General features: G+C 66.4%; 50 protein-coding genes and 1 pseudogene (1 of these 51 running past the window's edge). 26 read left to right on the plus strand and 25 right to left on the minus strand.

Annotation, left to right across the window (positions count from 1 at the left end):
* The 3 genes and pseudogenes from DXK32_RS19620 to DXK32_RS19630 form a co-directional block, all read left to right on the plus strand.
* A pseudogene (locus tag DXK32_RS19620) lies at positions 1–966 on the plus strand (hypothetical protein); the annotation flags it as partial.
* 32 nt (positions 967–998) lie between these two features.
* Positions 999–1,361, plus strand: a complete 363-nt coding sequence (locus DXK32_RS19625) for a hypothetical protein (protein WP_114860047.1) — start codon at positions 999–1,001, stop codon at positions 1,359–1,361.
* Between the two features lie 125 nt (positions 1,362–1,486).
* The gene (locus DXK32_RS19630; RefSeq protein ID WP_114860048.1) at positions 1,487–3,112 is read left to right on the plus strand and encodes a sensor domain-containing diguanylate cyclase; all 1,626 of its coding nucleotides are present in this window, start codon (positions 1,487–1,489) and stop codon (positions 3,110–3,112) included.
* A gap of 8 nt (positions 3,113–3,120) precedes the next feature.
* On the opposite strand, the gene DXK32_RS19635 is transcribed toward DXK32_RS19630, so the two are convergent.
* Positions 3,121–3,558 (minus strand): flagellar FliJ family protein, encoded by a 438-nt coding sequence (locus DXK32_RS19635; RefSeq protein WP_114860049.1) that lies wholly within the window; start codon positions 3,556–3,558, stop codon positions 3,121–3,123.
* Positions 3,555–4,901, minus strand: a complete 1,347-nt coding sequence (gene fliI / locus DXK32_RS19640; protein ID WP_114860085.1) for a flagellar protein export ATPase FliI — start codon at positions 4,899–4,901, stop codon at positions 3,555–3,557. The genes DXK32_RS19635 and fliI overlap by 4 nt, the downstream gene beginning before the upstream one ends.
* Before the next feature lie 278 nt (positions 4,902–5,179).
* On the opposite strand from fliI, the gene ctrA reads away from it, so the two are divergent.
* Entirely contained in the window at positions 5,180–5,911 is a 732-nt protein-coding gene (gene ctrA, locus DXK32_RS19645; protein WP_109070287.1) for a response regulator transcription factor CtrA, read from the plus strand.
* 84 nt (positions 5,912–5,995) lie between these two features.
* On the opposite strand, the gene DXK32_RS19650 is transcribed toward ctrA, so the two are convergent.
* The gene (locus DXK32_RS19650; RefSeq protein WP_114860086.1) at positions 5,996–6,190 is read right to left on the minus strand and encodes a DUF1127 domain-containing protein; all 195 of its coding nucleotides are present in this window, start codon (positions 6,188–6,190) and stop codon (positions 5,996–5,998) included.
* Positions 6,191–6,383: 193 nt separating this feature from the next.
* Here DXK32_RS19650 and DXK32_RS19655 point away from each other — a divergent pair, with 193 nt between their 5' ends.
* Complete coding sequence (locus DXK32_RS19655; RefSeq protein WP_114860050.1) at positions 6,384–7,289, plus strand: transcriptional regulator GcvA; 906 nt, start codon at positions 6,384–6,386, stop codon at positions 7,287–7,289.
* 16 nt (positions 7,290–7,305) lie between these two features.
* On the opposite strand, the gene DXK32_RS19660 is transcribed toward DXK32_RS19655, so the two are convergent.
* From DXK32_RS19660 to DXK32_RS19685, 6 genes are all read right to left on the minus strand, one after another.
* Positions 7,306–8,151: a CheR family methyltransferase gene (locus DXK32_RS19660; protein WP_114860051.1), complete on the minus strand. Its 846-nt coding sequence runs from the start codon at positions 8,149–8,151 to the stop codon at positions 7,306–7,308.
* A complete protein-coding gene (locus tag DXK32_RS19665; protein WP_162801265.1) occupies positions 8,148–9,248 on the minus strand; it encodes a protein-glutamate methylesterase/protein-glutamine glutaminase in 1,101 nt (366 codons plus the stop codon). Before DXK32_RS19665 ends, DXK32_RS19660 begins: the two co-directional genes overlap by 4 nt.
* A 138-nt stretch (positions 9,249–9,386) precedes the next feature.
* On the minus strand, positions 9,387–9,752 hold the full coding sequence (locus DXK32_RS19670; protein ID WP_114860053.1) for a response regulator: 366 nt from the start codon (positions 9,750–9,752) through the stop codon (positions 9,387–9,389).
* A gap of 48 nt (positions 9,753–9,800) precedes the next feature.
* The gene (locus DXK32_RS19675; protein WP_014198311.1) at positions 9,801–10,301 is read right to left on the minus strand and encodes a chemotaxis protein CheW; all 501 of its coding nucleotides are present in this window, start codon (positions 10,299–10,301) and stop codon (positions 9,801–9,803) included.
* Positions 10,298–13,066, minus strand: a complete 2,769-nt coding sequence (locus DXK32_RS19680) for a hybrid sensor histidine kinase/response regulator (RefSeq protein WP_114860054.1) — start codon at positions 13,064–13,066, stop codon at positions 10,298–10,300. The genes DXK32_RS19675 and DXK32_RS19680 overlap by 4 nt, the downstream gene beginning before the upstream one ends.
* A 331-nt stretch (positions 13,067–13,397) precedes the next feature.
* Positions 13,398–14,042, minus strand: a complete 645-nt coding sequence (locus tag DXK32_RS19685) for a histidine phosphotransferase family protein (RefSeq protein ID WP_114860055.1) — start codon at positions 14,040–14,042, stop codon at positions 13,398–13,400.
* A gap of 231 nt (positions 14,043–14,273) precedes the next feature.
* Between DXK32_RS19685 and DXK32_RS19690 the strand changes: the two genes are divergently transcribed.
* From DXK32_RS19690 to DXK32_RS19705, 4 genes are all read left to right on the plus strand, one after another.
* Positions 14,274–14,456 (plus strand): DUF3553 domain-containing protein, encoded by a 183-nt coding sequence (locus tag DXK32_RS19690; protein ID WP_114860056.1) that lies wholly within the window; start codon positions 14,274–14,276, stop codon positions 14,454–14,456.
* Positions 14,453–14,851, plus strand: coding sequence for a c-type cytochrome (locus DXK32_RS19695; protein ID WP_114860057.1), 399 nt, complete (start codon positions 14,453–14,455; stop codon positions 14,849–14,851). Before DXK32_RS19690 ends, DXK32_RS19695 begins: the two co-directional genes overlap by 4 nt.
* 116 nt (positions 14,852–14,967) lie before the next feature.
* Positions 14,968–17,388 carry a penicillin acylase family protein gene (locus DXK32_RS19700; RefSeq protein ID WP_114860058.1) on the plus strand — a complete coding sequence of 807 codons (2,421 nt, stop codon included), beginning with the start codon at positions 14,968–14,970 and terminating at the stop codon, positions 17,386–17,388.
* Positions 17,385–18,620: a threonine ammonia-lyase gene (locus DXK32_RS19705; RefSeq protein WP_114860059.1), complete on the plus strand. Its 1,236-nt coding sequence runs from the start codon at positions 17,385–17,387 to the stop codon at positions 18,618–18,620. The genes DXK32_RS19700 and DXK32_RS19705 overlap by 4 nt, the downstream gene beginning before the upstream one ends.
* Before the next feature lie 27 nt (positions 18,621–18,647).
* On the opposite strand, the gene DXK32_RS19710 is transcribed toward DXK32_RS19705, so the two are convergent.
* Positions 18,648–19,142 (minus strand): flavin reductase family protein, encoded by a 495-nt coding sequence (locus DXK32_RS19710; RefSeq protein WP_114860060.1) that lies wholly within the window; start codon positions 19,140–19,142, stop codon positions 18,648–18,650.
* A 240-nt stretch (positions 19,143–19,382) separates the two neighbouring features.
* Here DXK32_RS19710 and DXK32_RS19715 point away from each other — a divergent pair, with 240 nt between their 5' ends.
* The 6 genes from DXK32_RS19715 to DXK32_RS19740 all read left to right on the plus strand — a co-directional run bounded on the left by DXK32_RS19715 (position 19,383) and on the right by DXK32_RS19740 (position 26,251).
* Complete coding sequence (locus tag DXK32_RS19715; protein ID WP_114860061.1) at positions 19,383–20,453, plus strand: flagellar motor protein MotB; 1,071 nt, start codon at positions 19,383–19,385, stop codon at positions 20,451–20,453.
* A gap of 231 nt (positions 20,454–20,684) precedes the next feature.
* Positions 20,685–22,151 carry a circularly permuted type 2 ATP-grasp protein gene (locus DXK32_RS19720; protein WP_114860062.1) on the plus strand — a complete coding sequence of 489 codons (1,467 nt, stop codon included), beginning with the start codon at positions 20,685–20,687 and terminating at the stop codon, positions 22,149–22,151.
* Positions 22,148–23,125, plus strand: coding sequence for an alpha-E domain-containing protein (locus DXK32_RS19725; protein ID WP_114860063.1), 978 nt, complete (start codon positions 22,148–22,150; stop codon positions 23,123–23,125). The genes DXK32_RS19720 and DXK32_RS19725 overlap by 4 nt, the downstream gene beginning before the upstream one ends.
* A gap of 89 nt (positions 23,126–23,214) precedes the next feature.
* Positions 23,215–23,955, plus strand: coding sequence for an arginyltransferase (locus tag DXK32_RS19730; RefSeq protein ID WP_114860064.1), 741 nt, complete (start codon positions 23,215–23,217; stop codon positions 23,953–23,955).
* 224 nt (positions 23,956–24,179) lie between these two features.
* Complete coding sequence (locus DXK32_RS19735; protein WP_114860065.1) at positions 24,180–24,719, plus strand: TRAP transporter small permease subunit; 540 nt, start codon at positions 24,180–24,182, stop codon at positions 24,717–24,719.
* Positions 24,720–24,739: 20 nt separating this feature from the next.
* The gene (locus DXK32_RS19740) at positions 24,740–26,251 is read left to right on the plus strand and encodes a TRAP transporter large permease (protein ID WP_114860066.1); all 1,512 of its coding nucleotides are present in this window, start codon (positions 24,740–24,742) and stop codon (positions 26,249–26,251) included.
* A 118-nt stretch (positions 26,252–26,369) separates the two neighbouring features.
* On the opposite strand, the gene DXK32_RS19745 is transcribed toward DXK32_RS19740, so the two are convergent.
* From DXK32_RS19745 to DXK32_RS32255, 5 genes are all read right to left on the minus strand, one after another.
* Positions 26,370–27,467, minus strand: a complete 1,098-nt coding sequence (locus DXK32_RS19745; protein WP_014198296.1) for a TRAP transporter substrate-binding protein — start codon at positions 27,465–27,467, stop codon at positions 26,370–26,372.
* 491 nt (positions 27,468–27,958) lie between these two features.
* A complete protein-coding gene (gene parC, locus DXK32_RS19750; protein ID WP_114860067.1) occupies positions 27,959–30,229 on the minus strand; it encodes a DNA topoisomerase IV subunit A in 2,271 nt (756 codons plus the stop codon).
* Positions 30,230–30,247: 18 nt separating this feature from the next.
* Positions 30,248–30,973 carry a DNA repair protein RecO gene (gene recO, locus DXK32_RS19755; RefSeq protein ID WP_432612356.1) on the minus strand — a complete coding sequence of 242 codons (726 nt, stop codon included), beginning with the start codon at positions 30,971–30,973 and terminating at the stop codon, positions 30,248–30,250.
* A 182-nt stretch (positions 30,974–31,155) separates the two neighbouring features.
* Positions 31,156–31,389, minus strand: a complete 234-nt coding sequence (locus DXK32_RS19760; RefSeq protein WP_162801257.1) for a hypothetical protein — start codon at positions 31,387–31,389, stop codon at positions 31,156–31,158.
* Positions 31,390–31,431: 42 nt separating this feature from the next.
* Entirely contained in the window at positions 31,432–32,415 is a 984-nt protein-coding gene (locus DXK32_RS32255; protein ID WP_162801259.1) for a hypothetical protein, read from the minus strand.
* Between the two features lie 376 nt (positions 32,416–32,791).
* Between DXK32_RS32255 and DXK32_RS19765 the strand changes: the two genes are divergently transcribed.
* The 3 genes from DXK32_RS19765 (at position 32,792) to DXK32_RS19775 (ending at position 36,690) form a co-directional block, all read left to right on the plus strand.
* Positions 32,792–35,329: a sensor domain-containing protein gene (locus DXK32_RS19765; RefSeq protein ID WP_114860069.1), complete on the plus strand. Its 2,538-nt coding sequence runs from the start codon at positions 32,792–32,794 to the stop codon at positions 35,327–35,329.
* Between the two features lie 7 nt (positions 35,330–35,336).
* On the plus strand, positions 35,337–36,161 hold the full coding sequence (locus DXK32_RS19770) for a hypothetical protein (RefSeq protein WP_205215772.1): 825 nt from the start codon (positions 35,337–35,339) through the stop codon (positions 36,159–36,161).
* A 145-nt stretch (positions 36,162–36,306) separates the two neighbouring features.
* Positions 36,307–36,690, plus strand: coding sequence for a hypothetical protein (locus DXK32_RS19775; protein WP_114860070.1), 384 nt, complete (start codon positions 36,307–36,309; stop codon positions 36,688–36,690).
* Between the two features lie 18 nt (positions 36,691–36,708).
* Here DXK32_RS19775 and DXK32_RS32260 read toward each other — a convergent pair whose 3' ends face one another.
* The 5 genes from DXK32_RS32260 to DXK32_RS19790 form a co-directional block, all read right to left on the minus strand.
* Positions 36,709–37,050: a hypothetical protein gene (locus DXK32_RS32260; RefSeq protein WP_162801261.1), complete on the minus strand. Its 342-nt coding sequence runs from the start codon at positions 37,048–37,050 to the stop codon at positions 36,709–36,711.
* Positions 37,047–38,126 (minus strand): hypothetical protein, encoded by a 1,080-nt coding sequence (locus tag DXK32_RS32265; protein ID WP_162801262.1) that lies wholly within the window; start codon positions 38,124–38,126, stop codon positions 37,047–37,049. The genes DXK32_RS32260 and DXK32_RS32265 overlap by 4 nt, the downstream gene beginning before the upstream one ends.
* 199 nt (positions 38,127–38,325) lie before the next feature.
* Complete coding sequence (locus DXK32_RS19780; protein ID WP_109070310.1) at positions 38,326–38,838, minus strand: hypothetical protein; 513 nt, start codon at positions 38,836–38,838, stop codon at positions 38,326–38,328.
* Between the two features lie 102 nt (positions 38,839–38,940).
* A complete protein-coding gene (locus DXK32_RS19785; RefSeq protein WP_247877244.1) occupies positions 38,941–40,638 on the minus strand; it encodes a DHA2 family efflux MFS transporter permease subunit in 1,698 nt (565 codons plus the stop codon).
* A gap of 54 nt (positions 40,639–40,692) precedes the next feature.
* Positions 40,693–41,799 (minus strand): HlyD family secretion protein, encoded by a 1,107-nt coding sequence (locus DXK32_RS19790; RefSeq protein ID WP_114860071.1) that lies wholly within the window; start codon positions 41,797–41,799, stop codon positions 40,693–40,695.
* A 292-nt stretch (positions 41,800–42,091) separates the two neighbouring features.
* Between DXK32_RS19790 and DXK32_RS19795 the strand changes: the two genes are divergently transcribed.
* Positions 42,092–42,712, plus strand: coding sequence for a TetR/AcrR family transcriptional regulator (locus DXK32_RS19795; protein ID WP_114860072.1), 621 nt, complete (start codon positions 42,092–42,094; stop codon positions 42,710–42,712).
* Positions 42,713–42,735: 23 nt separating this feature from the next.
* Here the strand turns inward: DXK32_RS19795 and DXK32_RS19800 are convergent, their stop codons facing one another.
* A complete protein-coding gene (locus DXK32_RS19800; protein ID WP_114860073.1) occupies positions 42,736–43,410 on the minus strand; it encodes a zinc-ribbon domain-containing protein in 675 nt (224 codons plus the stop codon).
* Between the two features lie 219 nt (positions 43,411–43,629).
* Between DXK32_RS19800 and ftsE the strand changes: the two genes are divergently transcribed.
* From ftsE to tnpC, 7 genes are all read left to right on the plus strand, one after another.
* Positions 43,630–44,310: a cell division ATP-binding protein FtsE gene (gene ftsE, locus DXK32_RS19805; protein ID WP_109070314.1), complete on the plus strand. Its 681-nt coding sequence runs from the start codon at positions 43,630–43,632 to the stop codon at positions 44,308–44,310.
* 22 nt (positions 44,311–44,332) lie between these two features.
* Entirely contained in the window at positions 44,333–45,235 is a 903-nt protein-coding gene (locus tag DXK32_RS19810; RefSeq protein WP_114860074.1) for a cell division protein FtsX, read from the plus strand.
* A gap of 35 nt (positions 45,236–45,270) precedes the next feature.
* The gene (locus DXK32_RS19815) at positions 45,271–45,906 is read left to right on the plus strand and encodes a YdcF family protein (RefSeq protein WP_114860075.1); all 636 of its coding nucleotides are present in this window, start codon (positions 45,271–45,273) and stop codon (positions 45,904–45,906) included.
* 13 nt (positions 45,907–45,919) lie between these two features.
* The gene (locus DXK32_RS19820) at positions 45,920–46,702 is read left to right on the plus strand and encodes a lysophospholipid acyltransferase family protein (protein WP_114860076.1); all 783 of its coding nucleotides are present in this window, start codon (positions 45,920–45,922) and stop codon (positions 46,700–46,702) included.
* Positions 46,702–47,679, plus strand: a complete 978-nt coding sequence (locus DXK32_RS19825) for an alpha/beta hydrolase family protein (protein WP_114860077.1) — start codon at positions 46,702–46,704, stop codon at positions 47,677–47,679. The genes DXK32_RS19820 and DXK32_RS19825 overlap by 1 nt, the downstream gene beginning before the upstream one ends.
* A 118-nt stretch (positions 47,680–47,797) precedes the next feature.
* Entirely contained in the window at positions 47,798–50,071 is a 2,274-nt protein-coding gene (locus DXK32_RS19830) for an adenosylcobalamin-dependent ribonucleoside-diphosphate reductase (RefSeq protein WP_114860078.1), read from the plus strand.
* A gap of 234 nt (positions 50,072–50,305) precedes the next feature.
* Positions 50,306–51,652 carry an IS66 family transposase gene (tnpC, locus tag DXK32_RS19835; RefSeq protein WP_114860079.1) on the plus strand — a complete coding sequence of 449 codons (1,347 nt, stop codon included), beginning with the start codon at positions 50,306–50,308 and terminating at the stop codon, positions 51,650–51,652.
* Here tnpC and DXK32_RS19840 read toward each other — a convergent pair.
* The 4 genes in view from DXK32_RS19840 to DXK32_RS19855 are tightly spaced (at most 16 nt apart) and all read right to left on the minus strand, a layout consistent with a single transcriptional unit that may run on beyond the window.
* A complete protein-coding gene (locus DXK32_RS19840; RefSeq protein WP_162801263.1) occupies positions 51,595–53,994 on the minus strand; it encodes a TniQ family protein in 2,400 nt (799 codons plus the stop codon). The genes tnpC and DXK32_RS19840 overlap by 58 nt on opposite strands.
* A gap of 16 nt (positions 53,995–54,010) precedes the next feature.
* Complete coding sequence (locus tag DXK32_RS19845; protein ID WP_114860081.1) at positions 54,011–55,027, minus strand: TniB family NTP-binding protein; 1,017 nt, start codon at positions 55,025–55,027, stop codon at positions 54,011–54,013.
* Entirely contained in the window at positions 55,014–57,053 is a 2,040-nt protein-coding gene (locus DXK32_RS19850; RefSeq protein WP_114860082.1) for a Mu transposase C-terminal domain-containing protein, read from the minus strand. Before DXK32_RS19850 ends, DXK32_RS19845 begins: the two co-directional genes overlap by 14 nt.
* Before the next feature lies 1 nt (position 57,054).
* Positions 57,055–57,359, minus strand: the 3' portion of a protein-coding gene (locus tag DXK32_RS19855) for a TnsA endonuclease N-terminal domain-containing protein (RefSeq protein WP_114860083.1). The gene runs 397 nt beyond the window's last position; only the last 305 of its 702 coding nucleotides appear in the window; the start codon falls outside the window, past its right edge — the gene reads right to left on this strand; it ends in the stop codon at positions 57,055–57,057.

A 57,359-nucleotide genomic window follows, 5' to 3' on the forward strand; every position in this document is an offset into this window, starting at 1 on the left:
GCCCCGCCCCGCGGCACCGCAACCCCGGCCGCAACCCCGGCCGCAGCGCCCACGATGCCCGGTGCGGACCCCGGCACCGCCACGGCAACGCCGGAGACGCCCGACGGGCCGGTGCTGAAGGGCACGGTGGCCGGCAGCACGCCGCAGGGCCAGCCGATCCTCGCCACGCCGCAGGGCATGCTGGCGTTGAACGTCCAGGCGAGCCTGCCGCAGGGCAGCGCCGTGACCGCCGCCCTGACCGACCCGACCAGGGCGCTCCAGGCCGCGCCGCCCCCCCTCACCACGGAACCAGGGCCGCTGAGCGAGCGGGACTGGCCCGCCATGCGCCAGCTCCTGAGCGCGCTCGCCGGGGTGGACCGCTCCGCCGCGCAGGCGCTGATCGGCACGGTCATGCCGCAGCCGAACCGCAAGCTGGGCGCGGCGATGAGTTTCTTCCTATCGGCGATCCGCGGCGGCGACGCCCGCGGCTGGCTGGGGGAGGACGCCGCCTCCGCCCTGGAGAAGTCCGGCCATGGAAGCCTGCTGTCCCAGCTGGAGCGTGAGTTCCGCAGCCTCCAGCAGCAGGCGGGCGACCCGCTGCCCGGCGACTGGCGCCCCTACACCCTGCCGATGCTGGACGCCAACGGTCTGCTGCCGATCAAGCTGCACATCCATCCCATAAATCCCGAAGAGGACGGCAAGACGGGTCGCAAGGGCGGCGACAAGGGGAGCCGCTTCCTCCTCGACCTGGACCTCAGCCGCCTCGGTCCGATGCAGCTCGACGGGCTGGTGCAGCCCAACCGGTTCGACCTGATCCTGCGCAGCCACATCCCGCTGACCCCGGAAATCCGCCTGGACCTGATCCAGATTTTCGCGGACAGCATCCGCGCCGTCGGTTACATCGGCGGCCTGTCCTTCCAGTCCGGCGCCAAATGCTGGGTCAAGCTGACCCGCGTCGGAGCCGGCGGCAGCAGCTACACCGCCTGACGCACCTACACCGCCTGACGCACCGGGACGCCATGCACCGCCGCGACCTTCTGACGACCGCCTCCAACCCGGATGCCCGCCATGACTATCTGGTGGAGATGCACGGGGAACCGACGCCCGGCACCCGCCTGACCCTGCGCTATGTGCCCGACCGCGCGGTGGCCACGCCGGACGGCGTCGCCGCCTATCTCGGCGCCCTGTCCGGCACCGTGGCGGCCGCCGGGCCGGAGGCGCTGGCCATCGCCGTGCTCGACGACCTGAACAACGAGCTGATCCCCCGCTGGGTCGAGGTGACGGTGGAGCGGAACCTGCCGGTCCCGCAACGCGTGGTCGTCGAGGACCGCCAGCCGGGCTGGGACAACCCCCATCTGTTCTCCCGGATGCGGCGCGTCTGATTCGTCCGCCCCCACCCCTGTCGTTCGGACGGCATAGCAGAGCCGCGCCGATCCACCGCTTGATCGCTTGATTTCCTCAACCCGCATGCGAATAAAGCGGGTCGGTCGGTGCGTGGAAGAGTCCGTTGAAACGTACACGAATATTAAGGCGCACCCAATCCCTCTGGGCGCGCGTCGGGCTTCGCGCACGCCTCGAAGCCTTCATTCTGCTCGCCCTTTTTCCACTGGTGGTTCTGGTTCTCGTTCTTCTTCTCCAGGAGCGCAGCCAGGACATCGAGCGGGCGCGCGAGGGCACCCGCCTGCTGGCCCACCGCGGGGCGTTGCAGCAGACGCAGATCGTGCAGCAGGTCCGCAGCGTCCTCCAGCTTCTCACCCTCGTTCCCGACATCCGGGAAGCGATCCCCGGACGCTGCACCACCCTGTTGAAGCAAACGACCGGCTTGTATCCCTGGGCCTCCGGTTTCGGCATGTTCAACGCCGATGGAAATCTGCTGTGCAGCAGCAACGACAACCGGCCCGTCAACCTCGCGCAGCGCGATTATTTCAAGGAGGCCCTGGCGACGCGCGGCTTCACGGTCAGCAACTTCCTGATCGGTCAGAACAGCAAGCAACCCCGGGTGATCGCCGCCCTGCCGATCCTCGGCGCCGGCGGGTCGGTCAGCCGTGTTCTGGTGGCCGGGGTGGATCTGGGCTGGCTTGCCGAGCTGTCCGCCGAGATCGCCCGCGAGTCCGGTGGGATCGTCTCGCTGTTCGACTCCCAGGGGACGATTCTCGCCCGCGTGCCGGACCGGCAGGGCCTCGTCGGGCACTCCATGGGCGACCACCCGACGGTCCGCCGGTTTCTTGAGGACGAGTCGGGCATCATCGAAGGCGACGGCCTGGACGGCGTGCCCCGGATCAGCGGCTTCGCGACCCTGGAGGACACCGGCGCCAAGATCGTCGTCGCCGTCGCCCGCGACGACATCCTGGCCGCGGCCGACCGGAACCTGCTGGTGGGAACCGGCGTCATGGTCGGCGTCGTCCTCCTCATCGTCGGAGGGGTCTGGGTGCTGATGGACGTGATGATCCTGCGCGGCCTGCGCGACCTCAAGGCGTCGGCGGCCTTTCTCTCGTCGGACCTCTTCGATCCTCACGCCCCCTGCATTCCGGCGCCGGTCCACCCGTCCGAAATCGGCCAGGTCGCCCACGCGATGCGGACGATGGGGCGGACGCTGAGCGCCATCGCCTTCGAGGACCGCCTGACCGGGCTCGCCAACCGCCGTTTCTTCGAGGCGCATGTCGAGCGCCTCAACGAACAGCCGGCCCAGGATCGGAACGCGATCGCCATCCTCTACATCGACCTCGACGGCTTCAAGCCGATCAACGACCAGCATGGCCACCATGTCGGCGACCTGGTGCTGAAGGAGATCGGCGTCCGGCTGGCGCGTTGCGTGCGTCACGGGGATTTCGCCGCGCGCCTCGGCGGCGACGAGTTCGCGGTGCTGCTCGCCCTGGCCGACGACCGTTCGGCACCCTACGCCATGGACGTCGCCCGACGGATCATCGCCAGCGTGTCCGCCCCGATCACGGCCGACGGATTCGAGGTTCGGATCGGGTGCAGCGTCGGCGTCGCGCTCTGGCCGACGGATGCGGCGGAATTGTCGGTGGCGCTCCAGCACGCCGACCGGGCGCTGTACGCCGCCAAACGCGCCGGCCGCGCGCGGGTGGTGACCTATGCGGATCTTCCCGCCGACGACGCCCTGGTGACCTGACCGGCCGCTCAGGATTCGACGCCGCTCTCCTCCTGCTGGCGGCGGCGGAAGCCGACCAGCGCGGTTTCGTCCAGCATGGTGGCCTCCTTGCGCTTGAGCTTTTCCTTCTCGCGCTTCAGCCGCTCCTCCTCGGCCAGTTCGTAGCGCTTCAGCTCCTGGAAGGCTTCGGCCATCTCGTCGGTGGCGACGGCGATCTGGGCCTCCACCTGCCCCATGGACTGGGTCAGCCGCTTGCCGCGCTCCATCGCCGCCTGGATGTAGTTGCTGTAGGTGAAGGCGTATTCGACGTTGCCGCGAGCGGTGTCGCGCTCCGCCGCGATCTCCTCCTTCAGCCGCTCGATCTCGGCCTGGAGCCGGTCCGCGAGGTTCTGCAACTCCGCCAGCGCCCGGCGCTTCTCGTCGAGCTTCCATTTCTGGAGGCGGATGATGGTCTTCAGACTGCTCATTCTTGCGGCGGCCACTGTTCAATGCCGAAGATGGCGGCGAGCTGGGCGTAGCTGTTGTCGAGGTCGGTCGCCTCGCGCTTGCCCTGCTTCAGGAACGCCTCCAAGGCCGGCTGGAAATGGATGGCCTCGTCCACCTGCGGGTCGGTGCCCTTGCGGTAGGCGCCGAGGCGGATCATCTCCGCCATGTTGTCGTAGGACGACATCAGCCGCCGCGCGTGGTTCACCAGCTCGTTCTCCATGGGGGAGTTGCAGCCGGGCATGGTGCGCGACACGCTGCGCAGGATGTTGATGGCCGGATAGCGCCCGCGCTCGCCGATCTGGCGCTCCAGGACGATGTGGCCGTCCAGGATGCCGCGCACGGCGTCGGCGATGGGTTCGTTGTGGTCGTCGCCTTCGACCAGCACGGTGAACAGGCCGGTGATGGAGCCCGACCCGCTGAGGCCCGGCCCGGCGCGTTCCAACAGGCGCGGCAGCTCGGCGAAGACGGTGGGGGGATAGCCCTTGGTCGTCGGCGGCTCGCCCGCCGAGAGGCCGATCTCGCGCTGGGCCATGGCGAAGCGGGTCACGCTGTCCATCATGCACAGCACGTTGCAGCCGGCGTCGCGGAAGGCCTCCGCCACGGCCAGCGTCATGTAGGCGGCCTGGCGGCGCATCAGCGGCGCCTCGTCGGAGGTGGCGCAGACCACGACGCTGCGCGCCAGCCCCTCCTCCCCGAGATCCTCGGTGATGAATTCCTGAAGCTCGCGCCCGCGTTCGCCGATCAGCCCGATCACCGCGACCTCCGCTCCGGAGAAGCGGGCGAGCATCGACATCACCGACGATTTGCCGACGCCGGAGCCGGCGAAGATGCCCATGCGCTGGCCGCGGCAGCAGGTGAGGAAGGCGTTGATGGCGCGGATGCCGAGGTCCAGCTTCTCGCCCACCCGGGCGCGGGAATGGGCGGGTGGCGGGTTGTTGCGGATGGGGACGCCGTGCGTCCCCTTGGGCAGCGGTCCCTTGCCGTCCACCGGCTCGCCCAGCGCGTTGATGACGCGGCCGAGCCACGCTTCCGTCGGGAAGACCATGGGCTGGCTGTCGGAGACCAGCGCGCGGCAGCCCAGCCCCACCCCGTCGATGGAGCCGAAGGGCATCAGCAGCGCGCGGCCCTGGCGGAAGCCCACCACCTCGCAGGGGACCTGCCGGCCGTCGCGGGATTCCACGATGCAGCGGCCACCCACCGACAATTCCTTCTCGATCCCCCCGACCTCGACCAGCAGGCCGAGCACGGCGGTCACCCGTCCGAACCGGCTGCAACCGGAAACGGACTCGATTTCCTGGAGGATGCGGGCGATGTCGGCGGGCACGGTCTTGCGGATCAGCGGACGGGAATTGGGACGGGTGAGCCGGGCGCGGACGGCGCAATTCGCGGTGGATACGGAGTCCGCCGCCCTGCCGCCCGGGTCATGCTCGTCCAGAAACATTAACGTTAAATGAAGTGCTATGCCTCTGGCGTTAAGCTGAATCGTCTGTTAACTTGTGTAAACGGACGCGCCGATCTGTTAAGGGGATTGGTTAAGGAACCGCGGGAAAGCAACGCCGCATCGGAAGCCAGAAACGCGCCATCTAACATCGGGATATCGCCATGAGGGTTCTGCTGGTCGAAGACGACTCCTCCACGGCCAAGAGCATCGAACTGATGCTCCAGTCGGAAGGCTACATCGTCGACTCTACCGACCTCGGTGAGGATGGGCTCGAAATCGGCAAGCTGTACGATTACGACATCATCATCCTCGATCTGATGCTGCCGGACATCGACGGCTACGAGGTGCTGCGCCGCCTGCGCGCCGCCCGTGTGACCACGCCGATCCTCATTCTTTCCGGCCTGTCGGAGCTGGACCACAAGATCAAGGGTCTGGGCTTCGGCGCCGACGACTATCTGACCAAGCCCTTCGACAAGCGCGAGCTGATCGCCCGCATCCAGGCCATCGTCCGCCGCTCCAAGGGCCATTCGGACAGCATCATCCGCACCGGCCGCCTGACCGTGAACCTGGACACCCGCACGGTGGAGGTGGACAACCAGCCGCTCCACCTGACCGGCAAGGAATACGGCATTCTGGAGCTGCTGTCGCTGCGCAAGGGCACGACCCTGACCAAGGAGATGTTCCTGAACCATCTCTACGGCGGCATGGACGAGCCGGAGCTGAAGATCATCGACGTCTTCGTCTGCAAGCTGCGCAAGAAGCTCGCCGCGGCGACCCAGGGCGACAACTACATCGAGACGGTGTGGGGGCGCGGCTACGTGCTGCGCGATCCGCACGAGGACGCGTCCCCGATCCCCCGCGTCCCGCACCCACAGGCCCAGGCGGCCGGCTGACCGCCGACCGCCCATCACGGTTAAAATTCGTGCCGGTTAGCGGCGGGCTCAGGCTCGCCGCAATCCGTAGTCATTCCGGTGCGATCATTCCTGCCAGAACGCCTTGTCGGCTTCGCGGCGGGCGTCCGAACGGCTCAGCCCGACGTCGCGCAGCAGATGGTCGTCCAGCGCTGCCAGGGAGCGACGCTGCCGGTGGCGCTCGATCATTCCCAGCGCCTCCCCGAGCACCCGCTTCACAAACCCCTGCGCGCCGTCAGTTCCAGCGTGTCCGAGGGACATGATGCCCCGGTCTGCGGAAACGGCGCCCAGCGCTCTCCTGCTCATGATCCGACACTCCGCTTGATGAATTCCGTTGCCTAGACATGCACCCGGAAGCGGCTTGTCCGCAAAGGATGCTTTCTCTAACCTGCATGAGAGAATTTCATGCGGCCGGGCAACAATCCGGCGGCAACAATCCGGCGGATGCGGACCCATGCAGATCCCTCCCCTCAACGGCTTGCGCGCTTTCGAAGCGGCGGCCCGCCATCTCAGCTTCACGCGCGCGGCGGAGGAGCTCAACGTCACCCAAAGCGCGATCAGCCACCAGATCCGCACGCTGGAGGACCGGCTGGGCATCCGGCTGTTCCGCCGGCTGAATCAGGCGCTGGTCCTCACCGACGCCGGCCAGCTCCTGCTGCCCAGCGTGCGCGACGCCTTCGCGCGGCTGGCCACCGGTCTGGAGCGGGTGATGGAGCATGAGCGCTCCGGCGTGCTGACGATGAGCGTCTCGCCCTCCTTCGCCAGCCGCTGGCTGATGAGCCGCATCGGCCGCTTCCGCGCCCGCCATCCGGAAATCCACCTGCGCATCAGCGTCAGCCAGCACGAAATCGATTTCGAACGCGAAGCCGACATCGACATCGGGCTTCGCCATGGGCTGGGGGTATGGGACGGGTTGCGGGCCGACCGCTTCCTCGACGACGCGGTGTTCCCGGTGTGCAGCCCGGCGCTGCTTCAGGGGCCGACGCCGCTGCGGCAGCCCGCCGACCTGCGCCATCATGTCCTGGTCGAGGAGACCGGCCACAGCTATTGGGCGACGTGGCTGGCCATGGCCGGGCTCAGCGATCTGAAGCCAAGCTCTGAAATGGTCTTCGACGAGATCGGCATCGCCATCGAGGCCGCGGAGAACGGCCAGGGCATCGCGATGGCGCGCGGCACCCTGGTGCTGGAGGAGCTGGCGAGCGGGCGGCTGACCCGGCTGTTCGATCTCGCCCTGCCGGGCGACTTCGGTTACTACCTCGTCTGCCCGGAGGTGACCGCCGACCGGCCCAAGATCGCCGCCTTCCGCCGTTGGATCATGGAAGAAGGCGCCGCCGACCGTCTCACCGTCACACCGCCTTAAGCCGAACCCTTTTGAATCACACGGCCGCCTTGAGCCCGCTCGGCACCTGGAAACCACCCAGGCTGTAGAGGCCGCGCTGCCCTTCCACCGGCTTGAAGCGGTCGGTGATGCCCAGCACGGTTTCCGCGCCGCCGAGATAGAGCACCCCGTCCTGCGGCATCTGGCGGGCGATCGCCTCCAGCACCTTGGTCTTGGTCGGCTGGTCGAAATAGATCAGCACGTTGCGGCAGAACACGATGTCGAACTGCCCCAGCGCGGACAGGTCGCCCAGCAGGTTGAACTCGCGGAACGAGGCCATCTGGCGAAGCTGCTGGCTGATCTGCCACTTGTCGCCCTGCTGCTTGAAATGCTTCACCAGCATTTGAATCGGCAGGCCGCGCTGCACCTCGAACTGGGTGTAGATGCCCGACTTGGAGCGCTCCACCATCTCCGCCGAGATGTCGGTGCCGACGATCTCGATCCGCCAGCCGGCCAGCTTCGCCGCGTCCTCGCTCAGCAGCATGGCCAGCGAGTAGGCTTCCTGCCCGGACGAGCAGGCCGCCGACCAGATGCGGATCGACCGCTTCGCCGCCCGCGCCGCCATCAGCTTCGGCAGGACGATCTGCTTGAACTGGTCGAAGGGCTTCTGGTCGCGGAAGAAGGACGACTCGTTGGTCGTCATCGCCTCCGTGATGTCGCGCAGCAGCGCCTCGTCCTTGCGCGTCCGCACGGTGGAGGCCAGCTCCTCCAGCCCCTTCATGTTCCACTTGCGCGCCACCGGCATCAGCCGGGATTCGAGCAGGTAGGCCTTGTCCCGGGTCAGGACCAGACCGGAACGCTGCTTGAGCAGCGTGGAGAACATGTCGAAATCTTCGACTCTCATGCTGCCCTCGATGCGAACTTGCGGATGTAGGGACCGATTTCCTTGAGCGGCAGCACCGCCGAGCAGATTCCCGCCTGGGCGACGGCGCCCGGCATGCCCCACACGACGCTGGACGCCTCGTCCTGCGCGATCAGGGTGCCGCCGGCGTTCACCACCTCGGTGCAGCCCTTCAGCCCGTCCTGCCCCATGCCGGTCAGGATGCAGGCCAGGACCTTGCGCCCGCCGAAGGCGCGGAGGGTGGACCGCATCATCGGGTCCACCGCCGGACGGCAGAAATTCTCGGGCGGGTCCTTGGTCAGCGAGATCACGTTGGCGCCCGCGCGCTGGGTCACCAGCATGTGGAAGTCGCCCGGCGCGATGTAGCAGCGCCCCGACACGATCGGCTCGCCGTCCTTCGCCTCCTGGGCGTTCAGCCCGCACTGGCGGGTGATGTGCTCGGCCAGGATGGTGGTGAAGGTCGCCGGCATGTGCTGGGTGATCAGGATCGGCTGGGTCACGCCGGCCTTCAGATGGGCCAGCACCTCGAACAGCGCCTGCGGGCCGCCCGTGGAGCTGCCGATGGCGATCACGTCCGGCTTGATCTGACCGACGGAACCGACGGCGGGGGCCGGACGCAGCGTGACGGGCGGCGGCTCGCGCTTCAGGAAGGCGGCGGGCACCGGGTTCAGCGGGCGCAGTTCGCCGCGGGTGCGGGAGCCGGCGCGGCGGGCGGCGGCGCCCAGCGCCTTGACCTTCGACACCAGCTCGCGCTTGAAGGCGTCCGCCCCGCCGATCTCGCGGGTGGAGGTCGGCTTGGGGATGTAGTCGGCGGCCCCGGCCGACAGGCAGCGCATGGAGATGTCGGCCCCACGCAGAGTCAGCGTGGAGGCCATGATGATCTTCACCTGCGGCGCCACCGCCAGCAGCTTCGGGATGGCGGTCAGCCCGTCCATCACCGGCATCTCGATGTCGAGGACGATGACGTCGAGCGAGTTGCGCTGCAGGGCGTTGACAGCCATCTGGCCGTCGCCCACCGACGCGACCACGCGGATTTCGGTGTCGCCTTCCAGCGCGCGGGTCAGAAGGCCACGAATGACGGCGGAATCGTCGACCACCATCACCCGGACGGGATCGCCGCCGGCCGCGCCGGTCGGATGCCCCGCCGGCGCGGGGGGAGGAGGTCTGCCGAAACGATCGGACATAACGCAATCAGCCTTTCAGGGTCGGAACGGTGCGCGGCGCGGAGATTCCGCCCGTCACAGCAGCCCGACCTGCTGGAACTTGGTCTGGATGATGTCGCTGTCGAACGGCTTCATGATGTACTCGTTCGCCCCGGCGGACAGCGCCTCCTGGATGTGGGCGAGGTCGTTCTCCGTGGTGCAGAACACGACCTTCGGAAGATCCCCGCCGCTCATCTTGCGCAGACGGCGCAGGAACTCGATGCCGGTCATCACCGGCATGTTCCAATCGAGCAGGATGGCGTCCGGCATCTTCTGAGCGCAGGCCTCCATGGCCTGCTTGCCGTCCTCCGCCTCGGTGCAGGCGAAGTGCAGCTCTTCCAGAATCTTCCGCGCGACCTTGCGGACCACGCGGCTGTCATCGACGACCAGGCAAACTTTCATGGTGAACGGGCCTCAGGCTTCGCTTTGAACACCGACCGGGGTTTCGCCTCAGGCCGCTTCCATCGTGGTGAAGTTCAGCAGACGCGGCACGTCCAGGACCACCATGAGCTGACCGTTCAGGCGATAGATGCCCGTGGACACCTCGCGCCAGCGCGGGTCGAGGGTGGCCGGGTTGCGCTCGAAGTCATCGTTGGAGAGGCTCAGCACCTCCCCCACCGAATCGACCATCAGGCTGTAGAGTTCGCCGCGCAGGTCCACCACGATGGACATGCCCGGCTTGTCCTTCGGGCGCGACGTCAGGCCGAGCCGCAGGCGCACGTCGATGGCGGTGACGATGCGCCCGCGCAGGTTCAGCGAACCGGCAACCTCCGGCGGGGCCAGCGGGATGCGGGTGATCCGCTGGTGCCCCAGCACGTCCTGGACCTGGAGGACCGGGATGCCGAACAGCTGGTCGGCGATCGTCATGGTCACATAGTCCTGGCTGCCACCGGAGGTGATCTCGTCGCCCTTGGACTTCTTGGTGGTGGCGGGCAGCTTGGCGTTGCTCATGCGGCACCTTTCTGCTCGGACAGGGTCTGCTGCAGCGCGTACAGCAGCGCGTCACGGTCGAACTTGGCGACATAGTCGGTGAACCCGGCCTGACGGCCGCGGTCGAGGTCGCGCGGGGAGGCGTGGCTGGACAGGGCGACCATCGGCGTGCCGCTCCAGCGGGTGCCACCCTGGCGGACCGCCTCGGCGAAGTCGAAGCCGCTCATGCCCGGCATCTCGATGTCGGAGACGATGACGTCGAAGTCCTCGCCCGCCTCGCAGAGCGCCAGCGCCTCGTTGGCGTTCTCCACGGCGGTGACGTCGTAGCCGGCGACCGACAGCAGCGGGGTCAGCAGATTGCGGAAGAAGGGGCTGTCGTCGACCAGCAGCACGCGCTGGAGCGTCCTCTCCTCCTCGTAACCATCGGTCGAGGACGAGCCGAACCAATCCTTGTAGGCCTGGGTCAGGAAGAAGCCCGCGTCGATCACGTCCGTCGCCTTGCCGGCGATGATCGCCGAGCCCATCAGGCCCGGACGGTCGGCGGTGAGCTGCACCACCAGACGCTCCTCCACGATGTCGACGATCTCGTCGACGATCAGGCCCATCGACCGGTCGCCGTCGGCGAAGACCAGAACCGGCTGGCGGCCTTCCTGGCCGATCATGAAGCCCGGGTCGATCGGCACCAGCGGCATCAGCTTGCCGCGGTACTGGACCACCGGCATGCCGTTGGACGATTCGACGCTGGCGAGGTCGACATCCTCCAGGCGGGCGACCAGCGACAGCGGCACCGCCTTCGGCGCGCCGGCCCCGGCGCGGAACAGCAGGAGGGCCATCTTGTCCTCCTGGCGGGTCGCCTGGACGGAGGTCGCCTCCTTCGACGCGGTCTCGCCCATGGCCATCTCGCCGGTCGCCGACGCGATGCCGTTGGGGTCGAGGATCATGATGACCGAGCCGTCGCCGAGGATGGTGTTGCCCGAGAACATCTCGATGTGGCGCAGGATCGGCGCCACCGGCTTCACCACGATTTCCTCGGTGTCGAACACGCGGTCGACCATGATGCCGAAGGTGTAGGTGCCGACCTGCGTGACCACGATGAAGGTCTCGTCGGTCTTCTTCTCGCCGCCCTCCTGGTCGTCCAGCCGCAGCAGCTCCTGCAGCGAGACCAGCGGCAGCAGGCGGTTGCGCAGGCGCAGGACCGGCGTGCCCTTCAGCCGCTCGATGGTGTGCTCGCTGTCGGCGGCGGCGCGCACCAGCTCGACCACGCTGATCTGCGGGATGGCGAAGCGCTCGCCGGCGCACTCCACGATCAGGGCGGAGACGATGGCCAGCGTCAGCGGGATCTTGATGACGAAGGTCGAGCCCTTGCCCTGCTGGGACTTGATCTCGATCGTGCCGCCGATCTTCTCGATGTTGGTCTTGACCACGTCCATGCCGACGCCGCGGCCCGACACGTTGGTGACCTTCGCCGCGGTCGAGAAGCCGGGCTTCATGATGAACTGGATGATCTGCTGGTCGGACATCGCCGCCAGCTCGCCTTCCGAGGCCATCCCGTTCTGGATCGCCTTCTGCTTGATCCGGTCGATCGCCAGGCCCTTACCGTCGTCCTGGATCTCGATGATGATGTGGCCGCCCTCGTGATAGGCGTTCAGCGTGATGCGGCCGGTCTCCGACTTGCCCGAGCGCACACGGTCGGCGGGCACCTCCAGGCCGTGGTCGGCGGAGTTGCGCACCATGTGCGTCAGCGGATCCTTGATCAGCTCCAGCACCTGGCGGTCCAGCTCGGTGTCGGCGCCGAGCATCTGGAGGTCGATCTTCTTGCCCAGTTCGTGCGACAGGTCGCGCACCAGACGCGGCAGCTTGGCCCAGGCGTTGCCGATGGGCTGCATGCGCGTCTTCATGACGCCTTCCTGCAGCTCCGACGTCACGTGGTTCAGGCGCTGCAGCGGGGCGGCGAACTCGCTCTCCTTCTGCGACCGCAGGATCTGGAGGAGCTGGTTGCGGGTCAGCACCAGCTCCGACACCATGGTCATCAGGTTTTCGAGCAGGTCCACGTTGACGCGGATGGTCTGCGCGGCGACCGCCGACTCCTTCGTCGCGGCCTCGCCGCCCGCACCGGCGCCGGACGCGGCTTCCGCGGCGGGAGCGGGCATCTTGGCGGCGGCGGGCACCGGATCGGGATCCGGAACCACCAGATCGTGCGAAGGGGCGGGCTCGTCCGCCGCCTCCGCGGCGACCGGGGCCAGCGCGGTGCTGGTCGGGCCGGGGGTGGCGTTCCAGATCGCCTCGAGCTCGTCCAGCGTGAGGTTGCCCGAGGAGGACACCGGGGTTTCCTCCGCCGCCGCGACCGCCGGGGCCGGCGGCGGCACCGGGGCCGCGGCGGGCTTGGCCGGAGCGGCGGCGGCGCCCAGCTTGCCTTCGGCGCACAGGTTCAGCCGCTCGATCAGCGGCAGGTCGTCGCCCGGCGGCTCCGCCTCCGTCGCCTCCAGCACCGCCAGCAGGCTCTTGATGGTGTCCAGCGCCTGAAGGATCAGCGAGACCGCCTCAGGGTTGATGGTCAATTCCCCGTCGCGGAACTTGCCCAGCACGTTTTCCGAGGCGTGCGCGACCTTCTCCAGGCGCGGCAGGCCGAGGAAGCCGCAGGTGCCCTTGATGGTGTGCACCAGACGGAAAATGTTCGACAGAAGTTCCGGATTGTTGGGATTCTGCTCCAGACGGACCAGTTCCACGTCGAGAACCGACAGGTTCTCGTTGGTTTCCGTCAGGAATTCGGAGAGCAGATCATCCATGTCGCGATCCCCACGCCCGCAATTGTATCCGTTTCCGGCCGGGCCGTCCGGAGGGCGGCGTGCGCGACGCCGCCGGTACGGGCCATTCCAGCTACGGTCGGAGCCTGTCAAACACTGATTAAGAGAACCTTACCTCCTTCGATACCACTCTTGGGCTCCGCCGTCACGCCGAGCCACCCGGCCCAAGGTCACAGCCCGCAAGGCCGGTGCCGCCGTCCCGGCCTATGACCGCCGGGCGCGCGCCACGCGGGCATGGCGAAGCGCCGCGCACCGGACCGGCGGCGGTTTGAAGCGGGTCGATGCGCGGATCACGCCCCCGGCGGGGGCCGCGTCACCACTCGACGGAGAAGACCAGCCGGTCCGGCCCGGAGGGCGTGGCCGCGACGCGATAGCCGTCGTCCTCGGCGAAACGCCCGGTCATGTAGGCGTGGATGCTGCGCGGGGTGAGGTCGGCGGCGGCCACCGTGCCGGCCAGCGCCGCCGCGGACTCGTCCTTGAGGGCGCCGGGGCGCCCGGCGGCGGTGATGGTGAAGCGCCCCGCCTGCTCGTCCCCCTCCGCCGCGACGGTGATGGTGCCGCCGTGGGTCAGCGCCTCGTCGGCCAGGATGATGACGTTGAGCAGCACCTTCGACGCGCCGCGCTTGAAGGCGAGCTGGTCGTTCGGCACGCCCGCCGGCCAGTCCAGCGTGGTGCGCCCGCCCTCCAGAAGCCCCTGCGCGGAGGAGCGGGTGTCGCCGAAGCCCTTCTGCTCCCGCCCGGCGAGGCCGTAGGCCAGCCGGAAGACGCGCAGCCGCCGGTCGGCCTGCCCGGAGGAATGCTCGATCAGCTTCACCGCCTCGCCCATGAAGCCGCCGGCGGGTTCGTCCTCCATCTCCTCGATCAGCTCCAACCCGTTGCGGATCGCTCCCACCGGGCTCACGAGGTCGTGGCAGATGCGGGAGGCGACAAGCTCGATCACGCGGATGTCAAGCGGCACGGGGGGTCTCCAGATCGTTGACGGCCGGCCTCCGGGGAACCGGGTGGCGACCATGGCCGCAGGTTTGGGAACTTCCTCCGGCCGGGCGGCATTCTGTTGCATGCCGGCACCCCATGGGGATGGCCGGCGGCGACGTTCGTTTGTATCATTCCAGGGGCGCGGATGCCGCCGCTTTTCCGCGGTCATCCCGCGAAAGCGATAACCAATTCCGGCGGATGCAGGAGGCGCGGCATGGACGATTCACTGGTTCCCGGCGCCTGGGTGCGCCACCCCGGCCGTCCGGACTGGGGTCTGGGTCAGGTGCAGTCGGCCATCGGCGATCGCGTCACCGTGAATTTCGAGAACGCCGGGAAGCTGCTCATCAACACGTCCGTGGTCGCGCTGACCGTCACCGATCCGGACGACATCCCGTGAGAGGGAAGCTGCCGCTGGCCGTCCTCCTGCTGTTGGCCGCCGGCACCCCCGCGCTGGGCGACGACGCGCCCAAAGCGGCGCCCGATGCGGAGCGCGGCAAGGCCCTGTTCCGCGCCTGCGCCTTCTGCCACACGCTGACTCCGGACGGCGGCAACCGCGCCGGCCCGACGCTGTGGCGGCTGTTCGGGCGCACCGCCGGGGCGGTGGCGGGCTATCACTACTCCGCGGCGCTGAAGGGCAGCGGGATCGTCTGGGACGAGGCGGCGGTGGCCCGCCTGTTCGAGATCGGCCCCGACGTGATGACCCCCGGCAGCAAGATGCCCATGCAGACCATCACCAGCGCGTCCGACCGCCGCGATCTCGTCGAATACCTGAAGGAAGCCACGGCCCCGTAAGTCCGGATTGCGAGGCCCGCAAGCGGAATTGAGGAGCATGGCCCCGTGCGGGCCCCATCCCCATCTCTGTCTGTCGAACCCCTTTCCAAGCCCCCTTTCCGAGCTGTGGTCTTCCGATGATTCCCCGCGCCGTCCGCAAGCCCCTGGCCATCCTGGCCGCCGTTCTCGCCCTGGCGGTCGTGGTGCCGGTGCTGGGGGCGGGCGGGTTCCTGCTGTGGCTTCGCCAGCAGACCCCGGCCTACGAGGGCGCGGCCACCGTCCCCGGGATCGAAGGCCCGGTGGAGGTCCTGCGCGACCGCAACGCCATCCCGCACATCTTCGCCGCCACCGAGCGGGACGCCTATTTCGCGCTCGGCTACGTCCACGCCCAGGACCGGCTGTGGCAGATGGAGACGATGCGGCGCGGCGGCGCCGGGCGGCTCGCCGAGCTGGTCGGCACGCGCTTCGGCGACTGGGCGCTGCGGCTCGACCGCTCCATGCGCACGCTGGGCGTCTACCGCCGCGCCGAGGAGGCCTATGAGGAGCTGTCGCCGGAGGCCCGCACGGCCTTCGACGCCTACGCCGCCGGGGTCAACGCCTGGATGGAGACGCGGCGCGAGGCGCTGCCCATCGAATTCCAGCTCCTGCGCCACACGCCGGAGCCCTGGCGGCCCGCCGACAGCCTCGTCTGGGGCAAGCTGATGGCGCTCCAGCTCTCCGGCGATTCGCGGGACGAGCTGTTCCGCGCCAGCGCCCTGAAAAGCCTGACGCCGGAGCAGATGCGCGACCTGTTCCCGGACTCCGACCCCACCGCCCCGGTGACCCTGGCGGCGGCGCTCGACGGCATGGACCTGCAAGGCGCGCTGGCAGCATTGCCCGACCTCGGCTTCGACACCGCGTCCAACGAATGGGCGCTGACCGGCGCGCGCAGCGCGACCGGCAAGCCGATCATCGCCAACGATCCCCATCTCGGGCTGGAGGCGCCGATCCTCTGGTATCTGGCGCGCATCGTGACTCCGGAACACCGCATCGCCGGGGCGACCATCCCCGGCGTGCCGCTTCACATCCTGGGGCACAACGGGCGCGTCGCCTGGGGCTTCACCACCACCCACAGCGACACCCAGGACCTGTTCATCGAGAAGCTCGACCCGCAGGACCCCGGCCGTTACCTGACGCCGGACGGCAGCGCGGCCTTCGAGACGCGCCGGGAGACGATCCGCATCGCCGGCCAGCCGGACGAGACGCTGACCGTGCGCGAGACGCGGCACGGCCCGGTGCTGACCGGCCCGGAGACCGCCGACGCCACGCCGGAGGGCCATGTGCTGGCGCTGGCCTTCCCCGGCCTGTCGGCCGCCGACACCACGGCGGAGGCGCTGTACCGCCTCAACCACGCCGCCGACGCCGCGGCGGTGCGCGAGGCGCTGTTCCTCCATGTGGCGCCGCAGCAGAACGTCGTCTACGCCGACACGGCGGGGACGCTGGGCTTCCTGTCGCCGGCGCTGGTCCCGGTGCGGCGCGGCGGCGACGGGCGCGTTCCGGTGCCGGGCTGGACCGGCGAGCACGACTGGATCGGCTACATTCCCTTCGACGCTCTGCCCCAGGCGGTCGATCCGCCGTCGGGCCAGTTCGTCAACGCCAACAACGCGGTGGTCGGCCCCGGCTACCCCTACGCCCTGGCGACCGAATGGCCGGACCCCGCCCGCGCCGAGCGGATCGTGCAGATGCTCGGCGACGGCCCGCACACGGTGGAGGAGGTCGCCGCCCAGCAGATGGACGAGCTGTCCCTGCCGGCGCGCGACCTGCTGCCGCTGATGCTGGAGCCGCTGCGCAACGCGCCCGACCTCGACGGGCGGGCCCGCGCCGCGCTGGACCGTCTGGCCGGCTGGGACGGGCGGATGGACCGCGACCGGGCCGAGCCGCTGATCTTCTCGTGGTGGGAGCGCGAGCTGGTGCGCCGCGTCTTCGCCGACGAGCTGGGGCCGCTGTTCCAAAGCTACTGGGACCTGCGCCCGCGCGCCCTGCACCGCGTGCTGACCCAGGCGCCGCAGTGGTGCGACGACCGAACGACGCCGGCCCGCGAGGACTGCGCCACCATGCTCGCCGGCTCCCTGAAAACGGCGCTGGCCGAGATCGAGCGGCGTCACGGAACGGACATGAACGGCTGGCGCTGGGGGGCGGAACACAAGGCCGCCCTGAACCACCGGCTGCTCGGCCGGGTGCCTCTGCTCGGTTCGATGTTCGACCTGTCGATCCCGACCGGCGGCGGCGCCTTCACCGTCAACCGCGGCACCACCCGCGTGCGCGACCAGCAAGCCCCTTTCTCCCACGTCCATGGTCCGGGGCTGCGCGCGGTCTACGATCTGGCGGATCTCGGCAACTCCCGCTTCTCCATCGCCACCGGCCAGTCGGGCAACCCGCTGTCGCCCCATTGGGGGGATCTGGTGCAGGGCTGGCGCGACGGGGTGGGGCTGCGGCTGGCCGGCGACCGCGGCACGCTCGCCCGTGACGGCGCCAGGCTGCTGACGCTGTCCCCCACCCGTCCAGGGAGTTCGCCATGACCGAGCCGGCCCCGAGCTTAACCGTCACCCTGGACGACGTCCGCGCCGCCGCCGCGCGGATCGGCGGCCACCTCCCCGTCACCCCCACCGAAGCCTCGCCCCGGCTGTCGGAGATCACCGGCTGCTCGGTGGTGCTGAAGCTGGAGAATCAGCATCTCACCGGTTCCTTCAAGGAGCGCGGGGCGCTCAACAAGCTGTTGTCGCTGGGCGAGGCGGAGCGGCGGGCCGGGGTGATCGCCATGTCGGCGGGCAACCACGCCCAGGCGGTGGCCTGCCACGCCACGCGGCTGGGCATCCGCTCGGTCATCGTGATGCCCTCCTTCACCCCCTTCACCAAGGTGGAGCGCACGGAAAGCCTCGGCGCGCGGGTCGAGCTGCACGGCGAGACGCTGAGCGACGCGGCGGCCTATGCCCAGGAGCTGGCGGCGCGCGAGGGGTTGACCTTCGTTCATCCCTACGACGACCCGCTGATCGCCGCCGGCCAGGGCACCGCCGCCCTGGAGTTGCTCGACGCCGCGCCGGACCTGGAGATGCTGGTGGTGCCGGTGGGCGGCGGCGGGCTGATCGGCGGCATGGCGGTGGCGGCCAAGGCGCTGAAGCCGGACATCGCGGTGATCGGGGTGGAGTGCGCCATGTTCCCGTCGATGCGCCAGGCGCTGGCCGGGCAGCCCATCACCTGCGGCGGCGCCACCATCGCCGACGGCATCGCCGTCAAGGCCCCCGGCGCCGTCACCCTGCCGCTGGTCCGCCGGCACGTGGACGCGGTGGTCGAGGTCGGCGAGCCGCGGCTGGAGGAGGCCGTCTACCGCCTCGCCACCGTGCAGAAGCTGGTCGCCGAGGGGGCCGGGGCGGCGGGTCTGGCCGCGGTGCTGGACGATCCGGAGCGGTTCCGCGGCAAGCGGGTGGGCATCGTGGTGTCCGGCGGCAACATCGACGCGCGCATCCTGGCGCAGGTGCTGACTCGCGGGCTGGTCTACGAGGGGCGCATGGTGCGGCTGCGCATCGGCATCACCGACGCCCCCGGCGCGCTCGCCCGGGTCGCCCGCCTGCTCGGCGAGGCCGGGGCGAACATCGTCGAGGTGCACCACCAGCGCCTGTTCCACGACGTGCCGGTGCGCATGGCCGAGATCGACGTGGTGCTCGAAACCCGCGGGCGCAGCCACGTCCAGCGCCTCGTCGCCCACATGGAGGAGGCGGGCTTCCCGACGGAGCTGATGACGGACATCTCCTGAGCCAGATCGCCTGATCCGGGGCCCGGCTCAGGGAAGCTGCGAATAGGCGCCGCGGAAGTAGAGCAGCGGCTTGCCGTCCTCGCTGCCGGACAGGCGGCGGACGCGGCCCACGATGATGACGTGGTCGCCGCCGTCGTAGACATGCTCGCGGTCGCATTCCAGGGTGGCGAGGCAACCAGTGAGGATCGGCACCCCGCTGTCCCAGCGCTCGACCCCCACCCCGTCCCAGCGCTCCTGGAGGTCGCGGCGCGAGAAGCGGTTGGACAGCTCCGCCTGGTCTTCGGCCAGGATGTTCACCGCGAAGGATGGCGCGGTGGTGAAGGCCTCGAAGGACATGGCCGCCCGGCCCAGGCAGAACTGCACCAGCGGCGGGTCGAGTGATACCGACGAGAAGGAGTTCACGGTCACGCCGATCGGCTCGCCGTCCGGTGCGACGGTGGTGACCACGGCGATGCCGGTGGCGAAGCATCCGAGGGCGTTGCGGAAGGCCCGCGAGTCGAAGGCCTGAGAATCGATGGTCATGGCGGCCTGTGTGGGCTCGTCGGTTATTGGGGCGAGGGTGCTGCGGCGAAACAGCGGGATTAACCCAGCCGGACCGTCGGCGCAAGCCGCATCTGCCCCGGACCTTTGCACAGGACCGCCCGGAAGCGGCCGGAAGCCGCCCCCCGTCGCATTAAACGGATCTTAAGGATAACGCCCCACCCTTCGGGTGTCCGCACGGACCGCGAATGCCCAACCACAAGGCCCACTCAGCAAGGCTTCATGTCAGCGAACCCGTCCGGCGGCGAACAGCCGATCATCATCAAGAAGAAGAAGGGTGGCCATGGCGGCCACCATGGCGGCGCCTGGAAAGTCGCCTATGCCGACTTCGTGACGGCGATGATGGCCTTCTTCCTGCTGCTGTGGTTGCTCAACGTCACCACTTCGGACCAGCGCAAGGGCATCGCGGACTATTTCTCGCCCAGCTCGGTCAGCCGCGAGACCTCCGGGTCCGGCGGCATGCTGGGCGGGCGCACCATCACGGCACCCGGCGCCCAGATGTCCCCCTCCTCGCCGATGTCCGCCGATGTGCCGGTCTCCGGTCCGCCCGGCCACTCGGCCCAGGAGGACGACGAGGCGAACGACCCGACGGACGCCGCCCCGCCGCCGCCCGCCTCGACCGCCTCGACCGCCGAGCAGAAGTCCAACGAGTCGCGGCTCGACTACCAGAAGCGGCTGGAGGAGCAGGCCAAGCAGCTCGGCATCCCCGGCCAGAAGCCGGGCGAGCGGCTGTCCGACTTCGCGGAGCGCGTGAAGGAGGGCGGCGAGAAGCTGCAGGACGCCCAGAAGGAGGCCCGCCAGTTCCAGCAGGCCGCCACCGAGATCCGTCAGGCCATCCAGTCCGTGCCGGAACTGGAGCCGCTGGCCCAGAACCTGATGATCGACCAGACGCCCGAGGGCCTGCGGATCCAGATCGTCGACCAGGACCGAGTCTCGATGTTCCCCGGCGGGTCGGGCCAGATGTACCCGCAGACCCGCCAGCTCGTCATGCAGGTGGCCAAGGCGCTCGCCAAACTGCCCAACAAGCTGTCGATCAGCGGCCACACCGACGGCATCCCCTTCACCTCCGGGGCCGGGCGCGACAACTGGGACCTCTCCACCGAACGCGCCAACGCCACCCGCCGCGCCCTGATCGCCGGCGGCATCCCGGAGGAGCGCGTCCAGGACGTGATCGGCCGCGCCGACCGCGACCTGCTGGTTCCCGACCAGCCGGGCAGCCCGCGCAACCGCCGCATCAGCATGGTGCTGCTGCGCGAAAGCAAGACCGCAACCCCGCCCGCCGCGACGAACTGATACCAAAGCCGATGTGGCGCTGGTACCAAGGCGTTAGTTCCTTGCCTTTGAACGTACCCCTTCTTGTTTTGTCGATGCGCCGCACAACGCGGGGAATGTTTGCCCTGTTCAAATGGCGAAGTGATGGTTCATACTTCGCGCCAGACACCATTGCCACACGGCAGCGGTCAATCAAGGGCGTTAGCTGCGGGGGAGTCTGTGAGCGTACCCGAAGGCAAGGCGACTGACCTTTTGACGAACTATGATCCCGGCCTTTACTACGACGAATTGTTCGGAGGCCGTGATTATCCAGCCGAGCACTCGGCGCTGATCCGGCAGAGACTGGCCGGTCTGAACTTCGGGGATCTGTTGCGGCGGTCGCAGGACGCCGAACGAGAACTGTACAATCTGGGCATCACCTTCCTCGTCTATTCGAACAAGGACGCGGTGGACCGGATCCTTCCCTTCGACATCATTCCCCGGGTGATCTCGGCCAAGGAATGGGCGCATCTGGAGGCGGGAATCACCCAGCGCGTCACGGCGCTGAACCTGTTCCTCCACGACATCTACCACGACCAGAAGATCTTGAAGGACGGGGTGATCCCCGCCGACCTCGTGCTGGGCAACGGCTGCTTCCGGCCGCAGATGGTCGGGCTGGACGTGCCGTTCGACACCTACATCCACATCATGGGCACGGATCTGGTCCGCGACCGCGAGGGGACGTTCCGCGTGCTGGAGGACAACGGGCGCGTGCCGTCCGGCGTGTCCTACGTGGTCGAGAACCGCCACATGATGCAGCGCGTGTTCCCCGACCTGATGCAGGACATCGGCATCCGCCCGGTGGACAATTACGGGCACAAGCTGCTCGACGCGATGATGGAGATCGCGCCGCAGGACGTGGCCGACCCGCAGGTCGTGCTGCTGTCGCCCGGCTCCTACAACTCCGCCTATTTCGAGCACATCTTCCTGGCGCGCGAGATGGGCGTGCCGCTGGTCGAGGGCCGCGATCTGGTGGTGGAGAACGACCGCGTCTACATGAAGACCACCAACGGTCTGGCGCGAGTCGATTCGATCTACCGCCGCATCGACGACGCTTTCCTCGACCCCAAGGCCTTCAACCCGGACAGCATGCTGGGCGTGCCGGGCATCATGGAGGCCTACCGCAAGGGCAACGTGGCGCTGGCCAACGCCGTCGGCACCGGCGTGGCGGACGACAAGGCGATCTACTGCTACGTCCCGCGGATGATCAAATACTACCTGGACCAGGAGGCGATCATCCCCAACGTGGACACCCGCATCTGCCGCGAGGCCGACGCGCTGAAGTACACGCTGGACAACCTGGACAAGCTGGTGGTGAAGCCGGTCGGCGAGGCCGGCGGCTACGGCATCACCATCGGCCCGCGCGCCAGCAAGGAGGAGTTGGCGGATTGCCGGGCCAAGCTGCTGGCCGATCCGTCCAACTACATCAGCCAGCCGGTGGTCGACCTGTCCGTCTGCCCCACCGTGACCGACGACGGCATCGATCCCCGCCACGTCGATCTGCGCCCCTTCGCCATCACGGGCAAGAACACCTGGGTGCTGCCCGGCGGCCTGACCCGCGTGGCGCTGAAGAAGGGCACGCTGATCGTCAACTCGTCGCAGGGCGGCGGGTCCAAGGACACCTGGGTACTCCAGGATGGGGTGCTCCAGGATGGGTCACAGGAAGGGAGCGCGTCGTGAATCTGCTGGCCCGTTACGCCGAATGCATTTTCTGGATGGCGCGCTACATGGAGCGCGCCGAAAATCTCGCCCGTATCCTGGACGTGCATGAGACCTTCGCGCGCGACACGCGGGGGATGACCAACTGGTTCTCCATCGTCCAGCTCAACGCCGACGAGAAGGACTTCTTCAGCCGCCACGACCGCCCGACGGCGGAGGCGGTGGTCCATTACTACATGTTCGACACCCAGCACACGAACTCGCTGGTGTCCATGCTGCGCATGGCGCGGGAGAACGCCCGCGTCCTGCGCCCGTGGATCTCCACCGAGATGTGGACGCAGATCAACGTGTTCCACAACAAGCTGGTGGAGATGAACGGCAAGGACGTGGCCCTCTCCAACCTCTCCAAGGTCTGCACCTGGATCAAGGAGGAGTGCCAGACCCACACCGGCATCACCGAGGGCACCTTCTACCGCGACCAGGGCTGGTACTTCTACCAGCTCGGCAAATACATCGAGCGGGCGGACCAGACCACCCGCCTGCTCGACATCAAGTACCACACGCTGCTGCCCTCCCCCGTCGTGGTCGGCTCGACCCTGGACATGAGCCAGTGGACAACGGTGCTGCGCTCCGCCGCCGGGTACCACGCCTTCCGGCGCGTCTACCCGCGCGGCATGTCGCCCACCACGGTCGCCGGCTTCATGATGTTCAACGAGGGCTTCCCGCGATCGGTTGTGATGTGTGTGCGACAGATCGACGGCCTCTTGACCCGCCTGAAATCCCGTTACACCCTGCGCAACGGCAGCGAGGCGATGGAGAAGGTGGACGAGCTGCTCGGCGCGCTTCTGACACGCCCGATCGAGGAGGTGATCCAGCTCGGCCTGCACGAGTATCTCGACGGCGTGCAGGCCCAGCTCTGCGGCATCACCACCGAGATCGGACGCGCCTTCTTCGGCCAGGACACCGTCCCCATGACCCAGAGCCAGTCCCAGTAGCCTGCTTGAAGCAACCGTTCAGCACCCTCTCCAGCCGCAGACCCCCAACAGCCGACCCACGGGCCGGTGATTCAGAAGTCAGCCAGCCGATGTCGGTCATCCAGCCGCAACTCCGCCCGCTCCAGCAGTTCTTCCGGTCCGGGCCGATGCCCTGCCCCTACCTGCCGGGTCGGGTGGAGCGCAAGCTGTTCACCCGGCTGTTGGGGCCCTATTCGTCGGAGGTTAATTCCACCCTGTCGCGCGCCGGCTTCCGGCGCAGCCACGACATCGTCTACCGGCCGGTCTGCCCGAACTGCCAGGCCTGCGTCCCGGTCCGCATCCCGGTGGCCGCCTTCGTCCCCACCCGGTCGCAGAAGCGGGTCCGCCGGGCCAACGGCGACCTGACGCTGGCGGAGGCGCCCGCCGCCGCCACGACGGAGCAGTACCGGCTGTTCTCGCTCTACCAGAACTCCCGCCACGGCGAATCCGACATGGCGCGCATGGCCATGGCCGACTTCGCCGCCATGATCGACGAGGGGCGGGCCGACACCAGCCTGTTCGAGGCCCGCGACGCGGAGGGGCGGCTGGTCGGCTGCATGCTGACCGACCGGCTGACCGACGGCTATTCCGCGGTCTACAGCTTCTACGACCCCCGCCAGGACCGCCGCAGCCTGGGCAGCTTCATGATCCTCGGCCTGCTGGAGCGCGCCCAGACGGACGGGTTGCCCTACGTCTATCTCGGCTATTGGATCGCCCAGAGCCGCAAGATGGCCTACAAGGCCAACTTCCGTCCCCTGGAGGCGCTGGGCCGCGACGGCTGGTTCCGCTTGCCGAACGATCCGGAAGACTGACCGATCGATCGCCGGATTGCCAGCGATCGGAGACTATTGGGGCAATCACGTATAAAGGCTTTCAAGCTCTTGCGCTGCCAGGGCGACCTGCGGAATATTGCCGCAGCAAACACCCCATGGTGTTACCATAAAAGATTGAACCGGCGCCCAGCGCCACCGTTCACAGGGCAACAAAAGGAACGGGCGGGAATACACCCGTCCCAAACCAACAGGGAGGCTCTCCGTTGAGGTTCCTGCTCCGAATCAGCGGGCTGATCGATGCTGTCAACGACGGCATCGGCAAACTCGTTTATTGGCTGGTGCTGGTCGCCGTGATTGTCAGCGCCGGCAACGCGACCATCCGCTACAGCCTCCATTACAGCTCCAACGCCTGGCTTGAGCTGCAATGGTACCTGTTCTCCGCGATTTTCCTGTTGTGCTCGGGCTACACGTTCCTGCGCAACGAACACATCCGCATCGACATCGTGCTCGGCCGCTTCTCCAGGCGCGTCCAGTGCATGGTGGACATCTTCGGGATCGTCGTCTTCCTGTTCCCGATGGCCATCCTGATCATGTGGCTCTCCTGGCCGATGTTCTGGGACAGCTTCATCACCAAGGAAATGTCGAGCGACGCCGGCGGCCTGATCCGCTGGCCGGCCAAGATCCTGGTTCCTGCCGGTTTCTTCCTGCTGACCTTGCAGGCGGTGTCCGAGCTGATCAAACGCATCGCCTTCCTGGCCGGTCTCATTGACCAGCCCGGCGAGAAGATGCACAGCCACTCCTAAGAGACCGGGAACCACACACGATGGCCGCCTTCCTCATTGAGAACATGGCGCCGCTGATGTTCGCGGCGCTTGTTCTTTTCCTTTTGATGGGTTTCCCGGTCGCCTTCGCGCTCGCCGCGAACGGCCTCCTCTTCGGTCTGATCGGCATCGAGCTGGGTCTGCTGACGCCGGCGCTGTTCCAGGCGCTCCCGGAGCGCGTCTTCGGCATCATGCGCAACGACACGCTGCTGGCCATTCCCTTCTTCACCTTCATGGGCCTGATCCTCGAACGATCCGGCATGGCCGAGGACTTGCTCGACACGGTCGGGCAGCTCTTCGGCCCGCTGCGCGGCGGTCTGGCCTACGCGGTGATCTTCGTCGGCGCGCTGCTCGCCGCGACGACGGGCGTGGTGGCCGCGTCGGTCATTTCGATGGGCCTGATCTCGCTGCCGATCATGCTGCGCTACGGCTATGACCGCCGTCTGGCGTCGGGCGTCATCGCGGCGTCGGGCACGCTGGCCCAGATCATCCCGCCGTCGCTGGTGCTGATCATCCTGGCCGACCAGCTCGGCCGTTCGGTCGGCGACATGTACGCCGGCGCCCTGGTCCCCGGCCTGGTGCTGACCGGCCTCTACGCCGGCTACATCCTGGTCGTCAGCATCGTCCGCCCCGAATTCGCCCCGGCCCTGCCGCCGGAAGCGCGCAGCCTGCGCGGCTTCCAGCTCCTGTTCCGGGTGCTGACCTCGCTGGTGCCGCCGCTGGTCCTGATCTTCCTGGTGCTCGGCACCATCTTCCTCGGCATCGCGACGCCGACGGAAGGCGGCGCCATGGGTGCCGCGGGCGCCATGATCCTGGCGCTCATCAAGCGGCAGCTGAGCTGGTCGCTGATGCGTCAGGCGATGGACACGACGGCGAAGCTGTCCTCCTTCGTCATCTTCATCCTGATCGGCTCGACGGTCTTCGGTCTGGTGTTCCGCGCCGTGAACGGCGACCTGTGGGTGGAGCATCTGCTGACCAGCCTGCCGGGCGGCGAACTGGGCTTCCTGATCGTCGTCAACATCATGGTCTTCCTGCTCGCCTTCTTCCTCGACTTCTTCGAGCTGGCCTTCATCATCGTGCCGCTGCTCGCCCCGGTCGCGGAAAAGCTGGGCATCGACCTGATCTGGTTCGGCGTCCTGCTGGGCGTCAACATGCAGACCTCCTTCATGCATCCGCCCTTCGGTTTCGCCCTGTTCTTCCTGCGAAGCGTCGCTCCACGGGAGGATTACAAGGACAAGATCACCGGGAAGATCATCAAGAAGATCACCACCGGCCAGATCTACTGGGGCGCCGTGCCGTTCGTCTGTATTCAGCTGATCATGGTGGCCCTGGTCATCATGTTCCCGGAGATGGTCTTCTCCGGCCTGGATCGCGGCGAGCCGATCGATCTGGACAACGTGAAGATCGAGATCCCGGCCTTCGACGCGGGCGAGCCGCCGCCGCCCTTCGGCGCGCCGGAACAGCCCGCCGAGGACCCCAACGCCGACCTCATGAAGCAGTTGCAGGGCAAGTAGCCGGCCCTCCCTCCTCTCCCGCCCCGCGGGAGAGGAACCCGGGTCGAGAAACGGCCGGATCGTCGGCAACAAAAAAAGCCCCGCTTTCGCGGGGCTTTTTCGTGTCCGGCCTCTCTCCTTACGACTTCTTCTTCGGCGTCGGGGCGGAGTAGACGAAGTTGTCGAAGGTGTTCTCGGCAACGCGGAACCACAGGTATTCCTCGTCGCGGAACTTGCGCCACTGCTCATAGACCTTGCGGAACTTCTCGTTCTTCGCGGCCTCCTCCTCGTAGACGTCGAAGGTCGCCTGATAGCAAGCCTGCAGGATGTCGCGCGGGTAGGGCTTCAGCACCGTGCCGGCGCCGACCAGACGCTTCAGCGCGTGCATGTTCACCACGTCGTACTTGCCGACCATGTCGGCCGTCGCGTCGGCACAGGCTGCTTCGAGAATCGCCTGGTAATGCTTGGGAAGCTGCTCCCACTGCGGCAGGCTGACGAGGAAGGACACCTGCGGCCCGCCCTCCCACCAGCCGGGGTAGTAGTAGTACTTGGCGACCTTGTTGAAGCCGAGCTTCTCGTCGTCGTAGGGGCCGACCCACTCCGCCGCGTCGATGGTGCCCTTCTCCAGCGCCGGGTAGATGTCGCCGCCGGCGATCTGCTGCGGCACGACGCCCAGGCGCTGCAGGATGGTGCCGGCATAGCCGCCGATCCGGAACTTCAGGCCCTTCAGGTCCTCCACCGTCTTCAGCTCGTTGCGGAACCAGCCGCCCATCTGGGTGCCGGTGTTGCCCGCGGCGAACTGGACGATGTTGTAGCCCTTGAAGAACTCGCGCATCAGCTCCATGCCGCCGCCGTGAGTCATCCAGGCATTCTGCTGGCGCGCGTTCAGGCCGAAGGGCATCGCCGCGTCGAAGGCGAAGGTCGGGTCCTTGCCCACGTAATAATAGGAGACGGTGTGGCCGCACTCCACGGTGCCGTCCTTCACGGCGTCCAGAACCTGCAGGCCGGGGACGATTTCGCCGCTCGCGAAGGTGCGGATCTGGAACTTGCCCTCGGTCATTTCGGCGACGCGCTTGGCGACCCGCTCGGCGCCGCCGTAGATGGTGTCCAGGCTCTTGGGAAAGCTCGACGCGCAGCGCCACTTGATCTCGGGGTTGCTCTGGGCGATGGCGGGGGCGGCCAGCGTGCTGGCGGCGACACCGACACCGGCGCTGGTGATGAAGGTACGGCGTTTCATGGCGGTCTCCTTGGGTCCTCTCGTCCCGGCGTGGGCGCACGCCGCCGTTCCGGCCCCCGCGAAGGGAGCGCGGCGCGCGAACCGAAAGGCCGTTGTTTTTGAGGACGGTGTGTTTTTGAGGAAGTTGTCTGGCAACGCCGGATCGACGTCACCGTGCGGGTCACGGACCGGGACTGCCGGGGCCGACGGGCCCCCGAGCCATCGCTGTGCCTTCACACGGATCTGTGGTGACCATGCGCGTGCCTCCCTGTCGCCCGGTGTTCCTCCGGCCCCTGGCGCCCCGTTCGGGGCACCGCTTCGGTCGGCGGCACCGAGTTCGTTTTGATACAGTCACTATGCCGGAATCGCGGGTCAGAGTTCAAGTCCGAGCATGGCTGAACCCTACCAATTCGGGAACTTTCCGTCGGAAATTCCGCCAAAAGTGAAACGGGGGGCCGAAAGCCCCCCGTTTGCGCGCAACGTTCGGTGGATGGGTCCGGGAAACGGCCGGCTCAGGTGAACCGGTTGACCTTGGGGAAACCGTTGGGCGGCATCTTGCCCACGCCGGCACGGTTGCCCAACCAGCCGGTCAGGTTGGTGACGTTGAACTGCCGCTCGCCGTGCTTCCAGCTCAGCCCCTCGGCGATGGTGAAGACCTTAAGGTCGGACAGGCTGCCGTCCTTGTACTTCTGAAGCTGCACACCCTTGCCGCGGGCCATGACCGGCACCTGCTCCAACGGGAAGACCAGCAGCAGGCGGTTGTTGCCGATGACGGCGACGTGGTCGCCCTCCGCCGGGATGCAGACCTTGGCGTCCTTGTTGTCGTCGGGATTCAGGATCTGCTTGCCGGAGCGGGTCTGGGCGACGACCTCGTTCTCCTCCACCTGGAAGCCGCGCCCGTCCTCCGACGCGACCAGCAGGCGGCGGTCGGGCTGGTGCTTGAACAGGGTGATGATGTCCGCCTCGTTGCCGAGGTCGATCATCAGCCGCACCGGCTCGCCGAAGCCGCGCCCGCGCGGCAGCTTGTCGGCGGACAGGGTGTAGAATTTGCCGTTGGTGCCGAAGACGAGGAGCTTGTCGGTGGTCTCGCAATGGACCGAGAAGCCTTCCTTGTCGCCCTCCTTGTATTTGACGTCGAGGCGCTCGGCGTCGGTCAGATGGCCGCGCACCGCGCGGATCCAGCCCTTCTGCGAGCACAGGACGGTCAGCGGCTCGCGCTCCACCATGGCGTCGACGGGGATGTCGATGATCGCCGTCGCGGTGGCCACCTGGGTCCGGCGGTCCTCGCCGAAGCGCTTGCGCGTCTCCTCCGTCTCCTTGCCGATCCTCTCCCAGCGCAGAACCGTGTCGGAGAGAAGCTCCGTCAGCCCGGCCTTCTCGGCGCTCAGCGCGTCGTTCTCGCGCTGGATCTCCATCTCCTCCAGCTTGCGCAGGTTGCGCAGCCGCATGTTCAGGATGGCCTCGGCCTGCACCTCGGTCAGGGAGAAGGCGCGCATCAGCTCCTGCTTGGGCTCGTCCTCCTCGCGGATGATGCGGATCACCTCGTCCAGGTTCAGATAGGCGATCAGATAGCCGCCCAGAACCTCCAGCCGGTGGTCGATTTTGGCCAGCCGATGGCGGGACCGGCGCTCAAGAACCTCCATCCGATGGTCGAGGAAGGCGTCCAGAACCTCGAACAGGTTCATGACGCGCGGGGCGTTGTCCTTGCCCAGCACGTTCATGTTCATGGCGAAGCGGATTTCCAGATCGGTCGTCTGGAACAGCGAGGCCATCAGGACCTCGGGGTCGACGTTGCGGCTCTTCGGCACCAGGACGAGACGCACGTCCTCCGCCGACTCGTCGCGCACGTCCTCCAGCAGCAGCAGCTTGCGGTTGGTCAGAAGCTCCGCGATCTTCTCGACCAGACGGGCCTTCTGCACCTGATACGGGACCTCGGTGACGACGACCTGCCAGGTGCCCTGTCCGAGCTTCTCCACCTCCCACTTGGCGCGCAGGCGGAAGGAGCCGCGCCCGGTCCGGTAGGCCTCCACCACGTTGGCGCGCGGCTCCACCAGAACCCCGCCGGTCGGGAAGTCGGGGCCGGAGATCAGGGTGACCAGATCCTCGATCGACGGAGGGGGCGGCGCCTCCTTGCCGGCCAGAAGCGCCTTCTCGCGGCGCTGCCGGTACTTCACGATCAGCCGCAGGGCGGAGCAGAGCTGGGCGGCGTTGTGCGGCGGGATGTTGGTCGCCATGCCGACGGCGATGCCGCTGGAACCGTTGGCCAGCAGGTTGGGGAAGTTGGCCGGCAGGACCGCCGGCTCGTCCCCGTCGCCGTCGTAGGTCGGGCGGAAATCGACCGCGTCCTCGTCGATGCCTTCCAGCAGAGCCTTGGCGACGTCGGTCAGGCGCGCCTCGGTGTAGCGCATGGCCGCGGCGTTGTCGCCGTCGATGTTGCCGAAGTTCCCCTGCCCGTCCACCAGCGGGTAGCGCACCGCGAAATCCTGCGCCAGTCGGACCAGCGCGTCGTAGACGGAGGTGTCGCCGTGCGGGTGGAACTTGCCGATCACATCGCCGACCACGCGGGCCGACTTCTTCGGCGGGGTCGAGGGGTCGAGCCGCAGCTGGCTCATGGCGTAGAGCAGACGCCGGTGCACCGGCTTCAGCCCATCGCGCACGTCGGGCAGCGACCGCGCCATGATGGTGGACAGCGCGTAGCTCAGATACCGCTCGCTCAGCGCGTCGCGGAGCGGCTTTTCCTGGATATCGAGGACGGGGTCTTGGGCAGGGTCTCGGGACGTCATGGCGCGTGGATACCAAATCTAGCGGCCACGCGCCACAATGTTCTCGTAACGTTCTCTTAATCGCAGCCTTGCGGGCGGCAGCGGGCCGTTGAGCAGGTGGCGCTCCAGGAAATGGCCGGTCAGGCGCAGCCCCTCCGCCACCGCCAGCGGCCCGCCGCCGCCCAGCCCGATCAGGAATCCGGGCAGCGGCAGCAGCCGGTCGCGGTAGGGCTCCCCGGCCGACGCCGACACCGCGCGGCCGGTGCGCGGGCTGACATAGGCGAGATAGTCGTTCGCCCCGGTGACCGCGCAGCGGTCGAGGTCGAGCCCGAATCCGAGTTCGGCGAGCAGCCCGACCTCCCACCGCACGTGGGACTCGGCCCAGGCGTCGCCGCCCAGCAGCCCGAACAGCGCCAGCAGCCCGTCGAACAGCGCCGGGTGCGGCTGGTGTTCCGGCAGGGCGGCCTCGGCCAGCGCGCAGGCGGCGGTCAGGGTGGCGAGTCGCAACGGATCGTCGAGAAAGGCGGCGGAATAGCCCTGCACCACCTCCAGCGTCAGGTTGCCCAGATGCTCGGGCAGGCGCCCGCGCCAGCGCGCCGACACCAGCGTGCCGGGCTCCAGCGCCGCCCGGTTGCGGCTGGACCGCCCGCCCGTCACCATGCCGGCGTGCCGCCCATGGTCCCGAGTCAGCAGGGTGACGACCGCCGAGGTCTCACCATGCGGCCGCGCCGACAGCACGACGCCCTGATCGGACCATTCCATCACATGTCAGCCCTGGGAAAGGCGAAGGCCATGCCGCCCCTCCGTTCGTGTGCCCCCGCATCCATATGCCGCGTCGGCAGGGGCACTGTCGCGCCAAATCGACTGTTCTTCAAAATAGTCAAAAAAATCCATCGCCCGCCGAACAGCAGACGTCAAAATCAATAAAGGCAATTTTCCAAATACGCCTAAGATGAAGAATCCAAAAGCGCCGAAATACTGTTTATGTTGTATGTTCTGTGCATGTCTATATCGTGGGCGCCTTCCGTACCCTTCACGGTCACGAAGACCTTGAAGGATGTCTCGTCCTCTGACTGAACCTTTATCGGCTCCACCCTTACCGTCAACCGGCCCTGGTTGGAGCGCGGGGGCTGGGATAAGCCGAGAGGCACATCCGCATCGCCGCTGACATCGATCTCCATCGAACACTCCATGGATCGCATCACAAGAAAAACAGACGATACCTAGTCAACCCTTGCAGGGAAAGCAATAAGCCTTCTGTGGGAAGCCATGTGGCTTTTCGTCTGGCTAAGAACCGTATAAAGCACATCCGCGTAGGCACTCGCCAGCTCTGGACAATATCTTCTGTCAAATGCGCGGCTGCTCTCACAATCCACACAGACGAATCCCCAATAGTCATCTTGAACATGACCTTGCAGAGACGGCTTATTTTCCGGGGTCGTTTCATACTTTATACCATCCCCGTATTGAAATCGGATTGGCACGGCAAGTGTGCTCTTGAAGGGCAGCTTCCATCCGACAACCTTGGAAAACCCCAGGAACGTACGGATCTCTGGCTCTCCGACGATTGAGAACGCCCCGTTGTGATACTTATGGATTCGCCACTCCCGGATCAGATTGTTTCGAAGATAATATCGGCTACAACCATCCAATCCGTAAAATATGTTCTTCAAACTCGTAAATTCATGAAGGGACATGGGCCTCATCGCAACCGACCGTCGCTTTGATGACAGAATGTCCTCCTTGACAACCGCGACAAGAAATTTGTTGTCGTCGCCCTGCTTCTGCAGCTCTTTTATAGAAACTCGGCAGTGCTTTCCGGTGATCAGGGTAAAACAATTTGCGAGACTGCTTGCGATGTTGGAAAGAAGCTCATCAAGGCTTGGATCCTGCCCCAGATGAAGCTCCGCCACATAATCGCGGGCAATATGGCAGGCATAATGCAAATGAAGAACCGCTTGCGCGTAGCGATGAAGCTTCTGCTGCTCGCGAACAATGATATAAAACAAGGACGCCAACAAAAGAGAGACAACGGAAACCGCATACACCACCCCGACCCAATCCTGCGGAAACCAAACCGGGGACACAAACAAGCTCAATATGGAGGCCAGTCCAGCGGCAACCGCGAACCAGGAGGAGGCATGATCAAAATTCTTCTTGGGGAGCTGCTCTCGGTAGGCAGCTCTTTTTGTATTCGAATTTTCCATCCGGCAACCCATGAAAGCGCAGTTTTCTCAAAGATACGCAAACATACCAGAGCATTCACTTTTAAGCTCGACCAACAATCTAGTTCATGCACTTAGACAACGTCAATTATCGCTTTTGTTTGCACACCAACGCAGTGATCAGCCGAATCGGTCTCGCATTACTGGCGACGACTGGGAGTTCCTCGCGCTTCCGCCTTCCGGACCGGCCTTCCGGACTGGCCGAAAAATCGTGCGGCGCACGAGTGGCACGAGCTCGCACGCGACCGCTGTGGGGCAAGCGGACCGTTCATGCGCATTCAGCTTCATTTCTCATTCACCATTCGGGCACTATGTTGCGAGTCACAGGATGCGGGCACGCCGCGGCGGTGAGGGGGCATTGAGCAGCACGATCGAGCGATATCTGCTGGCCGAGAAAGCCGGCTCCGAAGGCGTCTGGGACTGGGACCTTCGCAACGATACGATGTTCCTGTCTCCCCGCTTCAAGGAGTTTCTCGACCTGCCGCCGGGCGACGTCAATCGCCCGGAAGATTGGCTCGACCGCGTCCACCCTGAGGACATCGACTGGCTGTACGCCTCCTTCGAAGGCCAGATGGTCGGCGTCTCGCTGCCTTTCCAGATCGAACACCGCGTCCGCCGCGCCGGCACCGGCTTATCGTCGCCGGACGGCGGCTTGTCGCCGGACGACGGCGAGTCCGGCTGGCGCTGGCTGGTCTGCCGCGGCATGGCGGTTCCCGACGAATCGGGCGATCCGGTCCGCCTCGTCGGGTCGGTCGCCGACATCACCGACCGCAAGCACGCCGAACGCCAGCTGCGCCGGAGCGAGGAGCGCTACGCGCTCGCCGCCGCGGCCAGCAACGACGGGCTGTGGGATTGGGATCTCGAAACCGGAACCGTCTATTACTCGCCGCGCTGGCTGTCGCTCCTCGGTCTGGAGGTGGGCAGCGTCGGCAGCAGTCCCGACGAATGGATGGAGCGCGTCCATCCCGACGATCGCCCGCCGCTGCGCGCGGCGCTGGACGCGCTGGGCGGCGACGACACCGTGTTCCAGATCGAATACCGCGTGCGCCACGCCGACGGCGGCACCCGCTGGATGGCCTGCCGCGGCATCGCCGTCCTGGGTGCCCAGGGCCGCCCGGTGCGGCTGGTCGGCAGCCAGGCCGACGTCACCGACCGCAAGACCGCCGAGCGGCGCCTGCTGCAGAGCGAGGAGCGCTACGCGCTGGCCGCCGCCGGCGCCAACGACGGGCTGTGGGACTGGCGGCTGGACACGGGCGAGGTCTACTACTCCCCGCGCTGGGCGGCCATGCTCGGCTGCGCCGCGGAGAGCCTGTCCAACCGGATCGGCGAATGGTTCGACCGCGTGCACCCCGACGATCTGGCCGGGCTGCGCACCGCCATCGACCTGCACCTGAGCGGCGAGCGCGAGCATCTCCAGCATGTCTTCCGCATCAGCGCCGCCGACGGGGACGAGCTGTGGATGCTGGTCCGCGGGCTCGCCGTTCGCGACGGGTCGGGCCGGTCGGTGCGAATCGCCGGTTCGATGACCGACATCACCGCCCAGAAGCGGGCGGAGCAGCAGCTTCTGTTCGACGCCTTCCACGACGGCATGACCGGGCTGCCCAACCGGACCCTGCTGCTGGATCGCATCGGGCAGGCGCTGGACCGCAACCGGCGGGCCGGTGGCAAGGCCTTCGCCGTCATCTTCGTCGATCTCGACCGCTTCAAGTCGATCAACGACGCGCTGGGGTCCAGCGTCGGCGACCGTCTGCTGAAGACCATCGCGGAGCGGCTGGACGAGACCCGCCGCATGGGCGACACGCTGGCCCGCCTGTCGGCGGACGAATTCGCCGTTCTGCTGGACGGCATCGACGACGTGGGCGACGCCCTGTCCGCGGCGGAGCGCATGGGCGAGGCCGTCGCCCGTCCCCTGGCCCTGGACGGGCACGAACTCGTCCTGTCGGCCTCCATCGGCATCGCGCTCAGCGTTTCCGGCTACGACCGGGCGGAGGAGATGCTGCGCGACGCCAGCCTCGCCATGTACCGGGCCAAGTCGGGCGGGCGGGCGCGCATCGACGTGTTCGACAGCAACCTGCGCCGTCAGGCGATGGCCCAGATGCGCACGGAAACCGACCTGCGCACGGCGCTGGAGCAGAACCAGCTCGTCCTCTACTACCAGCCGATCGTCGCCCTGTCCTCCGGGCACATCGCCGGGTTCGAGGCGCTGATGCGCTGGAAGCACCCGCAGCGCGGGCTGGTCCCGCCGGGCGAGTTCATTCCGCTGGCCGAGGAATCGGGGCTGATCGTCCCGATGGGCCGCTGGGCGCTGCGCGAGGCGGCGCGCCAGCTCGGCCAGTGGCAGACCCGCTTCCCCCGCCCCGCCCCGCTGTTCATGAGCGTGAACGTCTCCTCCCGCCAGTTCAGCGACGACGACCTGATCGGGCTGGTCAGCGAGGTTCTCCAGGAAAGCGGGGTTCCGCCGTCGAGCCTGAAGCTGGAGATCACGGAAAGCCTGCTGATGAAGGACCCCGCCAAGTGCCGGGTGCTGATGCAGGGCATCCGCGACATGGACGTGCGCCTGTCCATCGACGATTTCGGCACCGGCTATTCGTCGCTGTCCTACCTGCACAAGTTCCCGGCCGACACGCTGAAGATCGACCGCAGCTTCGTCCAGGCCATCTCGTCGGGCGAGGGCAACGCCGCCATCGTGCAGGTGATCGCCACCCTGGCCGCCATCCTGGGCATGGAGGCGGTGGCCGAAGGCGTGGAGACCGAGATGGAGTCGGAGTTCCTGCGCGACATCATGTGCAAGTACGCCCAGGGCTATCTCTATGCCCGCCCGGCCCCCGCCGACGCCATCGAGGCGCTGCTGCTCCGCGAGGCGGAGGAACCGCTGGTCCTGCCCAGCCTGGCGTAGAGGGGGATTGCCTGACAAGGCTTCGGCGCGGCGTTTGCTCCCGCGCCGCGAATCCCGTCCGCCCCGACATCCCCCTCAGGTTGATCGATCGCGAATTCATGAAAACCAATCGCTTGATTTCGCACGATTGAACCATCAAGAATTGCAATCTGCGGTGATGAAGAGGACCTTTCCTTCCGAACGCGTCCATGGGGTGCCGCATCACTCAGCCCAAGAATGGAAACAGCGGGAAAAAACAATGGCCATGGGGAAATTTCGCGCGGCGTTTTTAGCAATAGGCACGATGCTTCTGCTCAATGCCTGCGCCAGCTCGCACATGCGTGATGCGCCGGAGCCCGTTGCGGCGACCAAGCCCGCGGAAAACGCCGCAACGCTTGTCCTGATGCGGCCCTCGTTCTTTGGCGGCGCCATTCAGTCGTCGGTCTACGACATAACGACCGGGAATTCCGAATTCGTCGGCATCGTTTCCGCTGGAAAGAAGATCGCCTATGAAGCCCCCGCGGGCAAGCGACGCCTGATGGTTGTCGGTGAATCGGCCGATTTCATGGATGCCGATTTCGCGGCGGATCAAATTTACTACGCCCGCGTCGTTCCACGGCTTGGAATGTGGAAAGCCCGTTTTTCCCTGGAGCCGGTTCCAGCCTCCTCGTCCGAGCTGGAGAGCGATTTGAAATCCTGCACTTGGGTGGAAAACACGCCAGCGTCGCATGATTGGGCGCGCGCCAACATGCAAAGCGTGGATGCGAAAAAGGCGGAGTATCTGGACGAATGGGAGAAAGGAACGGACAAGCCGTTCATCGCCCAGGACACCGGCCGGAAAGCGCATCCTTAGAGGGGCCGCCGGAGCGCCCCGGCGGTACCCAGCGGCCGATCCGGTCCACTGGGGCGCTTCCCCCATCCAACGGACACTTTCCCCGGCACCGCCCTTTGTGCGAGTGTCCGCGCTCTTTCACCGGGACAGATCAGGATTTTGCGTTATGGCCGAGCGCGACTGCGGAGAATGCACGCTGTGCTGCAAGCTGATGGGCGTGCCCGAACTGAAGAAGCCGTCGGCCAAATGGTGCGTGTCCTGCGACCAGGGCAAGGGTTGCACCGTCTATGAGGAGCGCCCGCAGTCCTGCCGGAACTTCCAATGCTTCTGGCTGATGGATGAGGCTTTCCCCGACGAATTCCGGCCCGACCGCATCAACGCCCTGGCCGCCTTCAACGATGTGAAGGACAGCTGCGTCCTCCACGTCGATCCGGCCAAGCCGCGCGCCATGTCCAGCCCGAAGGTCAACGCGCTGATCGACGCGCTCCTCAAGAGCTACGCCAAGGTGTTCGTTCTGTCCGGCAAGGAAAGCGCGCTGATCCAGCGGTAGCCCAGCTTGACCCCGTCACTATCGGGTCTGCATCTGCATTTTCTTCTGCATCGAGTCGATGGACGGTAAACGGTAAGTATCCGGCTTCGCGTTCTTCAGCATGTCCTGAGTGCTGGGAGAAGTCTGTTCAAGGGTATTACCGCCCAGTTTTGCCGTCCCCGTTGGCGACGGAGCGTCAGACAATCCACGGCTCGTGATCCCTCTGCCGTGTACTCCGGGCGACTTTGTGGAGAAGAGGAGCCGGCAATCGGGCTGCGGTTCGCAGGTTTCGACGTTCAGGGCATCCGCAGCCTGCAAGCGCCCCTCTGGAAGCCAGAGCACGACGATGGCAGCCGAGGCAATGGTCAGGATTCTGGTCATGGGACACTCACATTCGAAGGGGTGCTTGGCTCCAGCGCGAAGGTGATCGCCCGGAACCCGAAGGCGATAGGACGCTGAAAGGACTGGCGCAGCAGAAATTCGGAACTGTCGGCACGGGCATTCTTCCCATGAACCAGGAAACCTCCGGGCGGAGCGTCGCCACCGTTGCGCGTACTGGCCTCACCACCGGTCTCCGCCGATCCGGGCGGGCTGGGGACATCGGATGCACGCACAAAAGCCACAGTGGAATCTCCGGCGGCTTTGATCGCTCCCTCGCGCATCCGCCTGTGCTCGATTTCCCGCGTGAGAAACACACGGTTTATAAAGTGGATATTAAGCTTTGCAATGTACTCGCCGTTACGGGTTGCCAGGACTCTCCGGTCAACTCCGTAAGCCAGTGCTCTGCGCACGAAAGCATCCGAGCATAGAAGTTGTGTCTTGGAATCGCTGCACCATTGGTCGAGCCGCACCACCGCCGCTGCCACTGGAACACCATAGGTTTCGGCAACGGGAATGCGAACCTCCTCCACCATGCTTTCCTCGCGTCCCGCACTGAGACCAGCAAAGGACAAATCCATGGAGCCGGTTGCTTGGTTGGAGCGCCGTATCGTTATTCCAGGAAACGCCGCTATGGTCAGTTGAATACGGTCACCGGGAGCGGCGTTTGCGATTTCTGCACTGGTCTGCCGTCGGATCTTTCCATCATTGGTAACATCCGACGTTTCCGAAAATTGGAAGCGATTATTTTGTTCGCGCAGCAATTCGTTGCGCAGACTGAGATGTGCCACACGCAAGCCGCGCCCCAGCAACGGCATGTCCTCCGTTTCAGCAATCACCGCCCATACGTCGCCGACATTCACGTCCTCTTCCGGTGGGAACACGGGAATGATCCCGAGCTTGGCAATCCCATCATTCCAAGACTTCGCGAGGCTTTCAGTTTGGCTCTCCGGCAAAGGCGGGGCAAACGGCCGCACGGCTAGAACGATGTAGGTACCGGCCAGGACCGCTACGATCACCGCCAGAAGCGCCGGACCATGGCGCCGCCATCGATCATACACGAAGGACCCAATCGGCATGACCCGTCCCCGCCACACTCATGCGAACGCATTAAAGCATATTACTCGCCCATAGAGAGCGAAATACATCTTACGAGGCCGCTCACGTTGCACGCAACACGCATTTCTGATGACTTTCAGGAACGCTCATTGCCGCGTGGATCACGTTGAGGGAGCCCTAATTTGGTGTGCGCCTTGCCCGCTCCCTCTAATCCAGGCGTCATCCCCCACGGAAGTTGAGCAGGCTCGGCGCCTTGTCGATGATTTCCTCCAGGATCAGGGAGGCGGTCTCCAGATCGCGCTCCAGATCCGCGCCGAGCTTGCCGGCGTAGTTGGGGCGCTTCAGCTTCTCGTGGGCGTCGTGCAGGCTGCGCAGCTCCGCCACGAAGATCTCGCGGGCGCCCATCGGCAGGATCGGGTTGGCCGACAGCACGAAGAAGAAGCGCATGCTGGCCCGCACCAGAAGGGCCAGCATCACCGTGTCCAGCCGTTCGAACTGGTCGCGCAGATCGTCGGAGCGGGTGTCCACGAGGTTGCGCAGCCGCTGCTCGATCAGGATGACCAGCGCCTGGAACTCGCCCACCTTGTCGCGGAATTCGCGGTAGGCGCCGAAGCTGTGCTTGCTCGCCTCGTGCTCGGCCAGCTGGGCGAGCTTCGACGCCTCCCGGCACTGGCGCTCCAGCGCGGACAGCAGTTCCTTGACCTCGGCGCGGGTGTATTGGCGCTTGCTCATGACGGCGGATAAGACCCTTCGACGCGACGGCCTGCCCTATAGCACGAAGACAGGCGTCGGTCACCGGGACGCTTCACCGGCGCGACGACGGTGTCACCGCGATCAGTGATCCGCCGCCGCCGGCTTGCCGCCCGGACGCCGCACCAGCGGCATCAGCAGGAGCCCGGCGAAGAACACGCCGGCCATCAGCAGCAGGCAGTCGTTGAAGGTCAGCACCAGGGCCTCGCGCTCGACCATGCGGGCCAGCGTCTTCATGGCGGCGGCCTGCGGGTCGGCGACCAGCCCGTCGAACTTGGCCGCCAGCCCGTCCAGCGTCTCCTGCACCAGCGGGCGGGCGAGGTTCAGGTTGTCGCCCAGCCGGTTCATGTGCAGGGCCGACCGTTCCAGCAGCACGGTGTTGATCGCTGCCAGCCCGATGGCGCCGCCCAGGTTGCGCATCAGGTTGTAGAGGCCCGACGCGTTCTTGAGCTGCTCCGGCGGCAGGGTGCCGAGCGCGATGGTGTTCACCGGGATGAAGCACAGCATCAGCGACAGGCCGCGCACCGCCTGCGGCAGGAACAGCTCCCAGAAGCCGGACTGGTTGGTCAGGTGGGCGTTCAGCCAGACGCCCGTGCCGAACAGGCACAGTCCCAGCGCCAGCATCACCCGCAGATCCATCTTCTTCGACAGCGCCCCGGCGATCGGCGCGGACAGGAATTGGAAGGCGCCGGTCACGAACATGATCGTGCCGATCTGCAAACTGTTCAGCCCGCGCACCCGCGCCAGGAACAGCGGCTGCAAATAGACCGCCCCGTAGAGCCCGATGCCGATGATGAAGCTGTAGAGCGAGCCGATGGCGAAGTTGCGGTCCAGGAAGGCGCGCAGCTCGACGATCGGGTTGCCGTAGGTCAGGACCCGCCAGAAGAAGCCGACGGCGGCCACCGCGGCGACCACGGCGAAGATCGCCACATACTCGTCCTGGAACCAGTCCTGGCGCGGGCCTTCCTCGACCACGAACTCCAGGCTGCCCAGAAAGGCGGCCATCAGCCCCAGCCCGATGAAGTCGAAGCCCTTGCGCAGCGCCGGGTTGGGCTTGTCCACGTCGACCAGCGTCCACACCAGCGAGGTCACGGCGATGCCCGGCAGCACATTGGCCAGGAACAGCCAGTGCCAGGAGAAGCTCTGGGTCAGCCAGCCGCCCAAAGTCGGACCGAGGGTCGGCGCCATGGTGGCGACCAGACCGATCATCACCGACACGCCGGCCCGCTTCTCCGGCGGGAACAGGGAGAAGCTGGTGGCGAAGACGGTCGGGATCATCGCGCCGCCGATGAAGCCCTGGAGCGCCCGCCACACGATCATCGATTCGATGCTGGAGGTGAAGGCGCAGGCGACGCTGGTCAGGGTGAAGCCGGCGGCGGCGATGGTGAACAGCACGCGGGTGGAGAGAATCCGCGCCAGCATGCCGGACAGCGGGATCATCACCACCTCGGCGATGAGGTAGGAGGTCTGCACCCACGAGATTTCGTCGGCGCTGGCCGCGAGGCCCGCCTGGATCTCCGACAGGGAGCTGGAGACGATCTGGATGTCCAGGATCGCCATGAACATGCCGACGACCATGGACAGGAAGCCCAGCCAGTCGCGGGTGGTCACCGGGCGCGGCCCGGCGCCGGGTCCTGCGTTGGAAGGGGAAGGAGCCGCCGCGCCCCGGCCCGCGGGGGGCGGGGGAGCTTGGAGCCGGGGCGCGGCGGTCTCGCCACCCGCGTCCGCCGGGGGATTGGCGGCGCGGGCGGTGGGGGTGTCGTCGTTGGTGACGGCGGTCATGGTCGCCCTCTCCAGGACGAAAGAGATTGGAACGGAAAACGGGTGTCGGCGCGGTTACTTCGACGCGACCGTCCGGCCGGGCACCAGCGCGCCCATGACGGTGCCCCTGTCGTGCGGCTGCTCCTCGGCGCCACGGGTGTCGACCTCGGCCACCACCGACAGGCCGGGACGCAGCAGGCCGGACAAGGCGCTGTCGCGCGGCAGAGCGATGCGCACGGGCACGCGCTGCACGATCTTGGTGAAGTTGCCGGTCGCGTTCTCCGGCGGCAGCAGGCTGAACTGCGAGCCCGACGCCGGGGCGAAGCTCTCCACCCGGCCGAGCAGATGCTTGTCCGGATAGGCGTCCACCTCCACCGTCACCGGCTGGCCGGGGCGCATGCGGGCGAGCTGCGTCTCCTTGAAGTTGGCGACCACATAGACGTCGGGCAGCGGCACCAGCGAGAGAAGTTGCACGCCCGGACGCGCGTACTGGCCGACCTGGACGCCGCGGTTGCCGACCACCCCGTCCACCGGGGCGCGGATGACCGTATTGTTCAGATCGTTGCGCGCGGTCTGCAGGGCGGCCTCCGCCTGACGCAGGCGGGCGTCGGTCTCGCTGCGGCTGGCGTTCAGCACGCCGACCTGATCCTGCTCCGCGACCAGCGCCGCACGGCTGCGGGCGGTCTCCGCCGTCGCCTTGCGCAGGTCGGCGTCGGCCGTCTCGAACTTCTGGCGGCTGGCCCAGCTGTCGCTGGCGAGCGCGCGGGTGCGGTCGAAATCCTGCTGGGCGCGGCGCTGCTCGGCCTCGGCGCTGGCGACCGAGGCGGCGGCCTGATCGATGATCGCCTTCTGGAGCTGCAGCTTGCTGTCGAGGGTGCCGAGCGCCGCCCTCTGCGCGGCGACGTTGGCCTCGGCCTCCGCCACCTTGGCGCGGAAATCCTGGTCGTCGAGAACCGCCAGCACGTCGCCCGCGGCCACCTGCTGGTTCTCCGCCACCCGGACGTCCCGCACATAGGCGGAGACCTTGGGGCTCACCACCGTGATGTCGCTGTGGACGTAGGCGTTGTCGGTCGACTCGAAGAAGCGTCCCTCGGTCCACCACTCCCAGCCGGCGTAGCCGCCACCGGCCAGCGCCGCCACCGCCACACCCGACAGAACGATCTTCCGCACGGCCTTGACCATCGCAATCCAGCCCACCCGTTTCGGTTCGTCCCTGGCCTCGGGCCGGCTTGACCGCCGCCTCGCCGGAACTGAACCGTTCAGTTTAGTCTTGCGAAAACATGATCGCGGGCCTACCTGTTGTCAAGAGTGAACTGAACGGTCTAGTTTTAACGTTTGGGATTGTGGTTGAATGCGGAACGCGTTACGGCAGCGGGGACTCGGCGCACGAAGCCCTGCAGGCTCCGCCGGCACCGTGGTAGAACAGGACGCAAAGCCGGTTTCAGGACACCCGGCTTCAGGACATGAGGAACGCATGAGCACGCTGGTCGCCCCCACCCCGGAGGCAGGATCGAAGCCCGCGCAGATCCTGGAGGCCGCCGGAAAGCTGTTCCTGGACCATGGCTACGGCGCCGTCAGCATGGACGCCATCGCCAAGACGGCCAACGTGTCCAAGGCGACGCTCTACGCCCATTTCGGCAGCAAGGACGAGCTGTTCCGCGTCATGGTCGCCCGCGAGTGCAAGGGTCACGCGATGGCCGCCGTCTGCGAGGAGGCGCGCGCGCTCGACATGGCCGACGGGCTGCGCCTGATCGCCCGCCAATTCGTGACGATGATCCTGTCGCCGCAGGCGCTGGCCGGCTACCGCGTGGTCGTCGGCGAGGCGCACCGCTTCCCCGAGCTGGCGAGCGCCTTCTACGAGGCGGGCCCGGCCCGCACCATGGAGCACATCAGCGCCTTCATGACCGACCTCGACCGCCGCGGCCTGCTGCGCATCCCCGACCCGCATCTCGCGGCGGAGCAGTTCGTCGGCCTCGTCAAGTCGCACACGCATCTGCGCTTCATGCTGTGCCTGTCGGAACGCCCGACCGAGGAGCAGCTGACCCGGATCGTCGACGGCGCGGTCTCCCTGATCATCCGGGGCTACGCGCCATAACGGAACTGCACCCGGCGCCCGCCTCAGCGACCGCCGTCGAAGGTGATCATGACCTCCAGCACCCCGGCGGCGTCCGCCTGGACATCGCGGAAGGTGGCGATCTCACCGGGAAGGATCTGCGGCGGCACCGGCGTGACGGTCCAGTTCCGCAACGGCTGGCGGTCGGCGCCCAGCGCGGTGACCCGCAGCGCCGGCACCGTGCGCAGCGTCTCGGAGACGTTGACGATCTGCCCCTCCACCAGCAAAGCGGCCTTGCCGTCCTCGGTCTTCTGTTCCGAGCGGACGTTCTGAAGCTGGAGGCCGGTGCCCGGCGGCTCCACCGGCAGGCCGACCGTCTCGTAGAACAGGGCGGCCGGAGGCCACAGCCGCACCACGGTCGAACGCCCAAAATAACCGGCGGCACCGATGGCCAGCAGGACCGCCGCGAAGGCTCCCCAGCCGACCAGCGCCCGGCGCCGCGCGCCGGGGTCCGCCGCAGGCTTGGCAGCCGCCTTCGCCTTGGAGGACGGCGTCTTCGTGGAGGGTGGCGGGACCGGGTGGAACTCGGTCACCGCGTCGGGGTGGAAGACGGAATCGTCCTCCGGCGCCTGCCACCACATGTGGCCGCATTGGGCGCAACGCACCTTCCGGCCCTGCGGACCGACCGCCGAATCGGCAAGAGTGTACCGTGTGTCGCAGGCCGGGCAGGTGATGATCATAGATGCCGATCGTTGTCACCGAATTTGCAGACTGTCCTTATAGGTAGTCATGGGGTGTGAAGCAAGGAACGCACGGGCGCGGCGCGTGGCCGCCCCGTTCAAGCCAATGGGTGCGGTGAGGCGGACAGCGGTGGACGCGCCGGCCCCTGCCGGTGCATTGTCCATCCGCGCACCCGGCGGGACGCCGCCGGGGCCTTCCGTTGCGCCTTTGGTGGGACCGTGATCCGTTTCGAGAATGTGGGACTGCGCTATGGCACCGGGCCGGAGGTGCTGCGCGACATCAGCTTCACCCTGCCGCCCGGCTCGTTCCACTTCATGACGGGGGCGAGCGGGGCCGGCAAGTCGTCGCTGCTCAAGCTGATGTATCTGGCGCTCCGCCCGTCGCGCGGGCTGGTCACCCTGTTCGGCAAGGACATGGCGCGGGTCAAGCGCGCCGACCTGCCGGCGCTGCGCCGCCAGATCGGCGTGGTGTTCCAGGACTTCGCCCTGCTCGACCATCTCTCGGCGCTGGACAACGTCGCCCTGCCGCTGCGCATGGGCGGCGCGCGCGAATCGGACGTGGTGGAGCACTGCACGGAAATCCTGCGCTGGGTGGGCTTGGGCAACCATCTGAATTCCCTGCCCTCCACCCTGTCGGGCGGGCAGCAGCAGCGCGTCGCCATCGCCCGCGCGGTCATCAACCGCCCGCGCCTGCTGCTGGCGGACGAGCCGACCGGCAACGTGGACGACGGCATCGGCATGCGCCTGCTCTACCTATTCGAGGAGCTTCACAAGCTGGGCACCACCGTGGTCATCGCCTCGCACAACGAGGCGCTGATCCGCCGCTTCGAACACCCGCGCCTGATGCTGGAGAACGGGCGCCTGCACGTCCTGCCGGCGCACGCCTCGCGCTGGGCGTGACGCGGAGGAAAGGAGACACGCCATGGCCCTGCCGCCGCTGACCCGCCGGAATTCCGACCTGCCGCTGGCCAAGGACCCGACCTCGCGGTTCCTCATGGGACTGACCGCGCTGATGGTCTATCTGGCGGCGCTGGCGCTGGCCGGGGCCCTGCTCGTCTCCGACATGACCCGGCGCTGGGACAGCGGTCTGGCCGGCGGGCTGACGGTGCAGATCATGCCACTGCCCGACAGCGCCCAGGCCGCCCCGCTGGAGGAGCGGACGGAGGCGGCGCTGACCGTCCTGCGCGCCACCCCCGGCATCGCGACCGCCAGCGTCCTGTCCAGCGGCGACGTCGGCCGGCTTCTGGAGCCGTGGCTGGGCAAGGAGGCCGCCGACCCGCTGCTGCCGATGCCGCGGCTGATCGACGTGATGACCAACGGGCCGGTGGACACGGCGGCGCTGTCCGCGCGCCTGACCTCCGCCGCCCCCGGCGCCACGCTGGACGACCACGCGGTGTGGCTGGCCGACCTGCGCCGCTTCGCCGGGGCGATGCATCTGGCGGCGCTGGGCATCGTGGCGCTGATCGGCGGGGCCGGCGTGATGGCGGTGGTCTTCGCCGTGCGCTCCGGCCTGGCCATCCACCGCCATGTGGTGGAGCTGCTGCACCTGATGGGGGCCACCGACCGTTATGTGGCGCGGCAGTTCGAATCGCACGTCATCGGCCTGACCCTGCGCGGCGGCATGACCGGGCTGCTGCTGGCCGCCGGCACGCTGGGCGGGATCGGCCACGCCGCCGCCGGGCTCCACGCCAGCCTGCTGCCCGACCTCGCCACCTCGCCCTGGTGGGCGGTCGCCGCGCTGGCCGCCGTGCCGCTGGCCGCCTGCCTGCTGGCCGCGCTGACCGCGCGCTGGACGGTGCTGCGCACGCTGGAGTCGATGCCGTGACCGCCCGCCCGCTCCGTCCGTCCGGAGGCTGAGGGATGGCCCACTCGCGGCGCGCCCGGGTCCTGCGGGCTTTGCGACGGCTTCTGCTGCTGGCGATGCTGGGCGGGCTGGCGTGGCTCGGCGGGCTGTTCTGGTTCGCCGCGTCGATTCCCCGCACCCCGCCGCCGCCCGGCAGCGCCGAGGCCACCCGCAGCACCGACGCCATCGTCGTGCTGACCGGCGGCAGCGGCCGGCTGAGCACCGGGCTGGAACTGCTGGCCGACGGGCGGGCGCACCGGCTGTTCGTCTCCGGTGTCTACGAGGGGCTGGAGGTGCAGGAGCTGCTGAAGCGCTCCCGTCAGTTCCCCGGCGAGATGGAATGCTGCATCACGCTCGGCTATTCGGCGGACAGCACGATCGGCAACGCCTACGAGACGGCGGACTGGCTGCGCGCCCAGGGCTACGGCTCGATGCGGCTGGTCACCGCCAATTACCACATGATGCGCAGCCTGCTGGAGTTCCGCATGGTGATCCCGGAGGTCGAGGTGGTGCCCCACCCCGTCGCCTCCCCCAACGTGCATCTCAACGACTGGTGGCTGTGGCCGGGCACGGCTAGTCTGCTGATGACCGAATACAACAAATACCTTGTGACGCGCCTTCGCTACACGCTTGAGAAGCTGATCGAATCCTGACAAGTTCCCGGCCATGATCTTCCTGCGTTCCCTCGCCTTCAACGTCGCCTTCTACGTGTGGACGGCGGTCATCTGCGTCGGCATCCTGTGGTCGCTGCTGCTGCCGCGACGCAGCATGATCCGCGTGATCACGTGGTATTTCGGCACCGTCTCGTGGCTGGAGCGCACGCTCGTCGGCATCCGTTACGAGGTGCGCGGGCGGGAGCACGTCCCCAAGAGCGGGTCCTTCCTCCTGGCCGCCAAGCACCAGTCGGCCTGGGAGACGATGAAGCTGCACTTCCTCGTCAACGACCCGGCGATCATCCTGAAGCGCGAGCTCCTGTGGATTCCCATCTGGGGCTGGTACGCCGCCCGGTCCCGGATGATCGCCGTCGACCGCGGCGCCAAGGGCCGCGCCGTCGCGTCCATGGTCCGCAACGCCCGCCCGGTGCGGGACGAGGGGCGGCCCATCGTGATCTTCCCGCAGGGCACGCGGGTCGCCGTCGGCGCCTACCGCCCCTACCGGATCGGCGTCGGCGTGCTCTACGACCATCTCAAGATCCCCATCGTGCCGATGGCGCTGAACGCCGGCCTCTACTGGGCGCGCAACAGCTTCATCAAGCGGCCGGGCACCATCATCGTGGAGTTCCTGCCCCCCATCCCAGCAGGCCTGGGCCGCGCCAAGGCCATGCAGGAGCTGGAGGAGCGGCTGGAGGCGGCCACCGACCGGCTGGTCGTCGCCGCCGGCGGGCCGGCGACCGTGCGGCCGAAGGCGGCGGAACCGGCCGCCGCCGCGGTGAGCGAAACCGCCTCCTGATGCGCCGGGGCGCGGCCTTCGCCATCCTCGCCGGGCTCGCCCTGGCGATTTCGATGGCGACGGACGCGCGAGCCCAGTCGCAGCCGAGCGGGGAACGCTTCTCCAACGCCGCGGTGACCGGGGGCGTCACCATCACCCGCAAGGACTGCGCCGTGCTGGAGGCCCAGCACACCGCCGCCTGGGTCGAGGTGGACGGGCGCGGGGAGTGCCTGCGCTACTACGCGGCGGGCCTGCGCCCCGGCCCCAACCCCATCGCCGCAGCCTGGATGCACGGCGACATCATGGGAACCAAGCCGACCTCCGTCGGCCACCAGGAGGGGCTGGGCGTCGCCGCCATGATCGACCAGGAACGCGCCCTGGCGGAGCGGTTCGGCATCCCCTTCCTGTTCCTCGCCCGGCCCGGCGCCTATGGCAGTTCCGGCCGCTTCTGGACGACGCGCCACACGCCGCGCGAGGCGGCCCTGATGAACGCACTGCTCGACGTCCTGAAGACCCGCTACGGGGTGACGGCATGGGCTCTGGGCGGGCACAGCGCCGGCGGCACGCTGACCGCGGAGTTCCTGGCCCGCCGCCACGATCTGCGTTGCGCGGTGATCTCCTCCGGCGCGCCGGCCTACCGCGCCTATCTGGAGGCGCGCGGGCTGCGGACACTGCTGGCCCGCCCGCAGGGCTGGTTCGATCCCGCCGCCTCGCTCGACCGCATCCCGCGCGATCCTGAACGCCGCGTCTTCGTCATCGGCGACCCGCGCGAGACCAACATCCCGTTCCACACCCAGCGCGGCTATTTCGACGCCCTGACGGCGCGCGGGCACGCGGCCTGGCTGGTGCCGCTGGAGCGGGCGCCCGCCCCGCGCCATCACAGCCTCGTGGACTTCGGCGAGACCGCGCTCGGCCTGTGCGGGGCCGGTGCCGACAGCGGCCGGATCGTGGCGACGCTCAAGGCCATGCCGGACCAGCGGGAGCGGATCAGCAACTGACGGCCGGAACGCAAGAGGAACGGTCGGGTTGACCACTGGAAGAGCGCCCCCTACTCTTCGGACACCGCTGTCGGCGGACCGGCGCCATGGACCGGCCGCCCGCGCAAGGGGAGGACGCATGACGGGGATCGCCACCATTTCCCAGCGGATCTGGGACATGAAGTACCGCTTCAAGTCCGCCGCCGGCGACCCCATCGACGAAACCATCGCCGATACCTGGCGCCGCGTCGCCACGGCGCTCGCCGCGCCCGAGGCCGATCCTCAGGTCTGGGCGCCGCGCTTCGAACGGGCGCTGTCCCGCTTCGAATTCCTGCCCGCCGGGCGCATCCTGGCCGGGGCCGGCACCGGGCGGACGGTGACGCTGTTCAACTGCTTCGTCATGGGACGGATCGAGGACGATCTCGGCGCCATCTTCGCCCATCTGCGCGAAGCGGCGCTGACCATGCAGCAGGGCGGCGGCATCGGCTACGACTTCTCCACCCTGCGGCCCAAGGGAGCCCTCGTGAAGGGCGTGGGCGCCGACGCCTCCGGCCCGCTGTCCTTCATGGACGTGTGGGACAGCATGTGCCGCACCATCATGTCGGCGGGCGCCCGGCGCGGCGCGATGATGGCGACCCTGCGCTGCGACCACCCCGACATCGAGGATTTCATCGACTCCAAGCGCGAGCCGGGGCGGCTGCGCATGTTCAACCTGTCGGTCCTGGTCACCGACGCCTTCATGGACGCCGTGCGCGAGGACCGACCCTGGCCGCTGGTCTTCGACGGGCAGGTCCATCGCGAGGTGCGCGCCCGCGGCCTGTGGGACCGCATCATGCAGGCCACTTACGCCTACGCGGAGCCGGGCGTCATCTTCATCGACCGGGTGAACGGGCAGAACAACCTGAATTATTGCGAATCCATCTCCGCGACCAACCCATGCGGAGAGCAGCCGCTGCCCCCCTATGGGGCCTGCCTGCTCGGCTCGATCAACCTCGCCGCCCTGGTGATCGACCCGTTCGAGGAGACGGCCCGGCTCGACACCGACCGGCTGACGGAGCTGACCGCGCTCGCCGTGCGGATGATGGACAATGTGGTCGACGCCTCGCGCTTCCCGCTGGAGGCGCAGGCGCGGGAGGCCCACGCCAAGCGCCGCATCGGGCTGGGCGTCACCGGGCTGGCCGACGCGCTGATCCTCTGCCGCACGCGCTACGGCGGCGAGGCGGCGGTGGCGCTGACCGAGTCCTGGCTGAGCACCATCCGCAACGAGGCCTACCGCGCCTCCGCCCGGCTGGCCGCGGAGAAGGGCGCCTTCCCGCTCTACGACCGTGACGCCTATCCGAACGCCCCGATGGTACGCGGCCTGGACGAGGACGTGCGCGCCCTGATCGCGGAGCATGGCATCCGCAACGCCCTTCTGACCTCCATCGCACCGACCGGAACGATCTCGCTGTTCGCCGACAACGTGTCGTCGGGGATCGAGCCGGTCTTCTCCTACAGCTACGAGCGCGCCGTTCTGATGCCCGACGGCACCCGCCGGACGGAGGAGGTGAGCGACCACGCCCACCGCCTGTTCCGCGCGCGCTTCGGGGCCGACGCCCCCTTGCCCGATTACTTCGTGGACGCGCAGTCCCTGACCCCGGCGGAGCATGTGGTGATGCAGGCGGCCGCCCAGCGGCATGTGGACAGCTCCATCTCCAAGACCATCAACTGCCCGGAGGACCTGCCCTTCGACGCCTTCAAGGACGTCTACTGGCAGGCCTACGAGCTGGGCTGCAAGGGCTGCACCACCTACCGTCCGAACGCGGTCACCGGCTCCGTCCTGTCGGTGAAGAAGGAGGCAACGGCGTCGCCTCCCCCTCCGATCGCCAAGCCGCCCGATCGTCCGGAAACCCTGCCCGGCGAAACCTACAAAGTGCGCTGGCCGGACAGCGACCACGCCATGTACATCACGATCAACGACATCGTGGAGGACGGCCGCCGCCGGCCCTTCGAGGTCTTCATCAACTCCAAGAACATGGAGCATTACGCCTGGACCGTGGCGCTGACGCGGATGATCTCCGCGGTGTTCCGGCGCGGCGGCGAGGTCGGCTTCGTGGTGGAGGAGTTGAAGGCGGTCTTCGACCCGCGCGGCGGTGCCTGGATGCAGGGCCGCTACGTCCCGTCCCTTCTGGCGGCCATCGGTGACGTGATCGAACGGCACCTGAAGGCCATCGGCATGCTGCCCAACAACGGGCTGCTCAACGGGGCATTGACCGCGCCGCCCTCCGCCGCCGACGCCCCCGTTTCAACGCCGGTGGTCATCGGGGCCGAGCCGGCCAATCTCCGGCAATGCCCGAAATGCGGCCAGCCCGGTCTGATCCGTCAGGAGGGCTGCGACAGCTGCCTCAATTGCGGCTATTCCAAATGCGCCTGAGGGCGGTCAGCAGCGCGACGGCTCGCCGTCTGTCGGTTTGCGCATAAACTGCGAATGACGCCCCATAAGCTGAGAATCGCCACTCCATAAGCTGAGAATTCGGTAAGTGAAACGAAAGGGGCCGAATGGCCCCTTTCAGACTCCGCATGGAGATCAGTGGCCGCTAAGGCGTAATTGCTCACGAGGCTGGCGAAAAGGGTTGCGCCACCTCGTTGAATATGAGTCAACGTCGGGATGGGAAAGCTCCCGCGCCACCGCCTGAGTGATGCCGAGAAGGATGCCCTGCTTGTGGAGCAGGCGGCTTTGATCGAGCGCTTGGCGGCGCGGATCTCGGAACTCGAGGCGCTGGTCGGCAAACCGCGCAAGACGTCGTCGAATTCCCACACGCCGCCGTCGCAGGACGGCCCCGGCCGCCCTGGCTCGAAGTCGGCGGCCAAGCGTCGGCGCAAGCCGCGGCCATCGCGTCCCGGCGTGTCGCGCCCGCTGGGCGAGGAGCCGGACAAGACGGAGCGGCGTCTGGCCGAGAGTTGTCCTCATTGCGGGACGGCGGTATCGGCGATGCCCCAGCGCTGCCGGCACCGCTACGATCACATCGACCTTCCGGTCATCCGCCCGGTGGTGACACGGGTGGAACTGTTCGGCGGTCGCTGTGGCGACTGCAGACGTCGCTATCGGGCAGAGCCTCCGGCTTTGATGCCGCCGGGCACACCGTTTGGGCCGGGGATCCGCTCGTTGCTGGCCTATCTTCACCACAGCCATCACGTCGGCTTCGAGCGTCTGTCGCGGATGCTGAAAGAGGTGTTCGGGCTGACCATCTCCGAAGGCGCCATCGCCAACAGCTTCCGGCGGATGGGGGCGGCGTTCGACACGGCCCGCGCGGCGATCAAGGCCAAGCTGTTGACCGCGCCGGTCATCGCGTCCGACGAAACCACCACGCGGGTGAACGGCGTCACCCAGTGGCAGTGGGTCTTCCATTCCGACAAGGCTGTGCTGCACGACATCGTCCCCAGCCGGGCCCGGAGCGTCGCGGCGCAGGTTCTCGGTGACCATCGGCCCGAGGTCTGGGTGTCGGACCGCTACGCCGGACAGCAGGAACTGGGGAACGCCCACCAAGTCTGCCTCGCCCACGTCCTGCGCGACGTCCAGTACGCCATCGACTGCGGCGACACCGTCGTCGCCCCCAAAGTCCGCGACCATCTGCGCTGGGCCATCCGCATCGGCAAGCGGCGCCCCACCTTGAAGGACAGCACGCTGGCTGCCTACGCCGCCAGGGCCGACCGCGGCCTCGATGCCCTGCTCGGCGTTCCCGCCGGGCGTGACCTGCAACGCCAGATCAAGGCATGGCGCGGCAAGTTCTTCGTCTTCCTCGCCGATCGCCGTGTCCCGCCAACCAACAACGGCAGCGAGCGGGAAATCCGACCCTCCGTCATCTTCCGCAAGGTCACCAACGGCTTCCGATCAACCTGGGGGCCGGGCATCCATGCCGGCTATCGATCCGTCACCGGAACCGCTCGCTTGCAAGGTCAGTCCGCCTGGAACGCCATCCGCGCCCTCGTCGACGGCACCTTCGCTGTCGCCTGAACGCCAGCGTTGCCAGCCCCGTGAGCAATTACGCTAAGGCTTCCCCCCCCCTCGTTCCGGGCAAAATCCTCCAAAGTGGTTGCTACGGCCGGGTTGGAATAGAATAGGTTTCGCCGAAACCCGCAGGCGGCAGCGATGGCACGTTTATTGGGTTTCCCCCCAGGCATTCGCGGCAACAAAGTACCCTGACGCCTAATCTCGGCGAGGTAGCGGTTGAGAGCCATCAGGTCGTCACGTTTTTCGATTGAGGCACGGGAGCGGTCTTCAACATCAAAAGATTCGAGCAGTGCTATGCATTCTTTTTTGTAAAGGAAACTGCGGTCGATCTCAGCGGCCTTCGCTATCGCAATCTTATTCGGAAGCCTGCCTCGACGCGGCAATAAGGCCCCTGCGTTTCGAAGATTGTCAAAATAACTTTTGAGACGCTCCCGCGAATTGTCCCGCTTGGGTGCTTTCGCCTGACGAGCTACTTTCACCTGACGAGCTAGGATGTATAGCTCTATGCTGCCCTCATTTTCCCGCCGAATAAAGAGTTGCTTGCTGCGGCCGCCAGTTCGCTCTGCAGCGATCATCTTGATGTCAGCTGCCGTGCACAGCCCGAGCACGCGTCTGATCCCCACGCCATGGCGCTTGGCCAGCTCATTGGCTGATATGTATCTCTCGCGGAAGGCTGCGCAGGATGCTGCGGTGACGCGCAAATTGGCGATGCCGGGCAAGGCTTCCAATAGCCCCTGATGGACGAGCGACGCAACCACGGAGATGTCGCACCGCAACAGATCTGCCACTTCTATCGCTGAGCGAGCCGATTTGAAGATCGTGCTCCGACTATCCAATTGAAATTTCCGGACCTGTTCGAAGTCGAGGAGTATTCCGCCCATTCGATCCCCACTTCGTCCCAAACAGCGAATGTCACCTTGGAGGAAAGCCACCACAACGTCCCGTTTCGCTTGGTGTGACAGAAAGCGAAGGGTTTTCAAGGCGGTCCCCAGGGCGATGGAGGACGCAGGACTATTCAAACTGGCGTTTGTCGGGCCGTTTCTATCCGCGACCGCCATGCATCGGTCATTGAACGACCGCACGTCAGCTTCGTGGAACGATTTAAGGAACGTCCCGATATGGCGGACCTCGAAATGGCCAGACTCTCTCAGTGCTTTCAGAACACTGACCGGAATTTCGAGGTAGGCCGCAGCCTCTCGATTGCCAAATGACCGCCCATCCGACCGGCGTGGGATCGATACGGGGCCAGCCATCCCAACGTACCGCCTCGTCGCATGGTCGATTTCGGCCATCGGCACCAAGCCCATACGGGCCCACCGCTTGGCTGTCGATGGCATGATGCCCAAATCTGTAGCCAAATGGCTGATCGACTGATAACGCCGACCTTCCGTTGATATGCCGCGGAGAAGCCTGCTGTCGACATACCCGTCGGTCCATTCGTCCACGCCGAATTCGACGAATGCCTTCCGAAGGAACTCCACCTCCTGCGACGGTAGGCCGCGTTTGAAAAGTCCGTCGTAAAGACTGCCAAACGCTTTGCGGAAGTTGAGCGAGGAGTCTTGGTTCCGCTGGGTGGCCGCAGCACCAGTTTCCCTAAGGAGGGAACGAAAGCCCTCTGGCCACCGGCTTAACGCGCTGGCTGCGTGCTCCGCCACCAGTTCGAGAGCGTTGACGACCATCCCGTGGTTTTCCATCCTCTGCGCGCCGAGGCCGGCGACGACCGACAACAGTGTGCGCAAAGACATGGCCGCCAGGTCCGGCATTGGCAGCCCGCAAGCGCTCACGGACGGACATTCCTGCTTCAACGCCTTCGCCGCCAACACGGCCTGCAGTTCGAGTACGTGATCCTCCACCGACTCAGTCGGGAAATCCCGCAAATCGGCACCACAGCGGCATCCGAGCAACTTGGGACGATACAAGTTTAGGGGCTTGCCACATTCAAGGCACCGGAACACGGCTGACCTGCGATGCTTGGGACAGGCGATCATAAATCGCAAATCCCAGTTGGCGCTAATGTAGCCCAATTCTTCGACACAGTCGGGACAGACCCGCGGCTTGGCGCCGGCCAGGTGCTCTCGACTAATATCCCGCCCAAGGAGGAAACCCTTAGCCGATTGTGCGCTGGATTTGGTGTATGAGAGAGGGCGAAGCTGCCCTGGATTGAAATTCAGTATTTTTTCGACGCGGTCAATTTCAAGCTTCCACCCGCCGCGCCATCGGCTCGATACGCCAGCGATACTGAAGATATCGGCCATAGATTCGTAGCCGTTGGCTTCAGCCACGCGGATCATGAAGCCAGACAGGCTTTCATCGGGATAGGGGAGAGGTGTCCTCACCAACAGCACCGAGTACCCTCCTCGTTTATTGCGCGGACAGAATCTGGCTCGTTTTCCATTTCTTGCGGGTAGCCACCTTCCGCTTGGGAGCAGGCTCCTCAGCTTTGACGCCCACCTGTGCCGCCATGGACAACGACAGCTCGTTTAGTGCCACGGACGCACTCAGGTCAAATGGCCGAATGCCGACGATGCCGTCGGTCGCCCAGACCGACCGCTGGTGGGCATCCGCGAGATCAGCCACCGTGATCACCTTGCGACCCTCATCAAGGGCATCCCAAACGGCTTGCCGTAACATCTTCACGACGTAACCGATGAGCCCGCCAGTGCCGCAGTAAAAGCGGAATGCCATGCCTTCGCTATCCAGTTCCGGAAGGTCGAAATGACGGGACATGGACTCGTGGAAGGCGGCAAGAATCGCTTCGAACTCCTCGCGGTGGTCATCGTTGTTCCAATCGAACCGGGGCATGCTGATGGGCGCCAGAAACCGTCCGGCGAGTTGTTCATTCTGATCGAGCACTGCGCGGCACGTCGGAATTCCCGAGACCACGAGCGCGATCCTGGCCTCATCGACGACGATCTTCAACCAATCGGCGACATGGTGCATCACCTTATGGGAAACCTTGTCGTAGAAATGTTGGAACTCATCGACCATCAGCATCCTGGTCGAAGCGCCGCGCATGAGTTCCAACAGCCTGGTCGTTTTCCGGTTTTCCGTGCCATTGGAAGACCGTGGATCGCCCATATCGTGGAGCATCATCTCCACGAGCCCTTTCACCGTCGGCTTCGATGGAGCCTTCACCCGAACGATGGGGATGACCATGCCTTCCAGCGTGCGGTGACGTGGATGCTTTACATAGCACTCTTCGAGAGCTCGTGATTTGCCCGTTCTCGACTCTCCGAGCAATGCCAGACAAACCGGTTCACTGCAGCCCTGAGCATATTCGAAGCACTGATTCAGGCTTTTGATCGCACTGTTGAATGCTGTATGGGGGACGAGAGTGTTTTCAATTACCCTGCGTGGGTCATCACTAATTTTTATCATCGGCAAAATCCATGGACATAGCGGCGCTCCGGTCACGGATAACCGGCGCAAACCGCTTCTTGGCCTTTGAAGGCGATTTAAGTGCAGGCGTCTCCGCAGAAGGGTGTTCCGGCGAACGCTCCGAAGTCGGAAAGGGAGCCGCTTCCGGTGCCTCGTCTGGCGTAGCTGCTGATGGAGCCTGCTTTGCCAAAGAGGGGCTCGTCTTGGGTAATTGGACGGTCTCCACACTCTGATAGCGGGCAAGCCGCTTGGCAGACTTTCGTCGCTTATGGGCAAATTCCTCGTCGATGATACGTGCGATGGTCTCCTTGGCTTTCAGCCAAGCCATAGGATTGCTCTTTCCGAGATGGTTCGCCGCGAACCGCTTGCACACTTTGTGCTGCCAGCGTGACAAACCATCCGCGTATTCGAACGAGAGGCAACGGACCTCGAACATCCGCATCTTGTCAGGCGCCAGGACGATGATCTTACCAATGTCAGAATCATCAATCCGGATCTCTACATCGAGGCGGTCGCCGTGCCTCATGCGGAGACCGGTGAGCTCCGGGGAATTGTAGAATAGGCCATCCAGCTCAATGCCCCGGTGGCTGAGAACGCGCCCTTCGGCCCGGCCCAGAATGGCGTCGAGGCGTGCGGGGTCGTCGGGGACGAGAATGTCCTCCGGGCGAATGCTGGACGCCCACATGAGGGCCGGGGGGGCACCCAGTGTCCGGTGGGGTTTCTGATGGTAGTAATCCACTACCCAAATGCGAATCATCTCCTGAAGCACACTGAGACGAATCACTGCATGCTTGGACGGGTCATATTCATCTTTTTCAAAAATGTTGCTGAACGTAGTGCCCGGCGTGCCATGCGCTATTCCTCGGTTCATGGACCCGAGGAAACGCTCGATCTTCGCCTTGAACCAACCGGTCTTACGTGGCGCGTAATGGATCTCAATGCCGAGAGACCAACAGGCGGCCTCCAAGCTGTCGCTATGGAACTCTGCGCCATTGTCGACAACCAGTTCCCGCATCACCCCATGGGCATCCCAACTATGGCTCACCTTCGAATAGCGTTCCTGAAGCCAAGTCTTGGGCAGAAAGGCATCCCGCAGGCAACGTGCGACTGTAAGGTAGCTGGGTGGCTCAAAGCTTATGAAAATCCCCAGGATGCAACGAGAATAGTCATCAATGCATGCCGTCACGAATGGGCGACCCAACGGAAGCCCTGTTCTGTCGTCCAGGACCATCAAATCGAGAGGCGTATGATCGATTTCGGCCCGATCAAGCGGAGCAGTTGTGATGCGATGGCCTTGGACGGAGCGAAACTTTTGCATTGCGGCCGCACGACCATAGCGTCCGGCATATTTATCGAAAGCAGGGATAGCCTCGACCAGACGCGTCACCAAACGCCTTGTTGGGAGGGGCAGTCGCAAGGAAGTTGGGCGCAGGTCATTTTCCCGCTGCACCCGAATTGTAACTTCATCAAGAACATCCTGGATCGTTTTCCGTTCAAGCGAGAGGTATTTTTCCTCGATAACCCCATTGACCAAATCCAGAATCTCCTGTGAATAGCGGGATGTCCGGTTCCCTTTTTTCCCATCGTTTGGCACCAAGCTCATTATATCCCGGCCCGATGCAATAAAAGTCGCTCTCCATCTCATCACGGTGGAAAAGCTGGGGGACCTTACAGGTTGTCCGATTTTAGTCCAAAGTTGTTCGGCTATTGGAACAAAAAGCTCTTTCGAGGCAGGAAGATCGATCACGGCCATGACATAGGCGCGTCGCACCTTGGCAATCTCGAAGGCTTCTTTAGAAACATCCCGGTAGCTTTTTCCCGGAGCGTCTGGGATCATCTTTCCTGTCAGGAAGATCAGCTTTCCGCTTACATACTGTAAGCGAAGAAAATCGTCGGTAACCTCCTTGATGCGCCGGCTATTCTTCTCCTCAATCTGCCAAATAGCATCGGAAATCTTGCGGAGAAGGATGTGCACTGACCCATCGATAAATATTTCCGCACCGGCTCGGAAAGCTGAGGTCGCCATCTCATTGACTCACAGATAGAGCCCAGCGCAAGGGCGTATCATCCATGAGGGCATGCTTCATATCGAAGCCAATGGTACCCTCAAGCACTAGGCGGCAAATCTGCCGACGCCCGCGCTCCCCAAGCACGCCGCGCAGAACATCCCCCCAGGTCACCCGGCCGTTGCAAAACAGCATACGCACCCGCTCCCGCTCGACCGCAGTCAAGCCTTCGCGACCATACCTCAATAGGGTCAAAGCGTTCGCAAGCCGGGGGCCTTTTGCGAGGCAAACCCCTAACACGAGCCGATAGGTATAGCCATGGCGCG

Origin of the sequence: Azospirillum brasilense (genome assembly GCF_003349955.1) — a bacterium.
Taxonomy (GTDB): domain Bacteria; phylum Pseudomonadota; class Alphaproteobacteria; order Azospirillales; family Azospirillaceae; genus Azospirillum; species Azospirillum brasilense_B.

What these genes read in the sequence shown, in the direction of transcription:
- DXK32_RS19795 (WP_114860072.1), top strand. Translation starts at nt 42,092, where the DNA reads ATGAGCACGCTGGTCGCCCCCACCCCGGAGGCAGGATCGAAGCCCGCG.
- DXK32_RS19830 (WP_114860078.1), top strand. Translation starts at nt 47,798, where the DNA reads ATGACGGGGATCGCCACCATTTCCCAGCGGATCTGGGACATGAAGTAC.
- DXK32_RS19650 (WP_114860086.1), bottom strand. Translation starts at nt 6,190, where the DNA reads ATGTCCCTCGGACACGCTGGAACTGACGGCGCGCAGGGGTTTGTGAAG.
- DXK32_RS19820 (WP_114860076.1), top strand. Translation starts at nt 45,920, where the DNA reads ATGATCTTCCTGCGTTCCCTCGCCTTCAACGTCGCCTTCTACGTGTGG.
- DXK32_RS19660 (WP_114860051.1), bottom strand. Translation starts at nt 8,151, where the DNA reads ATGAGAGTCGAAGATTTCGACATGTTCTCCACGCTGCTCAAGCAGCGT.
- DXK32_RS19655 (WP_114860050.1), top strand. Translation starts at nt 6,384, where the DNA reads ATGCAGATCCCTCCCCTCAACGGCTTGCGCGCTTTCGAAGCGGCGGCC.
- DXK32_RS19825 (WP_114860077.1), top strand. Translation starts at nt 46,702, where the DNA reads ATGCGCCGGGGCGCGGCCTTCGCCATCCTCGCCGGGCTCGCCCTGGCG.
- DXK32_RS19665 (WP_162801265.1), bottom strand. Translation starts at nt 9,248, where the DNA reads ATGGTGGTCGACGATTCCGCCGTCATTCGTGGCCTTCTGACCCGCGCG.
- DXK32_RS19670 (WP_114860053.1), bottom strand. Translation starts at nt 9,752, where the DNA reads ATGAAAGTTTGCCTGGTCGTCGATGACAGCCGCGTGGTCCGCAAGGTC.
- DXK32_RS19775 (WP_114860070.1), top strand. Translation starts at nt 36,307, where the DNA reads ATGGCCGAGCGCGACTGCGGAGAATGCACGCTGTGCTGCAAGCTGATG.
- ctrA (WP_109070287.1), top strand. Translation starts at nt 5,180, where the DNA reads ATGAGGGTTCTGCTGGTCGAAGACGACTCCTCCACGGCCAAGAGCATC.
- DXK32_RS19780 (WP_109070310.1), bottom strand. Translation starts at nt 38,838, where the DNA reads ATGAGCAAGCGCCAATACACCCGCGCCGAGGTCAAGGAACTGCTGTCC.
- DXK32_RS19850 (WP_114860082.1), bottom strand. Translation starts at nt 57,053, where the DNA reads ATGGCGACCTCAGCTTTCCGAGCCGGTGCGGAAATATTTATCGATGGG.
- DXK32_RS19625 (WP_114860047.1), top strand. Translation starts at nt 999, where the DNA reads ATGCACCGCCGCGACCTTCTGACGACCGCCTCCAACCCGGATGCCCGC.
- DXK32_RS19800 (WP_114860073.1), bottom strand. Translation starts at nt 43,410, where the DNA reads ATGATCATCACCTGCCCGGCCTGCGACACACGGTACACTCTTGCCGAT.
- DXK32_RS19715 (WP_114860061.1), top strand. Translation starts at nt 19,383, where the DNA reads ATGTCAGCGAACCCGTCCGGCGGCGAACAGCCGATCATCATCAAGAAG.
- DXK32_RS32255 (WP_162801259.1), bottom strand. Translation starts at nt 32,415, where the DNA reads ATGGAAAATTCGAATACAAAAAGAGCTGCCTACCGAGAGCAGCTCCCC.
- DXK32_RS19700 (WP_114860058.1), top strand. Translation starts at nt 14,968, where the DNA reads ATGATTCCCCGCGCCGTCCGCAAGCCCCTGGCCATCCTGGCCGCCGTT.
- DXK32_RS32265 (WP_162801262.1), bottom strand. Translation starts at nt 38,126, where the DNA reads ATGCCGATTGGGTCCTTCGTGTATGATCGATGGCGGCGCCATGGTCCG.
- DXK32_RS19710 (WP_114860060.1), bottom strand. Translation starts at nt 19,142, where the DNA reads ATGACCATCGATTCTCAGGCCTTCGACTCGCGGGCCTTCCGCAACGCC.
- DXK32_RS19675 (WP_014198311.1), bottom strand. Translation starts at nt 10,301, where the DNA reads ATGAGCAACGCCAAGCTGCCCGCCACCACCAAGAAGTCCAAGGGCGAC.
- DXK32_RS19635 (WP_114860049.1), bottom strand. Translation starts at nt 3,558, where the DNA reads ATGAGCAGTCTGAAGACCATCATCCGCCTCCAGAAATGGAAGCTCGAC.
- DXK32_RS19690 (WP_114860056.1), top strand. Translation starts at nt 14,274, where the DNA reads ATGGACGATTCACTGGTTCCCGGCGCCTGGGTGCGCCACCCCGGCCGT.
- DXK32_RS19845 (WP_114860081.1), bottom strand. Translation starts at nt 55,027, where the DNA reads ATGATAAAAATTAGTGATGACCCACGCAGGGTAATTGAAAACACTCTC.
- tnpC (WP_114860079.1), top strand. Translation starts at nt 50,306, where the DNA reads ATGGGAAAGCTCCCGCGCCACCGCCTGAGTGATGCCGAGAAGGATGCC.
- DXK32_RS19740 (WP_114860066.1), top strand. Translation starts at nt 24,740, where the DNA reads ATGGCCGCCTTCCTCATTGAGAACATGGCGCCGCTGATGTTCGCGGCG.
- DXK32_RS19810 (WP_114860074.1), top strand. Translation starts at nt 44,333, where the DNA reads ATGGCCCTGCCGCCGCTGACCCGCCGGAATTCCGACCTGCCGCTGGCC.
- parC (WP_114860067.1), bottom strand. Translation starts at nt 30,229, where the DNA reads ATGACGTCCCGAGACCCTGCCCAAGACCCCGTCCTCGATATCCAGGAA.
- DXK32_RS19745 (WP_014198296.1), bottom strand. Translation starts at nt 27,467, where the DNA reads ATGAAACGCCGTACCTTCATCACCAGCGCCGGTGTCGGTGTCGCCGCC.
- DXK32_RS19790 (WP_114860071.1), bottom strand. Translation starts at nt 41,799, where the DNA reads ATGGTCAAGGCCGTGCGGAAGATCGTTCTGTCGGGTGTGGCGGTGGCG.
- DXK32_RS19785 (WP_247877244.1), bottom strand. Translation starts at nt 40,638, where the DNA reads ATGACCGCCGTCACCAACGACGACACCCCCACCGCCCGCGCCGCCAAT.
- DXK32_RS19705 (WP_114860059.1), top strand. Translation starts at nt 17,385, where the DNA reads ATGACCGAGCCGGCCCCGAGCTTAACCGTCACCCTGGACGACGTCCGC.
- DXK32_RS19815 (WP_114860075.1), top strand. Translation starts at nt 45,271, where the DNA reads ATGGCCCACTCGCGGCGCGCCCGGGTCCTGCGGGCTTTGCGACGGCTT.
- DXK32_RS32260 (WP_162801261.1), bottom strand. Translation starts at nt 37,050, where the DNA reads ATGACCAGAATCCTGACCATTGCCTCGGCTGCCATCGTCGTGCTCTGG.
- DXK32_RS19730 (WP_114860064.1), top strand. Translation starts at nt 23,215, where the DNA reads ATGTCGGTCATCCAGCCGCAACTCCGCCCGCTCCAGCAGTTCTTCCGG.
- DXK32_RS19760 (WP_162801257.1), bottom strand. Translation starts at nt 31,389, where the DNA reads ATGGAGATCGATGTCAGCGGCGATGCGGATGTGCCTCTCGGCTTATCC.
- DXK32_RS19680 (WP_114860054.1), bottom strand. Translation starts at nt 13,066, where the DNA reads ATGGATGATCTGCTCTCCGAATTCCTGACGGAAACCAACGAGAACCTG.